This window comes from Variovorax sp. Soil_C_12 (assembly GCF_057657375.1).
This window is the reverse complement of sequence record NZ_JBDGIO010000005.1, coordinates 1-56,572: the sequence shown is the minus strand read 5'-3', so window position 1 is coordinate 56,572 and position 56,572 is coordinate 1. Positions and strand designations below refer to the sequence as shown.

The following is a 56,572-nucleotide window of genomic DNA, read 5'->3' as shown; positions in this document are numbered from 1 at the left end:
GCGCCGGGGCTGGAGAAGACCACGCGCTCCAGCCATGCGCCCAGGCCCTTGCGGTGCACGCTGTTGGTGATGAAGGCGCCCAGATAGCCGGCCGGCGTGCGCGCCCTGCCTTCGCGCCCGAGGATGTGGCGCCCGCGCGCGGCGATCACATGCAGCCGGTAACGCGAATGCGAGAGCACCTCGCGCGTGCGGCCGCCGTAGAAGTCGCGCAGGCCCTCGCTGAACTTCGCGCTGACCTGCTGCGCGCTCATGCGCTTGTGCCCCGCCGGCACCTCGAAATGCTGGTGGATGTAGCCGTGCTCGAACTGATCGAAGGCGGTCTTCGGATCGCTCAGGCACGCATTGGCCAGCCGCCACGCGCCGATGGAGGCGCCCACCAGGTCGACAGGCTGGATGGACTGCGGCAGCCAGTCGCCGAAGAGAAAGCGGTCGATGGGCCCGAGGATCAGCCCCTTGGGGCCGCCGGCCGCGCCCGGGACGGTGCGCACATCCTGCGGCGCCAGTCCCTGCGCGGCAATGTGCGCGCGCGCCGCCGGGCCCGCGTAGATGCGAAGGGCCTTCACCGCTTGCCGACGAGCACGCCCAGGCCCAGGGCCTGCAGCAGCCAGCCGATGCCCAGGCCGCCCGCCAGCGTGGCCGCGACCACCGCGAGCAGGCCCCAGGGCCCGGCGTGGGAGACGGCGAAGGCGGTGAAGCCCGTGCTCTTGCTGACTTCCAGCATGGCGACGTTGGCCACGTAGATCGCGAAGGTGTTGCGGCCCACGAAGGCGACGGTGCGGCCCAGCACGCCCGGCTGCCGCAGTGGCGCGCGGTCGGCCGCAACGGCGCTCATCAGCAGCAGCAGCGAGGCCAGCGTCACGGTCAGCGCCAGGTAGGCCGAGTGCTCGGCGAAGAGCCGGCTCTCGATCGGCGCCGCGAGCAGCAGCAGCACGGCGACGAGGCCCAGGCCCGGCTTGCGGCCGAACTCGCCGCGCGCCAGCGCGATGCCCATCGCCACGTAGGGAATCCAATAGATGAAGAGCCGGTCGCCGACGGCCGAGATCCATCGGTTCTCGAACAGCCAGTAGCCCGCGGCCACGTTCAGCGCCACGCCGGCGGCGATCACCGGCAGCGTCGGCGCCTCCGCCACCCAGCGACGCAGCAGCGGGAAGAGCAGCGTGAGCTGGAACAGGATCACGAAGTAGTACTGCCCCGACCACCCGTAGCCCCCGAACCAGCCGCCGACGACGGTGTGCAGCGGCGTGGCGTCCCAGCGCCCGTCGTAGAACTTCTCGAGGTAGAGCAGTGTCCAGGCGATGTAGGCCACGCCCAGCTCGACCAGGCGCTGCATCAGGTAGGCCCCGTGCGTCTCGGGCCCGCGGCGTGCCAGCGCCTTTTCGAGGTAATAGGCCCACAGCCCTATGAAGACCGGCACGCCGAAGCGGTACACGTCCTCGAAGGGCAGGCCCGCATGAATGCAGACCACGCCGACGATGGCGGCCGCCTTCAGGTAGTCCGCATGCAGGTCGCGGGTGCCGGCCGCTGCGGCGGTTCGCGCCGGCAGCCCGTCGGCGCGCTCGGCCAGGTGGCGGGGGTCAGTCATGCGGGTTTCCCATTTTTCGGCGGTCCTATTGCTTGCGCAGGCCCTGCAGCTTGGCGAAGGCGCTGGCCATCTGCCCAGCGGGCTGCGGCGCGTTGTCGCGGCGCGGACCCTGCTGGCCCCGCCCTGCTCCCTCGAAGCGGTTCTCGCGCGGGCCGTCGCGCCGGCCGGGCGCTGCGTCCAGCTTCATCGACAGGCCGATGCGCTTGCGCGCCACGTCCACTTCCATCACCTTCACCTTGACGATGTCGCCGGTCTTCACCACCTCGCGCGCATCGTTGACGAACTTGTGCGAGAGCTGGCTCACGTGTACCAGTCCGTCCTGGTGAACGCCCAGGTCGACGAAGGCGCCGAACTGGGCCACGTTGCTCACCGTGCCCTCGAGCACCATGCCCTCGACCAGGTCCTTGATGTCCTCGACGCCCTCGTTGAAGCGCGCCACCTTGAAGTCCGGGCGCGGATCGCGGCCCGGCTTCTCGAGCTCGCCCAGGATGTCCTTGACGGTGATCACGCCGAACTTCTCGTTGGCGAAGAGCTCGGGCTTCAGCGTCTTGAGCATCTCGGCGCGGCCCATCAGCGCATCGATGGGCTTGCCGGTCTTCTCGATCATCTGCTCGACCACCGGGTAGGTCTCGGGATGCACGCCCGTCATGTCCAGCGGATTGGCGCCGCCGCGGATGCGCAGGAAGCCCGCGCTCTGCTCGAAGGTCTTGCCGCCGAAGCCCGTGACTTCCAGCAGCTGCTTGCGCGTCGCGAAGGCGCCATTGGCCTCGCGCCAGCGCACCACCGCCTTGGCGACGCCCGCGGAAAGGCCCGAGACGCGCGACAGGAGCGGCACGCTCGCGGTGTTGAGGTCCACGCCCACGGAGTTCACACAATCTTCGACCACGGCATGCAGGGTGCGAGCCAGCTCGCTCTGGTTCACGTCATGCTGGTACTGGCCGACGCCAATGGATTTGGGGTCGATCTTCACCAGCTCGGCCAGCGGATCCTGCAGGCGGCGAGCGATGCTGGCAGCGCCGCGCAGGCTCACATCCACGTCAGGCATTTCCTGCGAAGCGAACTCGCTGGCGGAGTACACCGAGGCGCCGGCCTCGCTCACCACCACCTTCTCGACCTTCAGTGGCGGCGCGCCAGCCTGTTCCGCCATCTTCGCCAGCAGCTTGATCAGGTCGGCCGCCAGCTTGTCGGTCTCGCGGCTGGCGGTGCCGTTGCCGATCGCGATCAGGTTCACGCTGTGCTTGGCGCACAGCTTGCCCAGCGTGTGCAGCGAGCCTTCCCAGTCGCGGCGCGGCTCGTGCGGGAACACGGTGCCGGTGTCGACCAGCTTGCCGGTGGCATCGACCACCGCGACCTTCACGCCGGTGCGGATGCCCGGGTCCAGCCCCATCACGACGCGCGGGCCGGCGGGTGCGGCCAGCAGCAGGTCGCGCAGGTTGTCGGCGAAGACCTTGATGGCGACCTTCTCGGCCTCCTCGCGCAGCCGCGAGAACAGGTCGCGCTCGGTGGACAGCGAGAGCTTCACGCGCCAGGTCCAGGCCACGCACTTGCGGATCAGGTCGTCACCCGCGCGGCCTGCATGGCTCCAGCCCAGGTGCAGTGCGATCTTGCCTTCGGCGATCGACGGTTTGCCGGGCTCGGGCTCGACGGGCAGCACCAGCTTGGCGTCGAGGATGTCCAGCGCCCGGCCGCGGAACACGGCCAGCGCGCGGTGCGAGGGCACGCGGCCGATGGGCTCGTCGTAGTCGAAGTAGTCGCGGAACTTGGCGACATCGACGTTGTTCTCGTCCTTGCCCGCCATCAGGCTGGACTTGAACAGGCCCTCGGCCCACAGCCATTCGCGCAGCCGCTGCACCAGCGCGGCATCCTCGGCCCAGCGTTCGGAGAGGATGTCGCGCACGCCGTCGAGCACCAGCTGCACGGTGGAGAAATCCAGCCCGTCGGCGGCCGGCTTGACGAAGGCCGCGGCCTCCTCGGCCGGGTTCAGCGTCGGGTCGGCGAAGAGCTTGTCGGCCAGCGGCTCGATGCCCGCCTCGCGCGCCATCTGGCCCTTGGTGCGGCGCTTGGGCTTGTAGGGCAGGTAGAGGTCTTCCAGCTCCTGCTTGGTCGGCGCGGCATCGATCGCGGCGCGCAGCTCGGGCGTGAGCTTGCCCTGCTCCTCGATGCTCTTCCGCACCGCGGCGCGCCGCTCCTCGAGCTCGCGCAGGTAGGCAAGGCGCGCCTCGAGCTCGCGCAGCTGAACGTCGTCGAGGCCGTCGGTGGCCTCCTTGCGGTAGCGGGCGATGAAGGGGACGGTGGCACCCCCGTCGAGCAGGTCGACGGCGGCCTTCACCTGGTGCTCGCCGACCTTGATCTCGGCGGCGAGCTGGCGAATGATTTTCTGCATGGCTTGGGGGAGGTGCCTGGCTGGCGGCGCGCGAGGCGCCTACAGCATGAAGAGAAGAAGAAAAGAAGACGACAAGGACGGAAGCGGGGAAGTTTGCCATAGGCCCCCACGCACAATCCCGCACGATGCGTATCCTGAAGAAACTGCTGCGCGCCCTCGCCGCCGCCCTGCTCGTCCCGCTGCTGCTGTTCGAGGAATGGGGCTGGGAGCCGCTGGCCGCGCTGGTGGCACGGCTGGCGCGCCTGCCCTTGTGGGCACGGCTCGAAGCCGCCGTGCGGGCGCTGCCGCCCTGGGCCGCACTGCTGGTCTTCCTCGTGCCCATGGTCATGCTGCTGCCGTTCAAACTGCTGGCGCTGCTCCTGCTGGGCCGCGGCCATGCGACCAGCGCGGTGCTGCTGCTGGTCGGCGCGAAGGTGGCCGGCACGGCCATCGTGGCGCGCTTGTTCCAGTTGGTCGAGCCGGCGCTGATGCGCATCCCGCTGTTCGCGCGCTGGTATCCGCGCTGGAAGTTGTGGAAGGACCAGGTGTCCGCCCGGGTGCGGGAGAGCGCCCCCTGGCGCACGGCCCGGCAGCTGAAGAACGGCACCCGCCGCTGGTGGCGCGCCCTGCGCCGTTCCGGCTGAAGCTGAAAATTTTCACCCGGGTAGATTGCGAAATTCGTTTTGCCCGGGTATTATTCGCGCCATGTCTTCTCCCGTTCCCGAACCCACCCTCACCGCCTTCGCCGGCTTCGAGCGTATTGCCGCCGGCCCGCGATCCGAGGTCGTCGCCCAGTTGCGGGCGCGTGCCGATTCCCAGCCGGTCTTCATCTTCGACGACAGCACCGGCGAGCGCCTCGATCTCGACCTGCGCGAAGGCTTGTCGGCCGCGCCGGAAAGCCCCGCGGCCGACGAGCAGGCCACCCGCGGCGTCGGCCGCCCCAAGCTCGGCGTGGTTGCCCGCGAGGTCACGCTGCTGCCGCGCCACTGGGACTGGCTCAGCCGCCAGCCCGGCGGCGCCTCGGTGGCGCTGCGCCGGCTGATCGACGAGGCGCGCCGCGTGCATGCCGACCGCGATGCCCAACGCGCCTCGCGCGAAGCCGCCTATCGCTTCATGAGCGCGATGGCGGGCGACCTGCCCGGCTTCGAGGAGGCCGCGCGCGCGCTGTTCGCAGGCGAGGGTACGCGCTTCGCCGAACTCATCGGCCCCTGGCCCGAGGACGTGAGCAACTATCTGCGCCAGCTCGCCGCGGCGGCATGGAGTGCAGCATGAACCGCGCCGCCCTGTCCGCCCAGCCCGTGGGCTCCGAAGACGTGGAACACGCCGGCGAAATCGTCGCGCCGCCGGCAACGGTGGCCGATCCGGTCCCGCCGCAGGTCGCCTCCCAGTTGAACCCGCGCGCCGCCGCCATGGCCTCGCGCCCGTTGTGGAAGACTTTCCTGCTCTTCCTCGCGCCCATGCTGTTGAGCAACATCCTGCAGTCGCTCTCGGGCACGCTCAACAACGTCTACCTGGGCCAGATGATCGGCGTCGGCGCGCTGGCGGCGGTGTCCAGCTTCTTCCCGGTGATGTTCTTCTTCATCGCCTTCACCATCGGCCTGGGCGCGGGCGCCTCGGTGCTGATCGGCCAGGCCTGGGGCGCGCGCGAGCCCGAGAAGGCGCGCGCCGTGGCCGGCACCACGCTGACGGTGGGCGTGCTGTTCGCGCTGTGCGTCGCGGTCTTCGGCGGCGCCTTCACGCAGCCGATGCTGGCCGCGCTGGGCACGCCGCCGGACATCCTGGACGACGCCACACGCTATGCGCGCATCATCCTGATCGCGATGCCGGGCCTGTTCGTCTTCCTGCTCTCCACGGCAATGCTGCGCGGCGTGGGCGACACGGTGGCGCCGCTCTACACACTGGTCATCTCGACCCTCCTGGGCCTGGTGATCACGCCGGCGCTGATCCGCGGCTGGTTCGGCCTGCCGCAGATGGGCGTGACCAGCGGCGCCTGGGCCACGGTGATCTCCTTCGTGGTCGCGACCACGTGGCTGGGCTTTCATCTGCGGCGCAAGAAGAGTCCGCTGGCGCCCGATGCGAGCTTCGTGCGGCACCTGCGCGTGCGGCCGGCGATCCTGAAGGCGGTGCTGAAGGTCGGCGTGCCCACCGGCGTGCAGATGATCGTGGTCTCGCTGGCCGAGCTCGCCCTGCTCTCCTTCGTCAACGCCTACGGCTCGGAGGCCACGGCGGCCTACGGCGCGGTGAACCAGGTGGTGGCCTACGTGCAGTTCCCGGCGATCTCGATCGCCATCGCCGCCTCGGTGCTGGGGGCCCAGGCCATCGGCGCCGGTCAGGTCAAGCGCCTGGGCGCCATCGCCCGCACCGCGCTGATGATGAACCTGGTGCTCACCGGCGGCCTGGTGCTGCTTGGCTACCTGTTCTCGCGGCCGCTGATGGGCTTCTTCATCACCAGCGAACCGGTGATCGAAGTGGCGCAGACGCTCTTGCACATCATGCTGTGGAGCACGGTGATCTTCGGCATGGGCGCGGCGCTGTCGGGGATCATGCGCGCCAGCGGGTCGGTGCTGGTGCCGACCTCGATCTCGATCTTCTGCATCGCGCTGATCGAAGTGCCGGTGGCCTGGTGGCTGAGCCATCGCATGGGGCTCAACGGGATCTGGGTGTCGTACCCGGTGGCGTTTGCGGCGATGCTGACGCTGCAGGCCAGCTACTACCGCTTCGTATGGCGCAAGAAGGCGATCCGCAGGCTGATCTGAAGAGCGCGGGCGGCGCGCGCCCGGTGCTCTATTCCTTCCGCCGCTGTCCCTATGCGATGCGCGCACGCATGGCGATCGCGGTCAGCGGCCAGCGCTGCGAGCTGCGCGAGGTGGTGCTGCGCGCCAAGCCGGCCGAGTTGCTGGCCGCATCGCCCAAGGGCACGGTGCCGGTGCTGGTCGAGGCCGACGGCACGGTGATCGACCAAAGCCTGGACATCATGCTGTGGGCCTTGCGCCGCAACGATCCCGAGCACTGGCTGCAGCCCCCCCACGCGACGCTCGACGAGATGCTTGCGCTGGTCGCCGAATGCGACGGCGAGTTCAAGAAGCATCTCGACGGCTACAAATACCCCGAACGCCATCCGCCGCCAGACGCGAGCACCCATCGGGCGCAAGCCGCCCTTTTCCTGGAGCGGCTCGAGACGCGGCTGCAGGCCGGGCGCTGCCTGTACGGCGAGCAGGCAGCGCTCGCCGACATCGCGATCGCCCCCTTCGTGCGGCAGTTCGCGCAGGTCGATGCAGCCTGGTTCGGATCGCAGCCCTGGCCTCGGCTTCAAGCCTGGCTCGCCGCGCGGCTCGATGCGCCGGTCTTTGCGCGCGTGATGGACAAGTACCCGCCCTGGCGCGCAGGCCAGCCGGGTGTCGACTTCCCGCAATAGGCAGGGTGCAGGCCCGCCCGGCCGTGACAGATTCGTGAATCTTCGTTGATGGACGCGTGAACCGAGGAGGCCAGACTGGCTTCCAGGACGGAACAGCGATGCGGCAGTCGCATCGAGACCGATCCCACCTCGCTTCACCCCAACCATCGACAGGAGATTCACATGAACGCGAACCATCAACGCATCCACGGCGCCATCGCCAGCCTGCTCGCCCTGGGCCTGGCCGCCGCCAGCACCGGTGCCATGGCGCAGAAGGCGCAGACCGAGAAATGCGCCGGCATCGTCAAGGCCGGCCAGAACGATTGCGGCACCAGCAAGAGCGCCTGTGCGGGCACGTCCACGGTGGACCGCGATCCGGAGGCCTGGATCTACGTCGCCAAGGGCAGCTGCGCGCGCATCGTCGGCGGCATGGTGACCGACAAGCCCGAGAACGTGCACGGCGGCGCTGCCGCCGCGGCTTCGGCCAAGAAGGGCTGAGGAGAAGATCGTGCAAGGCACGGCTTCCATGCCCGCCGCCCATGCGCCCCACGTCGGCCTGGCACGCCGCCTGGCCGGCCGGATGGGCAGCGCACACCGCGGCCTGCAGGCGCTCGCGCCGCTGGCCGACCTCGCGGTGCGGCTCTTCGTCGCCGCCGTCTTCTTCAAGTCGGGACTGACCAAGATCGCAACCTGGAGCTCGACGCTCGCGCTGTTCGAGAACGAGTACGCGGTGCCGCTGCTCTCGCCCGAGTTCGCGGCCTGGCTGGGCACCGGCGTCGAGCTGGTGTTTCCGGTGCTGCTCGCGATCGGGCTGGGCGCGCGCTTCTCGGCCGCGGTGCTGTTCGTCTTCAACATCGTCGCCGTGATCTCCTACCCGGACCTCGGCGCGGTGGGGCTGCGCGATCACCAGACCTGGGGCCTGCTGCTGCTGGTGAGCCTGCTGCACGGGCCGGGACGCATCTCGTTCGACCACCTGATCGGCCGCAACGTCGGACACCGCTGAACCCGGAGCGCACCATGTCCGAAGACAGGAACATCGTGATCGTCGGCGGCGGCTTCGCCGGCACGACCCTGGCGCGCGCGCTGGCACCGCGCCTGCCAAAGGGCTGGCGCGTGGTGCTGGTCAGCGAGGAGAGCTACACCACCTTCAACCCGATGCTGGCGGAGGTGGTGGGCGCCTCGGTCTTCCCCGAGCACGCAGTGGCGCCGATCCGCCAGATGCTGCGGCCCGGCGAGACCAGCCGCTTCGTGATGGGCCGCGTGACCGGCATCGACGCAGAACGCCAGCGCGTGCAGGCGCAGACGCTTGCAGGGCCTCTGGAGATCTCTTACGAGCACCTCGTGCTGGCCTTCGGCACGCGCGCCCATCTGGGCCTGGTGCCCGGGCTGGAGCAGCATGCGCTGCCGCTCAAGCTGATCGGCGACGCGCTGTTCATCCGCAACCGGGTGCTTCAGCGCATCGCGCGCATCGAACTGGAGCGCGAACCGGCCGAGCGCCGGCGGCTCGGCCATTTCGTGGTGATCGGCGGCGGCTTCTCCGGCGTCGAGGTGGCGGGCGCGCTGGCCGACTTCCTGCGCAGCGCCGCGCGTTACTACCCGCAGGTGCGGCCCGAGGAACTGCAAGTCAGCGTGATCGAAGGCGGCGAGCGGCTGCTGGCCGAGCTGCCCGACTCGCTGGGCCATGCCGCCGCGCGCTCGATGCGCGGGCGCGGCATCGCGGTGCGGCTCAACGCGCTGGCCGCCGAGGTCGATGCCGACGGCGTTCGCCTCACCAACGGAGAGAGGCTCAGCGCCGCCACCGTGATCTGCACCATCGGCACCCGGCCCAACCCGTTGCTCGATGCCCTGCCCGTGCCCCGCCTGCGAGGACGCATCCAGACCGAGCCCGACATGTCGGTCTGCGGCTCGCCGCAACTCTGGGCCCTGGGCGATTGCGCGCTGGTCCACAACCAGGCAACGCGGCAGTTCGCGCCACCGACCGCGCAGTTCGCCGTGGCCCAGGCACGCGCACTGGCGCGCAACCTGTTGGCGCGCATCGAGGGCCGGCCGACGCAGGCCTTCGGCCATGTGTCCAGGGGCATGATGGCCACCACCGGTCATCTCAAGGGCGTGGCGAGCGTCTTCGGCCTGCGCCTGCAAGGGCTCCCCGCCTGGCTGCTGTGGCGCGCCTACTACCTGTCGCGCATGCCCACGGCCGGCCGCAAGCTGCGCATCTGGATCGAATGGACGTGGAGCATGCTGTTCGCGGCCGACATCACCCACCTGCGCTTCACGCGCACCGGAGAGGCCGACGCGGAACACCCCGCTGCCGCCGCCGAAGCGCTCTCGCGCAGCATCCAACCGCAACCCTGAGGAGAGCATCATGCTCAAGCAGAAATCCGCCATCGTCACCGGCTCCACCAGCGGCATCGGCCTGGGCATCGCCCGCGGCCTCGCCGGCCGCGGTGCCGACATCATGCTCAACGGCTTCGGCAACCCGGTGGAGGTCGAGTTCACGCGCGGCGAGATGCAGCGCCAGTTCGGCGTCAAGGTGCGCTACAGCAGCGCCGACATGAGCCGGCCCGAGCAGGTGCGCGACATGATCGCGGCGGCCGAGCGCGAGTTCGGCAAGGTCGACATCGTGGTCAACAACGCCGGCATCCAGCACGTGGCGCCCATCGAGGATTTCGCCGACGACAAGTGGGATGCGGTGATGGCCATCAACCTGTCCTCGGCCTTCCACGTGATCAAGGCCGTCGCGCCGGGCATGAAGGCGCGCCGCTTCGGCCGCATCATCAACGTCGCCTCGGCGCATGGGCTTACCGCCTCGCCCTTCAAGTCGGCCTACGTGGCGGCCAAGCACGGGCTGATCGGGCTGTCGAAGACGGTGGCGGTGGAGCTGGCCGAGTTCGGCATCACCTCCAACACCATCTGCCCCGGCTACGTGAAGACGCCGCTGGTGGAAAAGCAGATCGCCGACCAGGCCAAGGCGCACGGCATCTCGCCCGAGCAGGTGGTGCGCAACGTGATGCTCTCGCACCAGGCGCGCAAGTCCTTCATCGAGGTGGAGGAGCTCGCGGCGCTGGCCGTGTTCCTCGCCTCCGACGCCGCGGCCTCGATGACCGGCGCCGCGCTGGCCATGGACGGCGGCTGGACGCTGCACTGAAGGCCGGAGCGCATCATGATGGCCAACGCAACGAAGCAGCGCGCCGCCAACCGCGACGATCCCAAGGCCGCGCTGCCCGGCCAGGTGGTGCTGGTCCTGCAGGGCGGCGGCGCGCTCGGCGCCTACCAGGCCGGGGTTTACCAGGCACTGCACGAGGCGGGCATCGAGCCGGACTGGGTGATCGGCACTTCCATCGGCGCGATCAACGCCTCGCTGATCGCCGGCAATACGCCGCGTCACCGCATGGAGCGGCTCGACAGCTTCTGGAACATGATGCAGGCGTCCGCGCCCTGCGCGCGCTTCCCGGACTGGATGGGCCTCGGAAACCTGGCGTCGAACATGGCGACGGTGATGCGTGGCATTCCCGACTTCTTCACCCCCAACCTGCATGCGCTGCGCGGCTCGGCCGCGCCGCTGGGGGTGGAGACGGCCTCCTACTACAGCACGGCGCCGCTGCGCGGCACGCTGGAGTCGCTGGTGGACTTCGAATACCTGTGCGAGTGCCACACGCGCATGACGGTGGGCGCGGTCAACGCCTGCAGCGGCGAGATGCGCTACTTCGACACCCGCAGGGAGCGCCTGGGCGTCGACCATGTCATGGCCTCGGGCGCGCTGCCGCCGGCCTTTCCGGCGGTGCGCATCGATGGCCAGCCCTACTGGGACGGCGGCATCTACTCCAACACGCCCATCGAGGCCGTGCTCGACGACAAGCCACGCCGCGACTCGCTGATCTTCGCGGTCAACGTCTGGCACCAGACGGCCCCCGAGCCTGAGTCGATCTGGCAGGTGATGGCGCGCCAGAAAGACATCCAGTACGCGAGCCGCGCCGACAGCCACATCGCGCGGCAGAAGCAGATCCACCGGCTGCGCCACGTGATCCGCGAGCTGCACAAGCAGCTTCCCGCGTCGCGGCGGGCGGACCCCAAGGTGGCGTCGCTGGCGGCCTGGGGGTGCGGGACCACCATGCACGTGGCCCACCTGCTGGCGCCGCGCGTCGAGGGCGAGGACCACACGAAGGACATCGACTTCACGCCCGCCGGCATCCGCACGCGCCGGCAGGCCGGCCATGCCGACACCCTGCGCATGATCCAGCGCGCGCCCTGGCACCAGGCGCACGCCGATCCCATCGAGGGCGTGATCGAGCATCACGGCGCCGGAGCGCTGACATGGGCCTGATGCTCTCGAGCCTGGGCTTCGCGCTCGCCGCGCTGTGTGCGGGCGTGATGGGCTTCGCGATCCAGCGCGGCGGCACCTGCACCGTGGCGGCCGTCGAGGAGATCGTCGACAAGCACAGCGCGCGCCGGCTGCTGGCGCTCGGCGAGGCATCGCTTTGGGTGGCCGGGGGGCTGCTGCTGGCGCAGGCGCTGCATCTGCTGCCGGCGATGCCTGCTGGCCATGCGCTCGGCGGCTGGACGATCGCGGGGGGCGCACTGCTGGGCCTCGGCGCCTGGGTCAACCGCGCGTGCGTGTTCGGCGCCATCGCGCGCCTGGGCTCCGGCGAATGGAGCTATGCGCTGACGCCGCTGGGCTTCTACCTGGGCTGCCTCAGCGTGGGGCCGCTGTTCCGCGCGGGGCTGCAGCACCCGCTGCCGCAGGGCTCGCCGGTGTTGCAGGCGCCGGCCTGGGTGGCCTTGCTCTTCCTCGCATTCGCCGCCTGGCGCGTGCTGCTGCCGTTGCGGATGCCCGGTGTACGCGGCACCCTGACCGAGCGCATCTGGTCACCACATGCGGCCACCACCGTCATCGGCATCAGCTTCGTGCTGATGCTGCTGGTGGCGGGCGCCTGGGCCTACACCGACGTGCTGGCCGAGCTGGCGCGCGGCATGGCCGCGAGCCTCGCGGCACGGGGCGCGCTGTTCGTGGCCCTGCTGCTGGGCGCCGTCTGGGGCGGCCGGACCGCGGGGCGCTCGCGCAGCGGGCGCATCAGCGCGGCGCAGTGCCTGCGCTGCCTGGCCGGCGGCCTGCTGATGGGCTGGGGCAGCCTGCTGATCCCGGGCGGCAACGACGGGCTGATCCTGGTCGGCATGCCGCTGCTGTGGCCCTATGCCTGGGCCGCCTTCCTGTTGATGTGCCTCACCATCGGCGCGGCCCTGCTGCTGGCGCGGCGGGTCAGGCCCTGATGCGCCGGGCCCAATCTTCACAATTTGGTCACGGGCGCCGCCACCCCGCAGCACCTGCCTAGAATTTCCAGCACCAGGAGGGCAGCATGCGACATCCGCATTCCCCGTTGGCCGGACGCACCGGCATCGGCCTTCGGCCCGAGCACTGGCGCGCGTTCGCGCAGACGCGGCCGTCCGTGGGCTTCGTCGAGGCGCACAGCGAGAACTACTTCGGCCGCGGCGGCAAGCCGCTGCACTTCCTGCAGCTCGCGCGCGAGAGCCATGAACTCAGCCTGCACGGCGTGGGCCTGTCCATCGGCTCCATCGACCCGCTGAGCGAGACGCACCTCGCGCGCCTCGCCGAGCTCGTGCGCATGCTCGAGCCCACGCTGGTCTCCGACCACCTGTGCTGGACCTCGGTGGGCGGCATCCACGCCAATGACCTGCTGCCCCTGCCCTACACCGAGGAGGCGCTTGCGCACGTGGTGGCGCGCGTGCAGCACGTGCAGGACCACCTCGCGCGGCCGATCCTGCTGGAGAACCTCTCGGCCTACCTCGACTACGCCCAATCGACCGTGCCCGAATGGGAGTTCCTGGCCGAGGTGGCGGCGCGCAGCGGCTGCGGCCTGCTGCTGGACATCAACAACATCCACGTCAGCGCCCACAACCTGGGCTTCGATGCGCTCGACTACATCGAGGCCATTCCGCCCGATGCCGTGCAGGAAATGCACCTGGCAGGCTTCACGCGCAACAGGCTCGACGACGGCGCCGAGATCCTGATCGACACGCACAGCGCCCCGGTCGCCGATGCGGTGTGGGCGCTCTATGCGGCGGCGCTCGATCGCTTCGGCCCGGTGCCCACGCTGGTCGAATGGGACGCCGACCTGCCCCCGCTGCCGGCCCTGGTGGCCGAGGCAGCCAAGGCCCGCGCGATGATGGAGGCACGCCATGCTTGCCCTGCCTGACACCCAGGTCCGCGTGATGAACGCGCTGCTGCGGCGCGGCGATCCGGCCGCGGCGGCGGCGCTGGTCCGCCCCGGCGCCCTCCCCGCCGCGCGAAGGCTGGCGATCTACCGCAACAACATGGTGCAGAGCCTGGTGGCCGCCCTGGCCGCCGTCTACTCCGTGACCGAGCGGCTGGTGGGCAGCGTCTTCTTCCGCCAGGCAGCCAAGGCCTGCATCGGCATCCATCCCTCGCGCTCCGGGGACCTGCACGACTTCGGCGCCGACTTCCCTCCTTTCCTGCGCGCCTGGGCACCGGCGGCCGCGCTGCCTTACCTGCCGGATGTGGCGGCGCTCGAATGGGCGATGCACCGCGCCTATCACGAGGCGGCACTGCCGGCGCTGCCGCTCGCCGGGCTCGCCGGGGTGCCGCCGCACGCGCAGGCCGGGCTGCGCCTGGGGCTGCAGCCGTCGGCGCGCTTCGTGTCCTCGCCCTACCCGGTGCTGCGCATCTGGCAGGCCAACCAGGCCGGCGCCGACGAGGCGGATACGGTCTCGCTGGACGATGGCGGCGTGCGGCTGCTGGTGCTGCAGCAGGCGCTGGAGATCGTGTTCGTGCCACTCGATGCCGCTGAGGATCGCTGGCTCCGCGCCCTGGCCGATGGCGCCGGGCTGGGCCAGGCCAGCGCCTGTGCCTTCGACCTCGATCCGGCCTTCGACCTGGCGTCCACGCTGGCCCGCCACCTGACGCTCGGTCTCTTCACGGAGCTGCAGCAGTGACCCGCCGCGTGCTCGTTGCCGAGGACGACCCGGACATCGGCCGCCTGGTCACGCTGCAGTTGGCCGAGCTCGACTGCGAATGCCGCCTGATCGCCGACGGCCTCGGCGCGCTGGCCGAGGGCGAGGCCGGGAACTACGACCTGGTCATCCTCGACCTGATGCTGCCGCGCATGGACGGCCTGCAGATCTGCCGCCGCCTGCGTGCCCTGCCGCGCTACACGCCGATCCTGATGCTGACCGCCAAGTCCTCCGAGCTCGACCGCGTGCTGGGCCTGGAGCTGGGCGCCGACGACTACCTGACCAAGCCCTTCAGCATGCTCGAGCTGGCGGCCCGCGTGAAAGCGGTGTTCCGCCGCGCCGACCACCAGCAGGCCGCGGCCGAGCGCGTGCAGCAGGCCGAGCAGCCGATCGAGGCCGGCAGCCTGCGCATCGACCTGCAGCGCCACGAGGCGCTGCTCGACGGCCGCCTGCTGGACCTCACGGCCAAGGAGTTCGAGCTGCTCGCCTACTTCGCGCGCAGCCCGGGCCGGGTCCACACGCGCGCGCAGCTGCTCGACCAGGTCTGGGGCTACAGCCACAGCGGCTACGAGCACACGGTCAACTCCCACATCAACCGCCTGCGCAACAAGATCGAGCGCGACCCGGGCAACCCCGACTACATCCAGACCGTGTGGGGCGTCGGCTACAAGTTTGCCGATCCCCGCAGTTGAAACGAGCCCGGCCGGCATGGACAGCCTCTACATGCTGATCGTCGGCGCCGCCCCGGCGGCGCTGGCGGCGCTGGCCATCTACTGGCGCTTCTCGCGCCGCCTCAGGCGCCTGACCGATGCGGTCGAGGCCGGTGCGCAGCTCGGCTGCCGGCAGCCGCTGCGGGTGCCGGGCGCCGACGCGCACGGCGACGAGATCCAGCGCCTGTCGGCGCACGTGGAGCGCATGTCGGCGCGCATCGGCGAGCAGGTGGCCGAGCTCGAGCGCAGCGCCAGCCGGCGCCGCGAGCTGCTGGCGAACGTGTCGCACGACCTGCGCACGCCGCTGGCCTCGATGCGAGGCTACCTGGAGCTGCTGCTCCTGCGCCACGGCAGCCTGCCGGCCGAGGAGGAGCGCAACTACCTGGAGACCGCGGTGCGCCACAGCGAACGCCTGGGGCGGCTGGTCGACGACCTGTTTGCGCTGAGCCAGCTGGAAGGCGACGAGGCGCGGCCGCAGCCCGAGGCCTTCGCGCTGGCCGAGCTGGCGCAGGACGTGGTGCAGAAGTTCGCGCTCGATGCGCAGCGGTGCGGGATCGCGCTGCGCGCCGAGGCCGGCGAGGCCCAAGCCGTCGGCGTGCGCGCGCTGGCCGACATCGGCATGGTCGAGCGCGTGCTCGAGAACCTGTTGGACAACGCCCTGCGCCACACGCCGCCCGGCGGCACGGTGCGCATCGAGTGCGGCCGCGATGCGCAGCGCGCCCGCGTGGCCGTGCGCGACACCGGCTGCGGCATCGCGGCCGATCAGCTGGCCGGCATCTTCGAGCGCTACGACCACGCCGATCGCGCGCTGCCCGGCGGTCGCGGCGGACTCGGCCTGGCGATCGCACGGCGCATCGTGCGGCTGCACGGCGGCGAGCTGGCGGCCACCAGCGTCGAAGGCGAAGGCGCCTGCCTGAGCTTCGACCTGCCGCTCGCGCCGGCCGCGGCGGCTTCCGCGCAGCGCATCACGGAGAGAGTCGACGCATGAGCTCATCCATCGTCCCTGCAGCACTGCTCGCCCTCGCCCTGCTCGCCTGGCTGGCCGTCTCGGCCGCGCGTCGCGCCGCACGCCGTCGCGACGCGTGGAACGCCAGGCTGGCGCAGCTGGAACAGCAGGTGGCCGAGCAGCACGGCGCGCTCGAGCGCGCCGAGGCCTCACGTACCGCCGCCGAGGCCGAGCTGCGCGCGAGCGAGGAGCGCTATGCCGCGGCCCTGCGCGGCAGCCAGGACGGCATGTGGGACTGGGACCTGGCCTCGGGCCGCGTGCAGCTCTCGCCGCGCTGGAAGAGCATGCTGGGCTTCGAGGCGCACGAGCTCGCCGACGACCTGCAGGGCTGGCGCTCGCGCGTTCATCCCGAGGACCGTGCTGCGCTCGACGCAGCCCTGGCGCGCCCGCTGGCGAGCGGCTGCGCCCCGGCCGACGCGCGCTTCGAGCATGAGCTGCGGCTGCTGCACAAGGACGGCAGCGTGCGCTGGGTGCTGTCGCGCGGAGTCGCACTCCGGCGCGCCAGCGGCGCCGCCTACCGCGTGATCGGGCAGGACACCGACGTGACGCAGCTGCGCCGCGTCTCGCACGTGCTGCAGGCGGTGGCCGACGGCACGGCCGGCGCCGTGGGCGAGGCCTTCTTTCCGGCCATGGTGCGGCACTTCGCGCAAGCGCTCGGCCTGGACTGTGCCTTCGTCGCCGAATGCGCCGACCAGCCGCCGACGCGGGTGCGCACGCTGGCCTACTGGTCCGACGGCACGCTCAAGGACAACATCGAGTTCGCGCTGGCCGGCACCCCCTGCGAAGCCGTGGTGCACACCGAGCAAGCCGCGCTGCACCGCTGCGGCCTGGCGCAGATGTTCCCGCGCGAGGCCGGCTGGGAGTCCTATCTGGGCCTGCCGATCGTCGCCAGCGACGGCCGCATGCTGGGCCACCTGGCCTTTCGCCATCGCGCGCCGTTGGGCGACGAGGTGCTGGTCGACGCGGTCTACCGCATCTTCCTCGCGCGCGCGGCGGCCGAGCTGGAGCGCATTCAGGCGCTGGCGCGGCTGCGCGTGGAAGCTTCCGGCGCCGTCGCTTCCTGAGCACCGGCCGGCGGCGCCTCGGGCAGGTCGAAGCTGAAGCGGCAGCCCTGGCCGGCGACGCTCTGCACCCGCAGCTCGCCACCGTGCAGCTCCACGATGCGCTTCGCGATCGCCAGGCCCAGGCCGGCGCCGGCACGCTCGCGCTCCCGGTCCCCCCGGTAGAAGCGATCGAAGATGAAGGGCAGCACCGCCTCGGCAATGCCGCCGCCCGTGTCGCCCACGCAAGCCGCCACCCGCCCCGCCTCGGCGCGCAGCGACACGCTCACCGCGCCGCCGGCCGGCGTGTGCCGCAGCGCGTTGCCGATCAGGTTGTCGAGCACGCGTTCCACCAGCCCGAGGTCGGCATCGACCGGCGGCACGCCCTGCCCGCCCTCGAAGCGCAATGCGACCTGTTGGCGGTCGGCGGCGAGCTGGAACTTCTGCAGCACATCGGCCGCCAGCTCGGCCAGCTGGAAGGCCTCGCGCGCCAGCCGCACGCCCTTGAAGTCCAGCTTGGCGAGCTCGAACAGCTCGTCGACCAGCGTCGCCAGGTACTCGCTCTGGCGCAGCGCGATCTCGACGTAGCTGCGTTGCGTGGGCGCCGGCAGTTCGCCGCCCTTCAGCGCGAGCATCTCCAGGTAGCCGCGCAGCGCCGCCAGCGGCGTGCGCAGGTCGTGCGAGACGTTGGCGATCAGCTCGCTGCGCAGGTAGACGTTCTCGGCCTCCAGGTCGTCCTTGAGGCGCTGCACCTGTGCCAGGGCATCGGCCAGCTGCGCCTGCGCCGCCTGGTGCTCGCCGATCTCGCGCCGCAGGCCCTCGAACAGGCGCGCGTTCTCCAGCGCGATGGCGGCCTCGGTGGCCAGCATGCGCACCACCAGGATGCGCTGCGCGGTGAAGGCGCTGTACAGCTGGCGATTCTCGAGGTAGAGCACCCCTACCAGGCGCCCCTGCTTCTGCACCGCCACGCACATCGCCGAGCGCGGCTGGTGCTGCTGGATGTAGGGGTCGCTGCCGAAACGGTCGTCGCCCGCCGCATCGGCCAGCACCACGCTCTCGCCGGTGCGGCGCACGTAGTGCACGATGCCCAGGGGCAGGCTGCGCGATTGCGCCAGCGGCGTGCCGTGCGAGACCACGGCCTGCGGCGCCTCCACAGTATCGGCCGCATGCACCATCGATCCGCCCTCGCCTTCCAGCACCAGGCAGCCGCGCTCGGCGCCGGCGTTCTCGATCGCGATACGCATCAGCCGGGCCAGCAGCCGGTCGAGCTCGACTTCGGCGGCCACGGCCTGCGCGGCCTTCATCACGCTGTCGAAGTCGAGGCCGTCGCCGTGCCCGCCTGCCGCAAGCGCAGCCGTGGCGGGCGGCACGGCCGCTGAGTCCGCCCCCGATGCAGCCGGCGCCGGACGCAGCCAGGCATGCCGGGCCTCCAGCTGCGCCACCTTTGCCATCGCCCCCCAGCGTGCATAGCAGGCGCACGCCTCGGCCATGAAGAGCGCGCCGAGCGCGGCCTCCCCGCGCGCGAGCCGCAGCCGCGCATGCAGCTCGTTGGCCAGCGCGCGCAGTTGCAGCAGCGCGGGATGCTGCGCCGCGAACTCGATCGCCTGCTCGTGGAACTTGATCGCGATGCCCTCTTCGCGATCGATGCGCGCCCCCTCCGCGGCGAGCAGCAGCGCCTGGCAGCGGAAGTTCTCGGGGCAGTTCCCGGCCAGCAGCGCGAAGTAGGCGCGGGCCTGGCCGATCTGCGCGCGCACCGCCTCCTGTTCGTCCGGCGCGGCCTCGTCATGCGAGGCCGCCAGCGCGATCGCGTGCCAGAAGGCATGGGTCACAGGCCAGACGGTGCCGGCCACATGGTGCACGGTGGCGGCGGCCGCATGCGCCGCCGCCAGCGCCTCGGCCGGCGTGCCCAGCAGGCTGCTGAGATGCTGCCGGGCCACCGCGTGGAAGCTGGCGAAGAAGGGGTTGTCGCGGTAGCGCTGGCGGTAGGCCTGCTCCTCGAAGCCCTCGTCCGACAGCGACAGCGGCCCGTGCGTGCGGCCCTGCAGCGCGAGCGCCCATTGCAGCATGAGCTGCGTCGCATCGGCAAAGCCCTGGTTCTTGAGCTTGCGGATCAGCGCCACGTTGGGCGCATGCGTCTCCACGAACTGCGCAAGGCTCTCGCAAACGAGGAAGGACGACCAGAGTTCCGTGCCTGCGCCGTAGGCCGCATAGAGGAAGTCCCCGCTCTCCAGCCCGCTGCGGCAGGCTTCGCGCGCATAGGGAATGCAGCTCGCCAGCGGCCGCCGCCAGAAGTTCACGTGCGCATGGAACTGCTGGTAGATCTTGGCGCGCCGCCGCGTGTCGCCGAAGCGGTGGTTGACCGCCAGCGCCAGGGTGCCGAACTCGTAGGCGCTGCGGAAGTCGCCCTGCACCGGGCCGACCGTGATCGCGTGCGTGACGTAGCCGTAGGCCGACTCCTCGGCATTGCCATGCGTGAGCGACAGCCGCACCAGGATCGCCGAGATCAGCCGCGCGAGCGTCGGGTTGCCGAGGATGAAGGCCGAGGCCCAGATGTCCGTCAGCATGCTCATCACGATCAGGGTTTCCGGATGGTCCATCGCGGGCAGATCGGCCAGCGCCGAGATGGGCCGGGTGCCCAGCAGCGCGGAGATGCGCTCCATCTCGACGGCCAGCGCGCGCTCGGTGTCGGCAGCGGTCCCGGGCAGCTGCAGGCCGAACAGCGCCAGCCCTGCGCGCGTGTTCGCCAGCGCCTCGGCATAGCGCGCCATGTGCTCGTGCTGCACGCTCTGCAGCCGGTGGACCCTGGCCCGCTCGATGTTCGTCGCGGCGCGCCGAAGGAGTTGCTGGTACTGCGGCTGCGCGGCCTCGAAGCGCCCGCACAGGTACTCGCTCTCCACGGCCTCGAGCTGCAGCGCGAAGCACAGCGCGTGGTCGCTCGCCCATTGCGACTCGTCCAGCAGGTCGAGGCCGGCGCGGAAGAACTCCAGCGCGGCCTGGTGCGCGGTCGAGGACTTGGCTTCGCGCCCGGCGCGCAGGTCCAGCCGGGCGACCTCGTGCCGCTCGTCGGGATCCTCGATCAGGCCGCGCCCGCGGTTGAGATGGTGCGCGATGTCGAACAGCGTCTGCTGCGCCGGCGCTTCGCCCGCGCGCGCGCGCAACAGCCGGCCGATGCGCAGGTGCAGCATGGGCTCGCGCGCCTGCGGGATCAGCGCATAGGCGGCCTGCTGCACGCGGTCGTGCAGGAAGTCGTAGGCCGGCGCGTCCTCGCGCGCCGAGGCGGCCTGGGACTGGGGCGGAACAGGCACGATCAGCCCCGACGCCATGGCATGGAGCAGGTCGTCCGCCACGGTCTCCTGCGGCTGCTCGCAGATCAGCGCCAGCGTGTGCGCATCGAAGCGGTTGCCGATGCAGGCCGCCAGCGTCAGCGCGTACTGCGAGCGGGTGGACAGGCGCTGGATGTTGCGCGTCATGAGCTCGACCACGTCTTCGGCCAGCGGCGCCTGCGCGATGGCCTCGATCCGGTAGCGCCAGCGCTGCGCCGCCGCGTCGAAGCGGAAATGGCCGTCGCGCTCCAGGCTGTGGAGGAACTGGTGCACGAAGAAGGGGTTGCCGCCGGTCTTCTCCAGCACCAGTCGTGCCAGCGGCAGGGCATCGTCGAGCTCGCCGTGCAGCATGTCGCGCACCAGGGCTGCCAGGTCGTCCAGGCGCAGCGGCCCGAGGGCGACACGCTGCACCGCCACGCCCGCGGCTTCCAGCGCGCTCAGGGCGGGCGCGAGGCGCTGCGTTGCATGGTGCTCGCTGTCGCGGCAGGCGCCGATCAGCAGCAGGCCGCGGATCTCCGGGCCGTCGAGCAGCGGCTCGAGCAGGCCCAGCGTGGCGGCATCGGCCCACTGCAGGTCGTCCAGGAAGACCACCAGCGGATGCGCCGGCAGCGCCACCGCGGCGACGAAGTTCCGTAACACGCGCTGGAAGCGGTTCTGCGCCTCGGTGGGCCCGAGCTGCACCGGCGACGGCTGCTCGCCGAGGATGAAGCCGACCTCGGGGATCACCTGCGCGAGCACGCCGCCATTGGTCCCCAGCGCCTGGACGAGCACCGCGCGCCACTGCGCCAGGCGCGCCTCGCTCTCGGTGAGCATCTGCCGCACCAGCTCGCGAAAAGCCTGGATCAAGGCGCCGAAGGGCACGCCCCGCACCACCTGGTCGAACTTGCCCGAAACGAAGTAGCCGCCCTGGCCGCGCACCAGCGGCCGGCACAGCGCGAGCACCAGCGCCGTCTTGCCGATGCCGGGATAGCCGTCCACCAGCAGCATCGCGGGCCGCGCCTGCGGCTCGCGCACGCGCTCGCAGGCGGCGCGCAGCAGCGCCTGCTCCGCCTCGCGGCCGTACAGGTGCCCCCGGATCGCGAGGCCCTGCGCCGGGTCGCGCAGGCCCGGCACGAAGGGTGCGATGCGGCGGTGCGCCGCCCATTCGCGCGCGCAGAAAGCCAGGTCCTCCGCCAGGCCGACCGCGCTTTGGTAGCGCTCGTCGGGCGACTTGGCCAGGAGCTTCATCACGATGTCCGACACCGGCGGTGGCAGCCCCGGCACGCGCGCAGCGGGCGCGACCGGCGTGCCGGCGATGTGCGCATGGATCAGCTCCAGCGCATCGTCGGCGGCGAAGGGCGGCTCGCCGGTCAGCATCTGGTAGAGCAGCACGCCGAACGCGTAGAGGTCGCTGCGGTGGTCGGGGGTGCTGCCGGTGCGGCCGGTCTGCTCGGGCGAGGCATGGCGCAGCCGGGCCACGGTGCTCGTGGCGGCGGCCGGCGGTGGCCCCTGGCCGGCCTCGCTGCCCGCCTCCGTGACGTCGAGCAGCCAGGCACGGGCCGACGCACCATCGCCCAGCACGATCTCGGGGCGCAGTCCGTGGTGGACGTGGCCGCGCCGGTGCAGCTCGGCCAGCGCGGTGGCAAGCTGCATGCCGAAGCCGAGGGCCAGCGGCAGCGCCAGCCGGCCGGCCGCCAGCAGCGCGGGCAGCGGTTCGCCGCCTGGGTCTTCCATCACCAGCGCCGGCCCCGATGGCAGCTCGAACAGGCGCGGCTGCAGCGCTGCGGCGCAGGACAGGCCGGCCATCAGCTCGCACTCGCGCCGCAGCGCCGCGCGGTCGGCGGCGCTCGCCGGCAGCTGCCGTGCGCACTTGAGCAGCACGCGCCGGCCCGCGAGCAGGCCGCGGCCGAGCCGGAAGGCGCCGGTGTCGGCGATCCAGGCATGCACTTCGGGCGTCGGGCTCATCGCTGTCTTCGTCCTCTTCCCATGTCGCGGCAGGTGCGCGCTGTGCGGACTGTGCGCCAGATCCGGCCCGGCTGGCAATGCGTGATCAAAGCGTGAACTCTGGCGGACCGCAGTGTGAAGCCCGGCCGCCACAGTGCACTGCGGAGCCGCCGAACGGCGATCCGTCCCTCGTCAACAACCTTTGCTTCCAGGAGAGTCATCATGCATATCGCCCATCCCCCGCGCCGCCTGCCGTGGCGCGCCGCCATGCTCGCAGCGTTTGCCGCCGGCGCCCTCGGCGCCCTGGCGCCGGCCGTCCATGCCGGCGAATGCCCGGCCGACAAAGTCGTCGCCGACGGCCACGGCCAGAAGCCCGGCCCGATGAGTCCCAAGGACGTGACGGACGTGGTGCGCTACAGCACCGACCTGTCGAAGGAGCCGCTGGCGCTGCAGGGCCGCCTGTTCCGCCTGCGCCAGCTCGAGATGAAGCCCGGCGGCATCGTGCCCTGGCACAGCCACAACGAGCGGCCGGCGATGATCTACATCGTTTCCGGCGAGGTGGTGGAGTACGCCAGCAGCTGCGCCGTGCCCATCGTGCACCGCGCCGGCGACGTGGCGCCGGAGAAGAACGGCACCTCGCACTGGTGGAAGAACACCGGCAGCACGACCGCCGTGCTGATCTCGGTGGACCTGTTCCCCACCGGCAAGCAGATGGATCCGCACGAGATGTGACATGACGAGCGCGTCATCTTCATCCGCATCTGCGGGCTGCCGCCGGCGGCCTGCCCCGGGCCGGCACTGGCTGCGACGCAGTCGCCGGCGCAAGCTGGGGCGGCGGCTGCCTAAGGCCTGAACGAGCCCGCCCTACTCGAACACTTCGTCCCCGTCCGGCTCGTAGTGCGGCACCGCATTCATGTCGTGCCGCAGCTTCGACAGCTCCCGGTACATCCGCCGCCGAGCCCGGCTCTGGTTGCCCAGCGGCCGGTGCTCGGCGATGGTGTGCCAGGGGTTGTACGACAGCTTCTTCGCGAATTCCATCTGCGCCGGCGAATCGAAGGTCTGCTTCGGGATGCGCAGCGTGGCAACGCTGACGCGCGGCGACAGCGTCTCGGGCCACAGCACGCCCGCGTTCTCGATCGGCATCAAGTGCGGGTCGGTCTGCATCTGCAGGCGGATGTCGAGCTCCACCTCTTCCTGGTTCAAGGTCGCGACCATGGCCCGGCGCAGGTAGTCGTCGGGCGGGCGCAGCGGCAGGCGCGGGATGGGCGTGCGCCTGGCGGACTTCGGCCACACCGAGTACTGCATGGCCTGCCCCTCGCCCAGCAGGTACGGCACGCAACTGAAGTACGGCGCCTCGAAGGGGCTGGACTGGGTCTTGATGAAGAGCGACTGCATCACCAGGTCCAGCACATGCGACTCGCGCAGGTTGACGAAGTAGAAGATCTGCGCGTTCTTCACGCTCTCGATCTGCAGCGCCGCGTTGGCCTTGACGTCGGGCGTGACGAAGGTGGGCGTGGAGACGCCGAACATGTCCAGCGTGTGCTGCTCCTCCTCCATCAGCTTCGGGCCCGGCACGCCAATGAGCTTGATGCTGATGCTCATGAAGCCCACGTCCTCGATGTCCGGCGTGATGTAGGGGCCGGGGCCGGAGAAGCGCACCCAGGCGTTGAAGCGCTGGGCCTTCGCGTAGATGCCCCGCTTCATGTGCGCGGGGATGTCGTCGTGCACGATGAACTCGGCGCGCACGATGCCCTGGGTCTTGGTGTTGCCGCCGCGCTCGAAGCCGCCGGGCTTCCAGAGGTCGCGCATCTGCTGGGTGAAGCTGCGGACGATGGAGTCGACGAACTCTTCCTCGCCGGGCAGCAGGCGCTCCTCGGCGATGGCCAGGCCCTCGTTGGGGCGGCGGCTGTTGATCAGCGCGGTGGTCAGGCGCGCCAGCGGGTCGCGCAGCAGCGCGTCGAAGGCCGGGCGCACGAAGGGATCGAACCTGCGCTCCAGCCGCAGCAGGGCCATGCCGGAGTCGCTGACGAAGTTCTTCAGCGCCGAGCCGGTGTTGGCGCGAGGCGCAGGGCGGCTCACGTTCGAGTTGGTCATGGCGCTTGGACTTTCGACAGGTAGCGCAGCGCGCTGATGCCCGGCAGGAAGAAGTACGCCCCGCCCTGCACGGTCACGAACTGCGGCAGGCCCGAGATGCGGCGATCCGGGCCCGTGCCCACCGGCATCGAGAAGCCGTCGGTGAGGCTGCCGTCCGGCTCGGGCAGGCGATGGCCCAGCAGCGGATCGGCCTCGCTGGAGAGGCCGTCGAAGCGCGTGCCCATCAGCCATGCGTTCTGGACGAACTCGAACTGGCGCCCGATGTTCGCGCCCAGGCAGATGAAATGCAGGCCGGTCTCCTCGCCCGGCGCGCCGCCGTACTCGCGGCCCCGGCGCAGCAGGCGATGAAAGCGGGACGAGGCGACCAGGTCAGGACGCAGAGGGTCTGCGCCGAAGCCCAGCCGCCGCCACAGGCGCGAGAGCGGATTCGCCCAGCCCGCCGGCAGATCGGCATTGCGCGGGTTGGCGCGGCGGATGTGCGCGCCCAGGGGACAGCGCAGGCCGTCGGGATCGCTGCGATAGGTGAAGCCATTGAGCCGCCGTTCGTCCTCCTCGATGCCGTCAAGGCGCTCGCGCCCGGGGCCCACGAGCGCCTCGCCACCTTCCAACTTGCGTCCGACCATGGCCTCGGCCAGGCGCCGGCGCAGCATCGGGTTGCCGCCGGCCTCGCGGTCGATGAACTGCCAGAAGCCGCCCACGTCCTGGCGCAACTGGCGCATCACGAGATAGCTGCCGTTGCGCCCCAGGTCGGCCATGCCGGGGGCCTCCTCGGCGCGGGGCAGCAGCGCGCCGGGATCGCGTTGCGGCTCCAGCAGGGGCCTGTCGGTGTAGGCGCCGTACTCGTTCGGATAGCCCAGCAGGTACTCGCCGAGGCAGGACCGGTTGGTGAAGCCGAACTGCTCCTCGTCGCGTGCGGCGCGCCGGCGCTCCCAGTCGACGCGCGGCTGCGAGATGCCGTCGATGAAGCCGAAGGGCTCGGTCTCGCGCAGGTTGGCGGTGAACAGGGCATCCGTTTCCTCGAAGCCGGCGGCGCACTGGGCGCGCACGGTCGCAAGCCACGCGTCGAGCTCGCCCGGCACCGCGTAGACCATCGCCAGCACATGCGGCACATCGTGCGGCGCGCCGCCCCACTTCCATCCGGCAGGGTCGTTCGCACCGAGATCACCCAGCCGCCGTGCCCGGCTCGCGTCGCTGGTCATGCCGGCCAGGAACTCTGCCGAGAAGCCCTCGACGATGTCCCTCGCCACGCCCAGCTTGCTGAGGCCCGGGGCGCTGATGGCGATGTGCAGCGCCGTGCGCGGCGGGGGCCTGCGCTCGATCGCCGGCGTGACCTGTGCCGTGCCGAGCCAGGCGCGGGCGGCCGCGGCATCGCGAACGCGCAGCAGCAGGAAGCAGGCCTGCGTCAGCCGCTTGTAGCCGTAGCGCACCAGGCCTTGAATGTCCTCGAAGTCGACCGGCGGCGTGTCGTGCGTGCTCATAACAGCCTCCCCCAGGCTCGTCACTTCGTGTACTTCGCGCACCCCCTCCTGAAGGAGGGGGCGAGCGCCATCGGGCGGCCGGGCGGCGCTCATAGCAGCCTCAGCCACGTGAGCGCTTCCGCATCGCTCATGCCCACGCGCTCGAAGCCTTCGCGGATGCACCGGTTGCGCTCCATGTCGCTGAGCGTGAGGCCGGGGTAGGCCTTGTACCAGACCTGGGTCGGCAGCTGGTGGCCGCGCTGGTAGTACTTGAAGGGCAGCTCGCGGCGCGCGCCCTCCTTGATCAGCCACGCGGTGCGCGGCCAGCCGAAGCCGTTGCTGAAGACCAGGTTGAGGCCCCAGGCGACCTTGTTGATGAAGTCGTCCATGTAGGCCTCGTGGCTGCCGTCGTAGTTGCTGGCGAACAGCACGCGCAGCTTGTTGTCGAGGAAGACCCAGTGCGCGAAATGGATGGTGCGCACGCGCGCCAGGTGGCCGCGCCCGAAGACGTGGCGGCAGGCCCAGGCGATGGCCAGCAGCAGCACCTGCACGAGGCCGACCCGGAACCAGCCGGGCTTGACGGCGCCCAGCGCGGTGAAGCTGTTGCTCAGGTCGTGGTCTTCCAGCTCCTGCATCTCACTCACGGCGGCGGCGCCGGGTCGCGGGCAGTACTCCGGGTCGGCGCGTTCGTGCCGCCGCAGCAGCGCGAGGACGAAAGGGAGCGCCACGAGCAGCAGCGGCGACAGCAGCAGTGCCGCCAGCGGCAAACCGACGGCATGCAGCGTGTTGCCCATCCACCACCCCAGCGGCGTCGGCGCGGGCGGCGTCAGCAGCAGCTCGCCGGCGGCCTGTTTGGTGCGCACGAAGTTCAGCAGATCGCGCCGCAGCACCTGCGGTTCAATGGCCGCGTCGCGCACGCCGCGCTGCACGCGCGCCGACAGTGCCCGCTGCAGCGCACTTTCCTCGCGGATCTGCCGCACGGTACGGCCGATGCGGTTGACGTAGGGCGCGGCCACGGGCCGGTCATGCTCGATCAGCCACTCCAGCAGGTCGTCGCGCAGGTCGAGGCCGCGGCAGTGCGAGAAGATGCGGCGCAGGCCTTCGCCGGCGCGCTGCACCAGCTCGGCCAGCTGGGCCTCGGCAGAGCCGTCGCAGTCGCCCATGAAGAGCAGGTAGGTCGGCAGCTTGGGGCGCGGCAGCCCGAAGACCTCGAGGTCGGCCATGGTCGCGTCGCCCAGCACCGCGAAGCGCGCGAAGTGCAATCGCTCGAAGGCGCCGAAAGGCAGCACCGGATTGACCGGATCGGCCACGCCCGGCGCCAGGGTCATGGCGGCCAGGAGCTTGCGCAGCCCTGCTTCGCGTCCCGGGGCGATGGCGGCGACCACCACGAAGTGCGATTGAGGAGTCACTGCATCCGGTCGTGTCGGCAGGCTAGAACTTGAGGCAGAAGTCGATGAGCCGCTCCTTGCCCCAGTACACCTTGCCCAGGTAGAAGGACGGCGAAATGAGCCGGATCTCGTCGCGGATCCAGTGGGCCACCACCGAGGTCTTGGAGTAGTCGAGCACGATGCACTCCTTCTGGTCCAGCCAGCTGTCGCCCTTGTAGACCTGGGCCACGATGGCCTGGATGCCGAAGGGGCTGACCTTGTTCTTGAGCACGCCGTGCTCGGGGTCGAAGACCTTGCCCTGCCAGCCGAAGAAGTTGACCATCTTCGCGATCGACTCGGTGTAGCGGGTGCCGGGCGCGATGATCGCAGTGCCCTCGGCCTCGCCGGAGGGAATGTCGCCCGCCGGGCTGGCGGTGAAGAGCTCGTCGAGTTGCTGCTGGGTCATGTCGAGCAGCTGCTGTACGTCGTAGGCCATCGCCAATCTCCTCGAGTGAAACCCCGGCCAGTGTCCGGCCGGGGTCGGGGACCGTCAACTTGCCGAAAGTGGTGTGCGCGCGGCCGTGCGCAGCACCGCATCCGCCGCCTTTTCCGCGGCCATGTAGACCGCGGAGGCGACGAAGAAGCCCGGAATGCGCGGGAACACCGAGGCATCGACCACGCGCAGCCGCGGCACGCCGTGCACCGCGAAGCTGCTGTCGAGCACGCCGCCCTGTTCTCGCGGTCCGATCGCACAGGAGCACGAGGCGTGGTGGCCCCAGGCGGTGTCGCGCACATAGTCGGCCAGCGCCTCGTCGCTCTGCGCGGCCGGGCCGGGCGCGAGCTCCTCGGCGATCCATCCCTTGGCCAGCAGCGGCGCCGTCATGCGGCGCACCTGACGAATCGCCTCCACCACGGCGCGCAGGTCCTCGGCGCCAGGGTCGTCGGTCTCGTCGAAGTAGTGGAAGTCCACCAGCGGCATGTCGCGCGGATCGGCCGAGCGCAGGCGCACGGTGCCGGCGCGGTTGCGCGTGTGGGCCTTGAGCACGGCCCAGGTCAGCTGGTCGGGCTGCTCGCGCACGAACTTCGAGAAGCCGGGGAAATAGCCTTCGAAGCGCGCGAGCAGCGCCATGCAGAAGAGATCGGGTTCCAGGCCCGGCTGCATCGCGAAGCGCGAGCGCTGCACCACGCCCAGGGCCGCGCCGTTGGAGGCGTACATGCCCAGGCGCCCTTCCTGCCAGCGGCGCCACAGCGTGTCGTCGCGGTCGAAGCGTGCGCCCTCCAGCACCTCCCAGGGCCCGCGCATGCGGTGCGTGACGGCGACCTCGTAGCGGTCTTGCAGGTTGCGGCCGACGCCGGGCAGCGCGGCGTGCAGTGCGATGCCGTGGCGGCGCAGTTCCTCCTCCGGCCCGATGCCCGAGAGCATCAGCAGCTGCGGCGTGTTGAAGGTGCCGCCGCAGAGGATCACCTCGCGCCGCGCCCGCGCCTCGCACCGCAGGCCCTCGGCCCCGCTGGGCGTGGCATGGGCGCGGTAGAGGTGCGCGCCCTTGCGGTATTCGACGCCGCAGGCCGCGCCGGCCTCGTCGAAGAGCACGCGCGCGGCGAGTGCGTCGAGCTCGATGTGCAGCTTGCCCGGATGCTGCTTCGCCACCTCCAGCAGCCGCTCGCGGATGCCGGCGCGGCGGTGGTCCGCGGTGGAGAGCGGCGTGTAGCACAGGCCCTCGAAGCTGCCGGGCCACAGGCGCCGCGAGTTGGGGTCGCCCAGCCCGCCGCGCACCCAGCGCAGCGTGCTGCGCAGCGGCGTGGGCAGGCTGCCGGCGAAGACGCCGGTGGTGTCGCGCAGCACGCGCACCAGCCCGTCGTCGCCCAGCACCGAGAGCGGGATCGCCTTCTCGGTGCGCAGCCAGCCGCCCCAGCCATGCCCCGTTGGATCGAGGCCCACATGGCGCAGCCAGCGCCACAGCGGCCGGTGCCCGCAGTTCTCGATGCGCCGCGCGTAGCCGCGCATGCGCGAGGCGCGCCAGGAACGGTCGCCCGTCAGTCTTGCGATGTGGTTCCAGTCGGAGGCGTGCGGCAGCATGAAGATCATCGCGTTGTGCGCGCTGCAGCCGCCCAGCGCCGCGGCGCGCGGGTAGAGCACGCCCTGCCCTGCCTCGTACTTCCAGTCGCGGGACTGCCGCGCCTCGTCGGCATAGTGGCGCACGCGGAAGTTCCAGCTGATGGCCGGGTTCTCGCAGGCGAAGGCATGGAAGGCAGGCACGTCGTAGTCATCCGGCAAACGCGGCGCCGAGGCCCGCGGGTCGCCGCCGGCCTCGATCAGGAAGACCCGCATGCCGGCCTCCGCCAGCCGAGCGGCCAGCGTGCCGCCGCCGGGGCCGGAGCCGACGATCACATAGTCCCATACGGGTTCGGGCATTGGGCCTCAGAAGGTCTTGAGGAAGGCGATCAGCGCGCGCTTGTCCTCGTCGTTCAGCTCAGGCTCGCGGCCGAAGGCCTTCTCGTCATCGCTCAAGGCCTCCTGTCGGTTGAACTGCGCGGTGCCGAAGTAGTGGCCGCGGTTGACCACGAAGTCCCGGCACTTGCTGAGCGTCAGCATCGGCTCGCGCAGCTTCGCGAAGTGCTCGCGCAGCTGGTCGTCGGTGGCGCCGGCGGGTGCGTTTTTCAGCGCGCTCCTGAGCTCGATCAGCAGCCCGCCCACGTCGCGCACATGGGTCGCCTTCTCGTGCAGCGTGTCGCCCTCGGCGCGCAGCTTGAGGTTGGCCAGGAGCGCCACCGGCGTTCCCTTGGGGATGGGGCCGAGCACGATGTCGCCGCCCTCCTGGAACAGCCAGGGCAGCCAGCGGTGCAGCGTGCCCTGCAACGGCTGCAGGGCCTCGGGCACGAAGCCGGTGGGCACGGTCACGGTGCTGCGCTCGGTGGTGCGGTCGATCAGGCCTTCGGCCTTGTCGCCCAGCACCGCGTCGCGCTCGCGCCGCTCGGGCCAGAGCATCTGCTCGATCGAGGCCTCGAAGCTGCGCAGGCGCGCGTTGACGGAAGGGTCGATGTCGAAGGGCCCGACGGTGTTGTTGAGCAGCAGCGGCGCCGTCGACCAGACGCTGATCAACGAAGGCACGCGCGTGTAGCCGCGCCCGCCGGCGGGCATCGCGTAGGGCCGCGGCTCGCCGCTGAAGGGGTCGCGCAGGGTCACCGTGCCCACCGAGGGCAGCTGCTTGTAGGTCTGCGAGGAGAAGTTGTCCCAGATGTTGCCGGCCAGCGCATTGGTCGCGAGCGGGCTGCAGACGTTGGTGCGCAACAGCGTCACCGGAATGCGCGCATCGGTCGACAGGTAGTTGCCCTGCAGGAAGTCCGGCGCCTGCACGACCTTGCGCATCTCGGCCTTGTACTCGTCGGACTGGGTCCACTTCCAGTAGCGCTTGAAGCAGTCGAGGTAGCCGGCGCCGGCACACTTCGCGGCCGTGAGCTCCAAGGCGGGCGGCGGCGCCGGGCCTTTGCTGGAATGGCAGCGCGCGCAGGTGTCGGCAAAGGCGAGCTTGCCGCGATCCAGCAGGCCCGCGCCGGCCTGCAGGTGCTCGGCGCCGCCGGGCGCGTCCGCGAGGCGGTCGGGCTTCGCCGCCTTGAGGAAGAAGAGCGCCGTGTCGGGCGTGCCGGCCTCGGTGGCCTGCCAGTAGCTGGAGTTCTTCTGCGCGGTCGCGATCGGGAGCGGCGTGATGGTCTTGCCGCCCACCACCGGATTGAAGTGCAGCAGCCACTCTTCGCTGAAGAGACCGATGTTGAGGTAGACCCGGTTGAGCGCGCCCAGCAGGCCCACCGAATCCGCGCCGTCCTTCAGCACATGCGGCGTGCGCACCGCGTCGGGCTTGGTGAAGAAGTCCAGCAGCGGCCCGCTGGTCACGAAGTCGTTGAACTGCCTGTTGTGCAGCTCGCCGTCCGCGAGCTTCTCCTGCCCGATGCGCTTGGCCATCTCCAGCCGGCCGCCGAACTCGTACACCGCGTTCATGGTGCGCGGGTTGTTGATGCTGTCGGTGGAGACCAGCGAGGTGTCCATGCTGCCCGGCCGGTAGGTGTGGGCCAGCTGGAACATGTAGTTGGTGCGGCCCTCGGGCTTGTTGGCGTTGTGGATGAAGAGCCGGTCCACCCACATGTACTGCGCGCCCACGGAGGAGCTGAGATTCTCGAACTTCGGGCTGTTCGGATCGGCCGGCGGCTTCACCGGGCTGGGGCCGATGTGGCAGAAGCCGCAGGACATGCCCACGCGGTACGGGCGCACGAGGTCCTTGCGGTTGTAGTAGCTCGGGTCCGTGTAGTACTTCTCCGCGTCCCATTCCTTGGCGGCCTTGGCATCGAAGGCCGGGTTGGGAAAGAGCCTGAGGCCTGCGATGCCCGTGCCCCATCCGTAGAAGGAACCCACCGGCTGCGTCGTGCCGTCGCCCAGCGACTGGCCGCGCGATCCGATCTTGACGCCCGGGTACTTGCTCTCGTTCTCGAAGGGGTCGGGCCCGCAGTCCTTGCTGCGCACGTCGAGCCAGAGACCGCGGCGGGACTTGTCGGGGCCGGTCGCGGCCTCGAAGCAGGGCTCGTTCACCAGCCCGAAATAGCTCCAGCGGTTGGCGCGCGAATAGCCCTGGGTGGGATGGGTGCTCACCACCTTCAGCAGATCGAAGGCGCCGAAGGTGTAGTCGGTCATCTGCGTCCAGAAGCGGTCGTTGCCGCCGCTCCACACCAGCCACATGTTGCGGCCCCGGACCTCCTGCGGCGTGAGCGCGATGCCGCCGTCCATGTCGCGGAAGTAGTCCTCCCCGGCATGCGGGAAGGAGGCGGCGTCGCGGCCGGCCTGCCTGGCTTCGTCGAGCACCTCGCCGGGGCGCGGGCCTTTGCCGCAGGCCGCGACGCACAAGGTGACTGCAAGCGGCAGCAGCAATCGCTTCGTCGCAGAGCAGCGTCTTGGGATCATGGCCATTCCTCCTGCGTCCGACAACGTCGGTGAACGGGCGATCACGAGGCGCAGTGTGGGTGCGGGGGGTGTGCCTTGCCTATCGGCCATGCGCGCTAACGCGAAGGTCGTAGTCGTGGCTATTCGCGCCATCGATACGCCCCATTCATCCAAAGCGTTTGGCACGCGAGGCGCGCGCCCCTACCCTCGCCCGACTTCCCCATCCGCCCCAGCCTGCGCATGCCCAAACTCCTCCTGTTGACGAGCGCCAACGCCACCAAGCAGATCTCATTGCGCAAGCCCGAAACCCGGGTCGGGCGGGCCTTGACCAACGACATCGTCATCCGGCATGACCGGGTGAGCCGCTTCCACGCCCTGCTCACCATCGACGGCCCGTTCGTGACGATCAAGGACCTGGGCAGCAGCAACGGGGTCTTCGTCAACGACTTCAGGGTGGACACGCAGCATCTGGTCGACGGCGACAACATCTCCATCGGCGGCTGCCGGATGCGCTTCCTGGCCGGCGAACAGGACTACACGGAGATCGAGGCCCTGCGCCTGCTGACGATCCCCGGACTGCCGATCGCCCTTCCGGCTCGCAGCACCTCGACGGCATGAGGCGATCGCGCCCGGCCTAGAATGGGCCGATGCGCTCCCCGGCCACCCGCACCCACCTCGACGCCAAGCCCGCCCTGCGCGCGGCCGTGCGTCGCGCCCGCGCGGCCTGCGTCGGGGCCGCGATGCCGGGCGGCCAGCCCGTGCCGGCCGCACCCTCCTCCGCCCGGCGATCCCCCTTTCCTCTGTAGCGCAAACCATCGATCGCCGGGCGCCTGCCCCGCGCATTCGCGAGCGCCGTTTGCACAGCGCGCCCGCATTTCGATTGGAGTGCTTCATGGCCACCACCACGCCCCTTCCCGGCGAGCGCATGCTCACCGAACTCGACCACGTCCGGCTGCTCAAGCTGCTCGACAAGACAGGGCCGCATCCGGCGCTCGAGGCCCTGCTCGAATCCACCGACGTGATCCGCTCGCGCGAGATCCCGGCCGACATCGTCACCATGTACTCGCAGCTGACGCTGGTGGACGCACGCTCGGGGGAGCGCCGCAAGCTGACCCTGTGTTACCCGCAGGACGCCGACCCCGCGGCCGGCTTCGTCTCGGTGCTCTCGCCCGTGGGCATCAGCCTGATCGGCCTGCGCCTCGGCGCCACGGCGAGCTGGACCTTGCCGGGCGGCAGCCAGGGCGTCGCCCGGGTGGAAGAGATCCTGTTCCAGCCCGAGGCCAGCGGCGACTACACGAGCTGAACGCGCTCCAAGGCAAAGGCCGGTACGGCCGCGCCCTCAATCGAGCGTCGACAGATAAGCCGCGATGTCGCGCGCGTCCTGCTCGGTCAGGCCCATCTCCGGCATGGCCGTGCGCGGGTCGACCTCGTGCGTGCGGCGCAGCCAGTGCACCATGTTGTCGGGCGTGTTGGCGAGCCGGCCGCCGATCATGGCGCGGCGCGCGATGCCATCGAGCGGCGGGCCGACATGCGCTGCGGAGCCGGTGATGCCGGGAATGCTGTGGCAGGCATTGCAGGCGTACTGGTGCAGCGCCCGCGCGCCGCGCCGCGCATCGCCCGGCGCGCCGGCCGCAGCCGCCTGGCTCGGGCCGCAGGTGGCCGGGGCCCGCGTCTGCTGCGCATACTGCCGCGCCGTCAGATCGGGCAAGCGCTCGAGAAAGGCGACCACCGCCCACAGGTCTTCCTCGCCCAGGCGGTACTCCCAGGCCGGCATGCCGCTCATCTTGATGCCGTGCTTCGTCACCCAGTAGAGCTCGCGCGCATTCCAGTGATGGCGCGCGTCGACCAGCGGGCCGGGCACCGGCTGCATGCTCTTGCCGATGTCGTCCTGCGCCACCCCGGGCCCGCCGTGGCACTGCTGGCACTTGGCCCGGAAGCAGGCCGCGCCGCGCAGCACCAGCTGCTCGTCGTCGAGCCGCGGCACCTCGACGCCACGCGCGCGCAGCCGCACCGACTGGCGCATCGCCGTCTCGAGCAGGGTATGCACCGGCTGCGTGTGTTGGGAAGTCGCCGCCACGTTGTAGAGGCCGCCATACACGACCGCCGCCGCAACGGCCGCGGCGGCGAGGCCAAGCGCCGCCGAGGTGAGCAGGACGGTCTTCAGGGTTCCCATGTTCTGGCGGCATTGTCCGACGCGCAACAGCGCCGCCCTGTCGGCGCAGCGCGCATTCGCGACGCGAGAATGCCCGCCATGGCCCTCGCCTCGCTGGACCGCCCCGGCCCGCGGACCGCGCTGCTGCTGCAGCTGGTCCCGCTGGCGCTCGCGGCCGGCTGCATCGGCGACAGCCGGCTGCCCTACGCCGATGCGCCGCGCGCCCAGGTGCTGCGCGGACAGGCGCTGCTGGCCCACTACCAGTGCGGCAGCTGCCACGCCATCCCCGAGGTGCCGGCGGCCCGCGGCACCGCCGGGCCTGCGCTCGCGGGCTTCGGCCGGCGCAGCTACATCGCGGGAGAGGTGCCGAATCGCCCCGACACGCTGGCGCGCTGGATCGCCCAGCCGACGGCGCTGGTGCCCGACACGCTCATGCCCGCCATGGGCGTCTCGGCCGACGAAGCGCGCGACATGGCCGCGTACCTGCTGGCGCTCGAATGAGCGGCGCCTACGCACAGTCGGCCTTGCAGGCGGCGGGACCGGTGGCAGAGACGCTGCTGGGCGTGACCGGCGTGCTGGTCGCCGGTGCGGCGCTGATCTTCGCGGGCGTGATGGCACTGCTCGTGCTCGCCGTTCGCAGGCGCCTGGCGCGGGTGAACGCGCGCTGGTGGGTGCTCGGCGGCGGCCTTGCCTTCCCGGGCGCGGTGCTTGCCGCCCTCTTCGTCTACAGCGAATGGCACAAGCCGCCCTGGCGGGTGGCGCCGCCCAAGGACGCACTGATCGTCGCCGTGACCGGCCACATGTGGTGGTGGGCGCTGCGCTATCGCGATCCGGCCACGGGCCTGGAGGTCGCGGGCGCGAACGAGCTGCGCATCCCGGTGGGCCGGCCGGTCTACTTCGCGCTCGCCAGTGCCGACGTCATCCACAGCTTCTGGGTGCCGGCGCTCGGCGGCAAGATGGACATGGTGCCGGGCCGCCTGCAGCACCTGCAGCTGCAGGCCGATCGCCCCGGCACCTGGCGCGGCGCCTGCGCCGAGTACTGCGGCGACCAGCATGCGCGCATGGCGCTGCATGTGTTGGCCGAGCCGCCTGCCGCCTTCGATGCCTGGCTTGCCGCTCAGGCCGCGCCCGCCGCGCCGCCGGCCACGGCTGCGCTCGAACGCGGGCGCGACGCCTTCCTTGCGCACCGCTGCAATGCCTGCCACACGGTGCGCGGCGTCAGCGAAGAGAGCCGCCTGGGCCCGGACCTCACGCATGTGGGCAGTCGCCTGTTCCTCGGCGCCGGCCTCATGCCCAACGATGCCGATGGCCTCGCGCGCTGGGTGGCGCACACGCAGCAGCTCAAGCCCGGTGCACGCATGCCGTCCTCGCACGAGCGCATCGACGAAGCCAGCCTGCAGGCCATCGCCGCCTGGCTGGCCCAGCTGAAATGAGCGAACTGCCCTCCGCCCTGCCCCGGCCCGCGGGCGAGCGCGAGGCGCTGCAGCGCGCCTGGGAGCCTCCCCAAGGCTGGCGTGCGCTCTCGGCCGTCAACAACACCCGCATCGGCGTGTACTACATCGCGACTGCGATGCTCTTCTTCGTGCTGGCCGGCGTTCTCGCGCTGCTCATGCGCGCGCAGCTGGCCCTGCCCGACAACACGCTGGTCGAGCCGCGCACCTACAACCAGCTCTTCACCATGCACGGCACGGTGATGATGTTCCTGTTCGCGGTGCCGATCGTGGAGGCGGTGGCGGTGTACCTGCTGCCCGGCATGCTGGGCGCGCGCGACCTGCCTTTTCCGTGGCTGTCCGCCTATGCCTTCTGGGCCTATGCGATCGGCGGGCTGGTCTTCTTCTGCACGCTCTTCTTCGGCCAGGCGCCCGACGGCGGCTGGTTCATGTACCCGCCCCTCACCGGCAAGGAGTTCTCGCCGGGGCGCGGCGCGGACTGGTGGCTGCTGGGCATCGGCTTCATCGAGATCTCGGCCATCGCGGGCGCGATCGAACTCATCATCGGCATCCTGTTCACGCGCGCGCCGGGCATGACGCTGATGCGCATGCCGGTCTTCGCCTGGGCCATGCTGGTGACGGCGCTGATGATCGTGTTCGCCTTCCCGGCGGTGATCGCGGCGACCACGCTGCTCGAGCTGGAGCGCGCCTTCGACTGGCCCTTCTTCATCGCCGGGCGCGGCGGCGATCCGCTGCTGTGGCAGCACCTGTTCTGGTTCTTCGGGCATCCGGAGGTCTACATCATCTTCCTGCCGGCCGCGGGCATGGTCTCGATGATGATTCCCGCGCTCGCGGGCACCCCGCTGGTGGCCTACCGCGGCATCGTGGCAGCGCTCGCCGGCGTCGGGCTCGTGAGCTTCGCGCTGTGGATCCACCATATGTTCGCGGCGGGCCTGGGGGACGTCTCGATGACGGTGGTGTCGGCGGCCAGCTTCCTGGTCGCGCTTCCCAGCGGCGTGCAGGTGTTCGCGTGGATCGCGACGCTCTGGCGCGGCGAGGTGCGACTCAACGCGCCGACGCTGTTCCTGCTGGGCTTCCATTTCATCTTCGTTCTGGGCGGGCTGACCGGCGTGATGGTGGCCGTGCTGCCCTTCGACTGGCAGGCGCACGACAGCTACTTCATCGTCGCCCATCTGCACTACGTGCTGATCGGCGGCATGGTGTTTCCGCTGTTCGCGGGCTTCTACTACTGGGCGCCGGTCTTCAACGGCCACCGGCTGTCGGAGCGCTGGGGGCGCTGGGCCTTCGGGCTGATGTTCGGCGGCTTCAACCTGGCCTTCTTCCCGATGCATGTCTCGGGCCTGCTGGGCATGCCGCGGCGCATCCACAGCTACCCGGGCGATCTGGGCTGGAACGCGCTCAACCTGTTGTCCACGCTCGGCGCCTTCGTGCTGGCCGCGGGCGTGCTGCTGTTCATCGTCGATGCCGCGCGTGTGCTGCGCCGGCCGCAGAAGGACCACGGCAACCCCTGGCAGGCCGGCACGCTCGAATGGCTGCCGCAGCGCGAATATGGCGTGCGCAGCATTCCCCAGCTTGCCTCGCGCGAGCCGCTGTGGGAGCAGCCGTCGCTGCCGCGCGAGGTGGAGGACGGGCGGCACTGGCTGCCCGGCACTGCCTTCGGCGGCCGCGAGACGCTCATCACCAGCATCGCCGGCGCACGCCCCTTGCACCTGCTGCGCCTGCCCACCGACGGCTGGTGGCCGCTGTTGGCGGCTGCCGGGACAGCGGGCTTCTTCCTGCTCCTGACGGTGGAGCTGGCGGTGGCCGCCTTCGCCTTCGGGCTGGTCGCGATCGGGGCGGTGCTGCGCTGGCTGTGGGCCTCCGACCAGCCGCCGCCGCGTCCGCGCGCCGAGGTCGCGCAGGGCGTGCAACTGCCCGTGGGCAGCCGCCGCATCACCGACTCGCATTCGTGGTGGGCCATGCTCATCCTGGTCGTGGTGGACATGACGGTCTTCGCGTCTTTCGCGTATGCGCATGTGCATGTCGCGATGGCGGCCGATACCTGCCCCCCGCCCGGTGCCGCGCTGCCGCCGCTGCGCTGGCCCTGGGCCTCGGCGGCCCTGCTCGCGGCCGGCTCGCTGCTGATGGCGACGGCACCGCGGCGCCTGCGCGGCGCCGAGGCGCGCGGCCAGCGGGGGCTGCGCGTGCAGGTGATGCTCGCCATGCTGTGCGCGGCCGGCGCCTTCGGCATCGATCTCTTCGCGCAGGCGCAGGCCGGCCTGAACCCGCAGGCCCAAGCCTGGAGCGCCACCGTCGCCATGCTGCTCGCCTACCAGGGGCTGCATGTCGCCGTGCTGCTGCTGATGGGCGGCTACCTGCTGGCACGCTCTTTGGCCGGCCGTCTGCAGCCGCAGGCGCGCGCCACGCTCGACAACACGCTGCCGATGTGGCATTGCGCCAGCGTGCAGGGTGTGACGGGACTCCTGCTCGTGCAGGCACTGCCACGGCTGCTGGGCTGAAGCACGATCGCCTTCGCGCCGGCGCAGATGCGGCGTCCGCAGCCCCGCACGGGGCCTGCGTGGCTCGTGGGAGGGCTCAGCCCTCGATACCTGCCAGCAGGTCCTGCGACTCGTCGTCGAAGCCCGCCACCGGCTGCGCCTTGGCCAACGCCATCCAGACGCTGAAAGGCATCCGCGGCAGCGCGCGATGCACGGCCGCGCGCGCCACCACCAGCCGCTCGCCCTGCGCGACCAGCACGCCGCACTCGGCCGGGATCTCTTCCGGCTCGGCGATCGCCCGGCCCCTGGCATCGCAGCCCAGCACGTACCAGCACTCGCCGCCGAGGTCGAGGTAGGCGGCGCGCTTGTCGGGCTTGCGCAGGTCGCCGAGCAGGTCGGCGCGGTTGACCTTCACCTCGTGGACGATGGGCTGCGCATAGGCCTCGACGCTCGTGTTGCGGATCGAGAACACATCCGGCCGAGCGACGCACCAGCGGGGCTTGTCGCCCTCGTTCGCGCCGGGCAGGCGCGCGCGCAGGCTCAGCCCGCGCCAGGCGACGCGGCCGGCGCGCGTCATCGCGCGCGCCACCTGCTCGACCAGCGCTTCGTGCCGCGAGAGTGCGGCGCGGTTGACGACCAGGTTGCCCGCGATGTGCGCGATGCCGGCATCGCTCACGCGCAGCGTCTCATGGCCCTGCGGCCAGCGCACGCGCTCCAGCAGGCCGGCGGCGAGCAGTTCGACCTCGATCGCGTCGCAGCAGGGCCAGCCGGCCGAGCGGTACACCTCGCGCAGGCGCCGCGCATGCAGACGGCCCAGGGCCGAAGCGCCGGGCGGCGGGTCGGCCACCGGCGGTGGCGTGCCGGGCTCGGTCATGGGCGGGTCGATGGCCGGCGGATCGCCCTCGGGCTGGGGTGAAGGCGCCTGCGGCGGTGAAGGCGGCACCGGGAGGTCGGGGGCCGGGGGCGGCGGGCCGATGGGTGTGCCGGCGTGCTGCGGGGCGAATGCGTTCATCGCGCTAGGGTAGCGAAAAGTGCTTGGCTCGGCGATGCCGTGGGCGGGTGTTGCGCGCAGCGTGGCCCGCGATGGCATCGAGGTTTGCGGAAACAATTGCCCGAGTGCGGGGAAGGTGCTTTGGTAGAAGTATTTCCAGCGGTCGAGTGAAGGGTGGATAGCACGGCTAATCACGATTTCTTGTCGGCGGACACATTGGTGAATTGAAATGCTCATTACCTTGGCCGCCGAGATGCACTCTCCCCGATGAGCGCGACGTGATCTTGCGCACTCGCCCTGTCGCCCCGCTAGGCCCTTGCGGGCATGCGCTCACACCCTGCAGGGCGGTGCCGGCGACGACACCCTGCATGGCGGCGCGGGCAACGACATCCTGGCCGGAGGCCGCTACGACACCTGGAACGGCTACTACGACGGCTGGGGCAATGACACCTACCAGTTCGGCCGAGGCGACGGTCAGGACCGCATCCTCGACAAGGACACCAGCGCTGGCAACCTCGACAAGATCGTGTTCAAGCCGGGCATCTCGGAGGCCGATGTGCAGGCCGTGCGGGCGGGCGATCACCTGCTGCTGAAGATCCTCGGCACCAATGACCAGATCCAGATCGACAGCTACTTCACCGCCGACGCCGCAGGCGGCTGGGCGGTCGAGGAAATCCGCTTCAGCGATGCGCCCGAGGTCGTGTGGAACGTGGAGGCCGTCAAGGCCAAGGCGCTGAACGGAGGCGCAGGCAACGACACCCTCACGGGCTATGCCAGCGCGGACACCCTCAGCGGCGGCGAAGGCAATGACGCGATGTCGGGGCGCGACGGCAACGATCGTCTCAACGCCGGCGCGGGCGATGACAGCCTTGCCGGCGATGGCGGCAGCGACACGCTCCACGGGGATGCGGGCAACGACATCCTGCAGGGCGGAACCGGCGACGACACCCTGCACGGCGGCGCGGGCAACGACATCCTGGCCGGCGGCCGCTACGACACCTGGGACGGCAACTACGATGGCTCGGGCAACGACACCTACCAGTTCGGGCGTGGCGATGGGCAAGACCGGATCGTCGACGTGGACACGACGCCAGGCAATACCGATGTGGTGGCATTCGGCCCGAATGTCTCGATGGACCAGCTCTGGTTCCGCCAATCCGGCAACGACCTGGAGTTGAGCATCATCGGCACCAACGACAAGCTCACCCTCAACAACTGGTACGCGGGCAGCACCTACCACGTCGAGGAGTTCAGAACCAGCGATGGCCATGTGCTGATCGATACCCAGGTGCAGAACCTGGTGCAGGCCATGGCCAGCTTCGCGCCCCCGCCGCCCGGCCAGACGACCCTGACGCCGAACTACCAGGACAGCCTGGCACCGCTGCTCGCCACCAGCTGGAAATAGCCACCAAGCGGCGTCCGGCGGAGCGCTCCCCCCCCTTCGAGGGAGGGCGCTTCTTCCCTCGCGCTCGCGCTACCGGCTTCGCCTGGCGCTGCGCATCCAGCGGCTGCCCGGCACCCAGCCATGTTCGCCCCGCAAATACGCATTGCGATCCGAGCGGCGCAGGTAGATAGTCCGCGCCATGAATGCCCGATGCAAGGTACACAGCTTCGGCTCGATGACTCCGCTCGTTACCCGGCTCTGCTGGATGCTGTTGCTCGCGCTCGCCTCGGCGCTGCAGCTTGTGGTCCTGCCCGCTCACGCCCAGGACCGCCCCCCGGAAAAGCGCATCGCCCTGGTGGTCGGTAACAGCCAATACCCCAAGGTCCCCCTCGACAACCCCGTGAACGACGCGCGCCTGATCGCCGGCAACCTGCGCAAGCTGGGCTTCGACGTCAACCTGCAGCTCAACGTCGGCGTGCTGCAGTTCAGGCGGGCGCTGCGCGAATTCGCGCGCATGGTCCAGCAGGACGATGCCATCGCGGTGCTGTACTACGCGGGCCACGGCGTGCAGATCGACGGGCGCAACTACCTGCTGCCGGTGGACATCAACCTGCGCGACCAGGAGGAGGTGAAGGACGAGTCGGTCGACATCGAGGAGCTGTTCCTCAGCAAGATCGACAAGGTGGGCTCCTACCCCCGCATCGTGATCCTCGACGCCTGCCGCGACAACCCGTTCGCGGCGAAGACGCGCAATGTCCGCTCCGCCGGCGGACTGGCCGAGATGGGCGCGCGCGGCACGCTGATCGCCTTTGCCTCGGCGCCCGGCGCGCCGGCCGAGGACGGCCCGGCCGGCCGCAACAGCATCTACACCCGCAACCTGGCCGACGAAATCATGGTTCCCGGCCTGGAAGTCGAGCAGATGTTCAAGAACGTGCGCGTGCGGGTGCTGAACGACACACGACAGCGCCAGCTGCCTTGGGTGAACACCTCGCTGACCTCCAACTTCAGCTTCAACCCGACGGCCCGGCGGCCGGCGACCGAGAACCCGGCGGCCGCATCCGCGCCGCCGTCCGGCACGCCGGCTGCGCCCTCGGCGCAGGCCCAAGCGCCGGCACAGGCACCCGCGCCCGCGGGCCGCGATGCCAGGCCGAAGGACATCGACAGTTTGCTCGCGCAGGCGCGGCGCGAGAGCGATACCCAGGTCGCGGCAGCACCGTCCTCGGCAGCGCCACCGCCGACGGTGCAGCCCCCGGCGGCGGCGCCCGCGGTGGTGCAGCCCGCGCCGCGGCCATCGCCGTCGGCCCCGCCGCAGACGCAGACGCAGACGCAGTCGCCGTCGCAGGCGCCCGTGGCAGCCCTGACGCCGTCCCCGCCCCCGCCGACGCCCTCCCCCGCGCAGCCCTCCTCCGCATCGCGCAAGTTCCTCGACCGCAACGAGCTGCAGCAGCTCCTCGTCGGCAAGACCCACACCCTGAAGGAGACTGCGGCCGGCAGCCTGATTCGCTTCGACCTGCGCGACGGCGGCAGGGTCTTCTTCAACAGCCAGAGCGTCACCAGCGTCTCGGTCAACGGCTCGGGCCGCTGGGAGCTGAAGGACGACGGCGCCCTGTGCGCGAAGTTCAACCCGGCGCCGCCGAGCCGGCTCTCCGATGCGCGCAACCCCGACGACGGCTGCTGGTACTTCTACCGCGAGGGCGAGAAGCTCATGCGCAGCTCCAGCCTGGAGCCGCAGGCACGGCCCCAGGCCGAGGTCGTCCGGATCCAGTGAGCGGGCGCCTCATCGAAGTCCGCGAAGCATCGAGCAGTTGGACCGGGTGCTGGACCGGATCGCGGACCAGGCCGAGACCAACACCTCGGTAGTGAAGGCGCAGGTGGTGCGCAGGCGCCCGCCGCCGCTCGGCTTCGCGGCCGCGCGCTGAAGGCCTCCGAACTCAGGGCTTGTCCGCAGCCGGGAGGATCCGGCAGTTCGCGGCCTGCGCGCTCATGTCGTCCACGCCGGAGAGCGACAGGTGCCAGCCGAGCGGGAAATGCACGTTCTTGGGCAGCAGGTCGACGGCCGTCACCGGCTCGACGGTCGCGGCTGCGGCCTTGCCGCGCATCGCGATGCGGGCCTGCAGGATGGCATCGGCCTCGCGCGCCTCGGCCAGGCGGCCGGCGGCGCCCACCCCGCTGGTGTTGATGACGGCCAGCAGCGGCCCGATCAGGTCCAGGTACGGCACCTTGCCCTCGGCGCACAGGGGCCGCGCGGGCTGGTAGCGCTTGCCGATGGGCGTGGTGCAGGCGTTGTCGACGATCGGGATCACGTCCGCACGGCTGGGCCGGGTGATCTCGCCGCAGCGTTCCTGGGTGGCGGCGCCGGGGTCGGACTCGTTGCGGATCATCAGCACGCGGGGCACCAGGTTCTCGCGCAGCCAGGTGCGCTGGACCTCCGGCAGCTTCCCGCATTCGGTCATCGGCGCATCGGCCTTGACTTCGCGCGCCGCCAGGCAGGTGACGAAGGCACGCACCAGGTCCGTGGTCGACTGCGCACCGCCGTTGTCGAAGTAGCCGCCGTCCGCCAGGTGCCCGCAGATCTTGATCTCTGCGTCCGGGCCTTTCTTGCCGGACGCCGCGGCGCCGCGGCGGTCGCACAGGTCGGCCGGCGTCTTCAGGCCGCCGATGGCGTTCACGTAGGGAAAGCGCGCCGCGTTGTGCGCGGCGGCGCCCAGCGGCATGTCCGCGCCCACCAGGCCCAGCTGGTCCTTGCTGCCGGGGAAGTCGGCCGGCGACACGACCAGCTCGGTCGCGATGGCGCGCTCGCCGGTTTCCACCCAGGTGGCATTCAGCAGCAGGTACGGCACATGCCTGCTGCCGTTCGCGCCGCCGGTGTCGAGGCTGCGCAGTTCGCGCATGCCCCGGCGCAGCCGCGGCGCGCCCACCTCCATCGACTGCTCGAACCAGGCGCCGCGCGACATGAAGCCGCAGCCCGGCGTGGCGCACAGGCCGCTGGGCACCAGGCGGCCCAGCAGGTCCTCGAACATCCAGGAGGACAGGAGCGGCGACAGCAGGTCCGTCTGCGCGAAGCGCCGGATGCAGGCCTCGCGCTCCTTGGCCTGCGTGCCCGCGCTGCAGGCGCGGTAGACGGCCGCTCCCACGGCCCCGCCGGACACGCCCGAGATCGCGAAGGTGCGCTGCGCGAAGCCCGGGTCCTCCGCCTCGAGCCGATGCAGCGCGAAGGCGGTCCACATCGCGGCGCGGATGCCGCCGCCCTCGCTCGACACGAAGTACACGTCCCACCCGCCCGTGGCCCGAGGATGCGCCGGCAGCTGCGGCGCGCACGCGCTCTTGTCGTCGGGTGCATGGCAGATCGTGCGAAGCCAGCCGGCCAGCGCGGCCTCGAGCGGCACCGCAGGGGCGGCAGCCTGTGCCGAGGGCGGCGGTGTCTGCGGCCGCCGCGCCGTGGCGAAATAGTTGCCCACCACCATGATGGCGATCGTCAGCGCCGGCACCACGAGCATCAGGGGCCAGTAGACCTTCAGCGACGCGCCGCTGCCGGGATGCCGCACCCGCTCCATCGCCCAGCGGTAGGCCACCACGATGACGACGCCGAGCACCGCGCTGCAGGCCAGCATCCGCATGCCGCCCCAGGCGCTGTACTCGCCCTCCAGCGGGCCCGACCAGACGATGTGGTTGTCGGTGAGGCCGGCCAGGCCGAGCACGCCGACCCAGACGAACAGCACCAGCACCCAGGGCACGGCGCCATGGACCTCCAGCAGCGAGAGCCAGCCGAAGAAGCAGAGCCAGAAGGTGAGCGACAGCAGGATGACCGGGAAGGCCATCGAGGGGAAGTAGTCGCCGGTGCGGCCCGGCAGCACGTCGACCCAGCGGCAGAAGAAGACGAAACCGAGCGCCACCATCGGCAGCAGGTAGGGCGTGATCCTGCCGAAGAAGTGGTATTTGAGGTCGGCGGGACGCGCGCCCTGGGCAGCGCTCGCGTGCGCCGTGGCGTCCATCAGGCCGGCGCGCGTGCTCCACTCCTTCCAGTCGATGCAGTCGTAATAGCCGCCGGTCGAGGCGCGTTCGCCGCGCCGCCAGATGAAGCGGCCGCCCACGAACACGGCCAGCACCGCGAAGGCCACCACGCCCACGCTCGGCAGCAGGCAGGCGAGCCAGCCGGCGCCGGCGCCGGCATGCGTGCCCGTGCCGGTCTGGGCCTTGGCGAGGTCCTGCAGCACATTGCCGCACAGCAGCACCACCAGCAGCACCGGCACCAGGGCGAGCACGCGGGCCCAGTCGCGGGCGAAGACGTCCTCGTGCCGGTTCCCGTCGTGCGCAGGCTCGAAGCCGACGACGGCGGGACGCTGGCCCGCCGAGCGCAGATGGCAGACGCTGCGCGTCCACAGCCAGCAGGCGAACACCAGCAGCGCCAGCCCGAAGATGGAAAGGCCGAAGACCATGCCCGATCCGCACAGCAGCCACAGCACGCCGGACCAGTCGATCGGCGTGCCCGGCACGGGCGCCGGCGCGCCGCCCCAGTCGACCTGGATCATCGTGAAGAAGCGAGGCACGAAGGAAGCCGTGGAGGCGATGACGTCGCGCGACTGGTCCATGACCACCGTGAGCCCGGCCAGCAGCGCCAGCGCGGCCAGCACATAGCGGCTGCGCACCAGGCAGTCGAAGATGGCGGCGCGCAGGTCGGCGCGCCGCAGGGCACGCTCGGGGTTGCCGGCCACGCCGACGTGCGTCGAGAGCACGACCCCGAAGAGCCAGCAGATCCCGCCCGCGGCCAGCACGACGAGGACGGCGACGATCAGCCAGGACTTCGAGTGGTGCGCCGCGCAGCCGACCCGCCCGCGCCAGCTCGCGCCGTCGACGCCCGCGCAGGCCTGCGTCCAGAAGAGCATCCCTGCCAGCAGCGACACGAGAAGGAGCAGGCCGACCACCAGGGCCCCGCGGTGCGCAGGAATCTTCCAGTCCTCGAGGGCCGCCAGGCCCAGCACCCCGGCCACGCCCATGCCGAGCGCGATGGACCCCATCAGCACGCCCCAGCCGCCCGTGCGCGACACCCCCGCCAGGTTCTCCAGCAGGTCGACGGCCACCAGCATCAGCACGGGCACCCAGAACACGGCGAACCAGCGTCGCCCTGCGGGCGTCGGCCGGCCGGTGTCGTTGTCCAGCGCCTCGGCCAGGACCCGGCCGGTCTTGAGGAAGAACGCCGCGTAGATCGGGACGAAGGCGATGCTGTCGAGCGCCATGTAGAGCCTGGCGAGCCAGAGGACCTGGCAGTGGCGCCACAGTTCCAGCAGCGCCGCCGACGGGCCCGCGGCACCCTCGTCGGCCCAGCCCATGAAGTCCTCCACGCCCCAGCCCGTGCGGACGTAGAGCATGGAGCGCAGCAGCAGCATGATCATCCCGGCGCTGACCAGGGCCACGCCCAGGATGCGCGCACTGCCGAAGACGAAGGCCAGGCCCTCGCCCACCCTGCGCGCACGCACGTCGACGAAGCCTGGAACATGCGCGCGAAGCCGGTCGATCGTTCCCGCCACTGCACCGCTCATCTCGCACCTCGCTGTTTTGGCGGATTCTGAGCGCAAAGCCCTGGGGCTGGAATCCTTCGATCAAGGGAGGCGGCACGTTCATGCACCAGGGTCGGACCGGGCCATGCGTCGACGGCCATGCGAGAGAATGCATCACCAATCCGCCGCCCGGCCTCGAACGACAAGGAGCGCATTCACGTGCCTGAACGATCCCCTTCCGCCCCCCGCACCGGCCGCCCTGCGGCACGCGCGGACGAGCCTGCGCCGATCGCGGAAGGCGGCCCCACGCGGCGGCGCCTGCGGCGCGAGCGCACGGACCTGCTGGAGACCCGCATCCTCGACGCAGCCGTCGAGGAGTTCGCGGAGCATGGCTTCGCCGGCGCGCGCATCGAGCGCGTCAGCGCCGCGGCCGGTACGGTGGACCGCATGCTGTACTACTACTACGGCAACAAGGAGCGCCTCTACCAGGCGGTGCTGGCGAAGATCTACGAGGACATGATCGGCGCACAGCGCGAGTTCGTGACGCCCGAGGATCCGGTGGAGGGCATGCGCCAGCTGGTGCAGCACTCGTGGGACCACTACCTCTCGCATCCGAACCTGGTGCGGCTGCTGATGAACGAGAACCTGCTGCGCGGCAAGCACATCCGCCAGGCGCCGCAGGTGGTGGAGCGCACCACGCTGCCGCTGGTGCAGACGGTCGCGACCCTGCTGGAGAGCGGGCAGGCGCGGGGCGTGTTCCGCCGCGACCTGTCGTCCGAGCATGTGCTCATGACCATCATGTCGCTCGGCTTCTTCTATCTCTCGAACCAGTACACCTGCGCCACCTGGATCGGCGCGGACCTGATGAGCCCGCGGCGGCGCGCGGCCTGGCGCGCGCACATCGGCGATGTGGTGCTTGGCATGCTCGCGGTGCGCGACGAGGCGGCCGACACGGCCGGGCCGCAGGCCGCGACCAAGCCGCGTCGCAAGGCGGCCGTCAAGAAGAATTGATCAAGCCGGGCCCGCCAGTGCGGCCCACTGCTCGCGCACGAAGCACGCGATCGCCGCGTTCTGGCCGATCAGCGAGAAGCGCGCGTTGTGCGCGTAGTCGGGCAGGTTGATCATCTCGGTGGTGATCCAGCGCAGCGGCGAGTCTTCGTGAGTGCGGTGGTAGGCCAGCACCTTGCGCACCACCTCGCGCGTGCAGGCCAGCGCACCCGCGTCCCACGGCGAATGCCACTCGCCGGGCGCCGGCTCGGTGAAGGGATAAAGGATGCCGCGGCCCGGCTCGCCCTTGGCGTACGGGAAGATCGAATGCTCGGGCACGGCCGCGACCGCCTCTCCCGAATCGCCCAGCGACCAGGCGTTGCGCGGGCCGTTCGGCGCCACGCTGCGCACCTGCAGCCAGCGCACGATGCCCATGTCGAGCCATTGGTCGACGAAGTTGCCGGGCTGGAAGGGGTCGAGCACCGCGCGGCCCGAAGCGACGTCTTCCGTCAGTCCGCAGATCGCCAGTTCCTGCGCGTTGCCGATCTTGAAGATCCCATGGCTGTAGTCCAGCGTGAAGTGGAAGGGAACGCCGCGCCGGCGCACGGCCTCGGCCACCGGCGCGACGCGCCGCGGGTCCTCGCTCCACATGTTGACGTGCAGCTCGAAGGCCGGCTCGACGCCGCGGGCCATGCCCTCGTCGTAGGCGCGCAGGTAGAAGTCCGCCACCTCGTCGTTGCCGATGGGCCGGCCCGTCGCATCGTGCCAGTGCAGCATGATGTTGTGGGTGCGGGCGCCGACCTCGGCGGCCAGGCGCAGCTTCTCGGACAGAAGCGCCTCGTCGCGCCCGAGCGCATAGAACCAGCTCGCGGTGTGCACCGGCAGGCCGAAGCGCTCGATGCAGCGCAGATAGGTATCGACCTGGCCGGGCATCGGCAGGCGGTCGAAGCAGTCGAAGGCGCCGCTCTCGCGCACCAGGCGGAACTGCTCCTCGATGGGCGGCTCGGCCAGCGACACCGGCCGCTCCAGCGAAGAGGCCTGCGCGCCGCGGCCGTTGCAGCCGATGGGCGGAAGCGTCGAGCTCATGCCGCGCTCACGAAGGATTGCGCAGCTTGCGGATCTGCTCCTCGGCCGGCTGCAGCTTTGCGCCGTCGAGGTAGGTGCCCGAGGGCATCACGCCCTTGCCGTCCTTCACCGCGGTGCGGCCGACGAAGATGCCGAGCGTCGACTGGTTGTCCTGCGGCCGGAACACCACCGGGCCGAAGGGCGAGTCGAACTGCAGGCCCTTGAAGGCCGCGATCAGCTTCTCGGTGTCGGTCGAGCCGGCCTTCTGAATGCCCGCGGCGATCGCCTTCACCGTGGCGTAGCCCACCACCGAGTTCAGGCGCGGATAGTCGTTGTACTTCTTCTGGTAGGCGGCCAGGAAGGCCTTGTGCTCGGGCGTGTCGATGCTGGCGTAGGGATAGCCGGTGACGATCCAGTTGGCGGGCGCATCGTCCTTCAGCGGGTCGAGGTACTCGGGTTCACCCGTCAGCAGGCTCACCACCTCGCGCCCCTCGAACAGGCCGCGGGTCTTGCCCTCGCGCGCGAGCTTGGTCAGGTCGCTGCCGAACATCACGTTGAAGATCGCATCGGGCTTGGCATCGGCCAGCGCCTGCACCACGGCGCCGGCGTCGATCTTGCCGAGCGGCGGCGACTGCTCGGCCACGAACTCGACGTCGGGCTGCGCCTTCTTCATGTTCTCCTTGAAGGCCGCCACCGCGGCCTGGCCGTACTCGTAGTTGGGGTAGACCAGCGCCCAGCGCTTCTTCTTCAGCTTGACGGCCTCGCTGATCACCGAGGCGGAGAGCGCATAGGTGCCGGAGCGCAGGCGGTAGGTGTAGCGGTTGCCGTTGTCCCACACCACCTTGTCGCTCAGGGGGCCCGAGGCGAGGAAGAAGGTCTTCTTCTGCTTGGCGAAGTCGGTCAGCGCCAGCCCGACGTGCGAGAGCGTCACGCCCGAGAGAATGTCGACCTTCTCGCGCGCGAGCAGCTCCTCGGCCATGCGCACCGCGTCGCCGGGATTGCCGTTGTCGTCGCGGAACACGGTCTCCAGCTTGCGGCCGCCCAGCACGCCGCCCGCGGCATTGACTTCTTCCTGCGCCAGCAGCCAGCCCTGCTTGTAGGGCACGAGGTTTTGCGGCAGGGCCTTGTAGCTGTTGATCTCGCCGATCTTGATCGTGCCCTGCGCGGCGGCGTGCGCGCCCACGAGGCAGAGGCTGGCCGCCAGCAGGCGGGCGGACGTGGAAAGCGTGAGGGTCATGGCGGAGTCCTTTCTGGCGGATGGGCTGGAAGCGGAAGGGAAGCAGGCTCAGCCGTTGCCGGCGGCCATCTCCTCGACGATGCGTCGCATCTTGATGGACGAGCCGTCGAGGCCGAGGTTGATGCGGTGCCACTGGCGCGGCTTGTCCTCGTTGCGCTGGATCGCCTCGAGCATGCGCTTGTCCTCCTGGAAGGCCATGCGCAGGTTGCTGCGCAGGCGCTCGTCGATCGTCGGGTCGGCCGGCGAGTTCTTCAGGCACAGCCAGTGCTGGATGCAGCTGCGCTGGTCGATGGGCGTGATGAAGTGGCAGGCGTACATCTGGATGCAGTCGTCCCGGTTGCCCTCGGGCGCACCGGTGCCGGTGCGGGCGGAGCCGAAGTCGATCACCGCGATGCTGGGCGCGTGGTAGTGGTAGTAGTGCCAGCGGTCCACATTGCCCCCGAAGTCCTTGAGGCCTTCGAAGATCGGGATCAGCGGGCCGTCGATCACCCAGCGCCAGGTCACGACCTTGTTGCCCTGGCGCTCGTGCTGCACGCGCGTCTCCTCGCGGCCGGCGCTCGCCAGGGTGGTCTGGTGTACGTAGACCACGTGGGTCGGGTCGCAGAGGTTGTCCGCCAGGCTCAGGTAGTTGGCCTGCACGAGCAGCGCGTCGCCCTCGACCACGCTGTAGGCGGGGTCGTCGTACTGCGGCAGGCGGAACACCTGGCTGCGGTCGGCCTTCTCGGCATCGCCCATCCACACCCAGGCCATGCCCATGCTTTCGGCCGTGGGAAAGCTGCGCACGCGAAAACTCTCCGGCACGCGCGGCATGCCCGGCGCATGCACGCAGCGGCCGCTGCAGTCGAAGGTGAGCCCGTGGTAACCACACTGGATGGCATTGCCCTGGAGCCGGCCGATGGTCAGCGGCGCCAGCCGGTGCGGGCAGGCGTCCTCGAGTGCGGCGACGGCGCCCTCCTCCGTGCGGTAGACCGCGAGGTCCTCCTCGAGCACGCGGCGCGCGACGATCTCGCGTCCGATGTCCCGCGACCAGGCGAGCGGGTACCAGGCGTTGTAGGCGTAGGCGGTCATGGACTTTCCTCGTGGTGGGGCGGCGGCTTGCACGACGCGGGGCGTTGCAGAAAGCGTGCCGTCAGTTAAGTAAGCAACTTCTACAAATTAATGTAGAGGATACTTAATTTCGGTGCTTTTGTTCCCCGGGTTTGCACCGGGAAGCGGCACCGCACCTCCCGAGTGCCAAGCGGCCGGCCAAACATCAATCGCCCATGTCAGCGACGTGTCAGGCCGCTTCCGAGCGTCATGAGTTCGGCGACGGTGCGCCGAAGCCACGCATTCCCGGGATCGGAATGGAAGCGCTCGTGCCAGTGTTGCTTGACGTCGTACTTCGGAAGCGCGTGCGGCATCGCCAGGATTCGTATGGCTTCGCGGCGCTTCATCACCGTCGCATAGTGAGACGGAACGGTGGCGAGCAGCTCCGTTTCCGCCACGATGCTCGCCACCCCGAGGAAGCTCGGCATGCGCAGTGCGATGCGGCGCGTGACCTTGGCCCGTGCCAGCAGCTTGTCCACGATGGAATGGCCGGTGCCCGATGCCGTGACGGCGACGTGCTGCTCGCGGTCGAAGGCTGCCTTCGTCAGACGGCGGCCGATGCGCGGATGCGCAGCCGCCGCCACGCAGACGAAGCTCTGGGAAAAAAGAACCTGCTGGTAGAAGCCCGCTTCCAGCTGCGGCATGAAACCGACCGCGAGATCGACGTCCCCGTCCTCGAGTCGCCGGGGGCTCTCGGGCGAAATCTTCTCGACTTCGATGGCCACGCGCGGCGCGGCGAGCCGCAGGTGGTTCATCAAGGGCGGCACCAGCACGATCTCGCTGATGTCCGTCATGCAGATCCGGAACGTCCGCTCGGCTTGGGCCGGCACGAAGGTGCTGCGTCCCGTTCGCGCTTTCTCCAGTCCCTCCCGCACCTCCCGCACCTCCCGCAGCAGCGGATACAGCGCGTGCGCGCGGGGCGTGGGCAGCATGCCGCGCGGCGTGCGGCTGAACAGCTGGTCGTCGAAGTAGGCCCGCAGCCGGTTCAGCGCTGTGCTCGCGGCACCTTGGGTGATGTCGAGCCGTTCCGCCGCGCGCGACACGTTCGAGGTCTTGTAGACCTCGTCGAAGACCGCCACCCATTCGAGGTCGAGCGATGCCATGGTCCACTCCTAGTCTCTCGTTATCGAAATTTTCGATATCCAGTATCCCGCAAAGCTGTTGATGAAATAGTTCGACAGTCGAAGAATCGCGCTCACCCCGACACCGGCCGCACGTCGCAGCCGGTTGTGCGGGGCGAAGGACAGATCCCATGAGTGCCGTTGCATCCCACACCCCGGCTCCGCCCGATCGCGACGGGCGGCGCGCCTACTACTACGATCGCATCCGCAGGCTCGGCCTGTTCCCCCTATGGGAACAGCTGCACAACCTGGTGCCGCGCGAGCCTGCCTCCCCCTGCATTCCCGCCATCTGGCGCTACGCGGACGTCAAGCCGCTGCTGATGGAGTCGGCCTCGCTCATCACGGCCGAGGAAGCCGTCCGGCGCGTGCTCGTCCTCGAGAATCCCGGCCTGGCAGGCCGCTCGTCGATCACGCAATCGCTGTATGCGGGATTGCAGCTCATCATGCCCGGCGAGGTCGCTCCGTCGCACCGCCACGTGCAGTCGGCGCTGCGCTTCATCGTCGAGGGCAAGGGCGCCTACACCGCGGTCGACGGCGAGCGCACGACGATGTTCCCGGGCGACTTCATCATCACGCCGGCCTGGACCTGGCACGACCACGGGAACGAGGGTGTAGCCGGCCAGGCAGCCGAGCCGGTGATCTGGCTCGACGGTCTCGACGTTCCGCTCGTGCGCTTCTTCGACGCTGGCTTCGCGGAGAACGGCGAGGAGCGCAGCCACCCGGTGACCCGGTCCGAAGGCACCAGCTTTGCCCGCTATGGCCACAACATGGTTCCGGTGCGACACGTCCACCGCTCTGCCAGCTCGCCGATCTTCAGCTATCCCTATGCGCGCAGCCGCGAAGCCCTGGCCGCGCTGCAAAAGCTCGAAGCGCCCGACGCATGGCAAGGCTGGAAGCTGCGCTACGTCCATCCGCTCACCGGCGGCTCGCCGATCCCGACCATCGCGACCTGCCTCCAGCTGCTGCCCAAGGGATTCCGCGGCAAGGGCGCCCGTGCGACCGACGGCGCGGTGTACAGCGTGGTCGAAGGCAGCGGCACCGCCGAGGTCGCGGGCCAGCGCCTGCACTTCGCGCCGAAGGACACCTTCGTCGTTCCCTCCTGGGCCACGCTGCGGCTGGAGGCCGATGAAGACGCGGTGCTCTTCAGCTACTCCGACCGGCCGGTGCAGGAAGCCGTCGCCATCCACCGCGCGCAGTGGCTGGACTCCTGAACCCCGCTCCTTCGCCCTTACATCCAACCATCGAGATCCATGTCCTTCGTGATTCCCCCCTCCTCCATCGTGGGCCTGCCGGTTGCCGGCACCGACGACCTGTTCCCGGTACGCCGCGTCTATTGCGTCGGCCGCAACTACGCCGGCCATGTCCGCGAGATGGGTTTCGACCCCGCTCGCGAGCCGCCCTTCTTCTTCTGCAAGCCCAACGACGACGCCTCGGTGGTGCCGGTGAGGCAGGGGTCCACGGTCGAGCTGCCCTACCCGCCCCTGACCTCCGACTACCACTACGAAGCCGAGCTGGTGGTGGCCATCGGCAAGGGAGGCCGCAACATTGCTGCGGAAGATGCCGCGCAGCACATCTACGGCTATGCCGCGGGCCTGGATATGACGCGCCGGGACCTGCAGATCGCGGCGCGCGACAAGGGCCGGCCCTGGGAAGTGGGCAAGGCATTCGATTTCTCGGCACCGATCGGCCCGCTGAGCTTGCGGGAGGACTCGGGAGCCATCGACCACGCAGCCATCGTGCTGGAGGTCGACGGCCAGGTACGCCAGCAAAGCACGATCGGCCACCTGATCTGGACGGTCGACGAGATCATCTCCAAGCTGTCGGCGTTGTTCGCACTGCAGCCCGGCGACCTGATCTTCACGGGAACACCCGAAGGCATCGGCGCAGTCGTTCCGGGACAGACACTGCAACTGAGCATCGACGGCCTCGCCCCGCTCTCGGTCCGCATCGCATGAGAAAGGACGCAGCCATGCAGCTCTACAGCTACTTCCGCAGTTCCGCCGTCTTCCGCGTGCGCATCGCACTCGGACTCAAAGGCCTGGACTACGACACGATTCCCATCCATCTGCGTCGCGCCGGCGGGGAGCATCTGAGCGCAGAGTTCCGCGCGATGAATCCCGAACAGCTGGTGCCGGTGCTCAAGACCGAGGACGCGCTGCTGACCCAGTCGCTCGCCATCCTCGAGTACCTGGAGGAACGCTTCCCGGCACCCGCGCTGCTGCCGGCGGCAGCGGCCGACCGCGCCTGGGTCCGCGCGCTGGCCGCGTACGTGGCCTGCGAGATCCATCCGCTCAACAACCTGCGCGTGCTCCACTACCTGGAAGGCACGCTCGGTGTTTCCGCGGCGCAGAAGCAGGCCTGGATCGCGCACTGGATCGAGGCGGGCTTCAAGGCGCTGGAGGAACGGCTCGCTCGCGACGGCCACAGCGGCCGTTGCTGCTTCGGCGACGAGCCCGGCTTTGCCGACTGCTGCCTCGTGCCGCAGGTGGCCAACGCACGCCGCTTCGGCATCGCCATGGAGGCCTTTCCCAACATCGTGCGCATCGACGCGCACCTCATGCAGATCGAGGCGTTCCGCAAGGCGGCACCCAACGCACAGGTGGATGCAGAATGACTTCCCGGAACTCCTCCCAGGCACCCGTGTTGGTCGCGGGCGGCGGCATCGGCGGCATGGCCTGCGCCCTGGCCCTGGCCCGCGAAGGCCTGCCCGTGGAGCTTTTCGAGCAGAGCGCCGAGATCGGCGAGATCGGCGCCGGGCTGCAACTCGGCCCCAATGCCTTTGCCGCGCTCGAAGCCCTTGGCGTGGGCGAGCAGATTCGGCGTGCGGCGGTGTTCACCGAACGCATGGTGATGATGGACGCAGTCGACTGCAGCGAGATCGCGTCCATCCCGGTCGGGGCGGATTTTCTTGCGCGCTTCGGCAATCCCTATGCGGTCAGCCACCGCGCTGACCTGCATGCGGCGCTGCATGCCGCCGCCCGCGCCCATCCGCTGGTGCGCATCCATGTCGATACGCGCATTGCGTCGATCGAACGCGTCGAGGGCAGCGCCGAGGTTCGCACCGCCACCGGGCAACGCTTCACCGGTGCGGCACTGGTGGGTTGCGACGGCGTGAAATCGGTGGTGCGCGACCGGCTGGTCGGCGACGTGCCGCGCGTTTCGGGCCACGTGGTGTATCGCGCCGTCGTTCCCGCCGCCGAGATGCCGGAGGATCTGCAGTGGAACGCACCCGTGGTCTGGGCCGGGCCCCATTGCCACCTGGTTCACTACCCGCTGCGCGGCGGCGAGCAATACAACCTCGTCGTCACCTTCCACAGCCGCGAGCCCGAACAATGGGGCGTGACCGAAGGCAGCAAGGACGAGGTGATGTCGTACTTCAGCGGCATCGACGCCCGGCCGCGCCGCCTGCTCGGCCTGCCCCGCAGCTGGCGGCGCTGGAGCACGGCCGATCGCGATCCGGTGGCGCGCTGGAGCGAGGGCCACGCCACGCTGCTCGGCGATGCGGCGCATCCCATGATGCAGTACCTCGCCCAAGGCGCCTGTATGGCGCTGGAGGATGCCGTCACGCTGGGGGCAGCGGCCAGGGAATGCCGCTTGCCGGACGGCGCGGTCGATTGGCCGGCCGCCTTCCGTCGCTATGAATCCGCCCGGGTCGCTCGCGCCGCGCGCGTGGTGCTGTCGGTGCGCGAATTCGGACGCCTCTGCCACGCCACTGGCGTCGAGCGCCTGGTGCGCAACAGCCTCTGGACCGGCCGCAAGCCGCAGCGCTTCTACGACGCGCTCGAATGGATCTACGCCTGGAAGCCTGAAGACTGCCTGACTGCAGCTTGACTGCCTGAACGCCTGCCTCACCCACGACGATACGAGACAAGACCATGAACATCGCCTCCCTCCGCGCACGCCTGATGCGCCCTGCGCTTGTGCTTCTTTCCCTGGCAGTGACGACGGGTGCGTCGGCCCAGGCGCAGGACTATCCGTCCAAGCCGGTCACCATCGTCACGCCTTTCGCGGCCGGCAGCGGCCCCGACGCCGTGCTGCGCCTGGTGACGGACAAGCTGTCCAGACAATGGAAGCAGCGCGTGCTGGTCGACAACCGCCCGGGCGGCGCCGGCTTCATCGCGATCGATGCTGCCAAGCGCGCACCGGCCGACGGCTACACGCTGCTGCAACTCGACAGCGAGCACATGGCCGCGTTGCCCTACCTCTACAAGTCGAAGAACTTCGTCCCGCTCGCGCACTTCGATCCCATCGCCCCCCTCCTGCGGACACCTTTCTTCGTGGCGGTGTCCAGCGATTCGAAGTGGCGCAGCATGGCGGACCTGGTGGCTGCGGCGAAGGCGCAGCCGGGCGTGCTGAGTTACGGATCCTGGGGCGTCGGAAGCCCGGCGCACCTGGGGGCGCAGCAGCTCGAGCTGTTGAGCGGCATACGCATGCAGCACGTACCTTTCCGCGAGGTCTCCCAGCTCTACGCGAGCGTGGGCGCCGGCGATGTGCCGTGGGCCTTCGGCACGCTGCCGTCGAGCCAGGGCATCTACAAGACCGGCAAGCTGCGCTACCTCGCGGTGGCGGCGCCGAAGCGCGTGCCCCAGATGCCCGAGGTGCCGACGGTGGCCGAGGCAGGCGGTCCGCCGAACCTGGATGTGAACGGGTTCGTCGTGCTGGTCGGACCCAAGGGCCTGCCGGCCCCCATTGCCGAGCGCATTCACGCGGATATCGCGACGGCGATCGCCGAGCCCGACATCCGCGCGCGCTTCGACACCTTCGCCTTCGAGGTGCTCGACTGGTCGGCGCCGGAGATCCGCCGGCAGGTCGAACTGCGAGCGGTGCTCTACGAGAACCTGGTGCGCCGGGGCAATATCAGTCTCGATTGAACCCGGCAGCTGCCATGACCATCATCCAGCAAACCGACCTGATCGAGTCGGTTGCCGCCGCGCTCCAGTACATCAGCTACTACCAC

Annotated in this window: 46 protein-coding genes and 1 pseudogene (1 of these 47 cut by a window edge); 30 read left to right on the top strand and 17 right to left on the bottom strand. The window is 70.4% G+C overall.

Annotated elements, in window-relative coordinates; genetic code table 11:
• The 3 genes in view from AC3A6X_RS14920 to AC3A6X_RS14910 are tightly spaced (at most 25 nt apart) and all read right to left on the bottom strand, a layout consistent with a single transcriptional unit that may run on beyond the window.
• A protein-coding gene (locus AC3A6X_RS14920) for a patatin-like phospholipase domain-containing protein (protein ID WP_487842921.1) crosses the window boundary here: on the bottom strand, positions 1-563 show its 5' portion. The gene continues 511 nt to the left of window position 1, outside the view; only the first 563 of its 1,074 coding nucleotides appear in the window; it begins with the start codon at positions 561-563; the stop codon falls past the left edge of the window.
• Positions 560-1,582: an acyltransferase family protein gene (locus AC3A6X_RS14915; RefSeq protein WP_487842920.1), complete on the bottom strand. Its 1,023-nt coding sequence runs from the start codon at positions 1,580-1,582 to the stop codon at positions 560-562. Before AC3A6X_RS14915 ends, AC3A6X_RS14920 begins: the two co-directional genes overlap by 4 nt.
• Before the next feature lie 25 nt (positions 1,583-1,607).
• Positions 1,608-3,965, bottom strand: a complete 2,358-nt coding sequence (locus tag AC3A6X_RS14910; RefSeq protein WP_487842919.1) for a Tex family protein — start codon at positions 3,963-3,965, stop codon at positions 1,608-1,610.
• A gap of 125 nt (positions 3,966-4,090) precedes the next feature.
• Between AC3A6X_RS14910 and AC3A6X_RS14905 the strand changes: the two genes are divergently transcribed.
• The 15 genes from AC3A6X_RS14905 to AC3A6X_RS14835 all read left to right on the top strand — a co-directional run bounded on the left by AC3A6X_RS14905 (position 4,091) and on the right by AC3A6X_RS14835 (position 17,102).
• Positions 4,091-4,588, top strand: coding sequence for a hypothetical protein (locus AC3A6X_RS14905; RefSeq protein ID WP_487842918.1), 498 nt, complete (start codon positions 4,091-4,093; stop codon positions 4,586-4,588).
• 61 nt (positions 4,589-4,649) lie between these two features.
• On the top strand, positions 4,650-5,216 hold the full coding sequence (locus AC3A6X_RS14900) for a DUF2239 family protein (protein ID WP_487842917.1): 567 nt from the start codon (positions 4,650-4,652) through the stop codon (positions 5,214-5,216).
• Between the two features lie 137 nt (positions 5,217-5,353).
• Positions 5,354-6,700, top strand: a complete 1,347-nt coding sequence (locus AC3A6X_RS14895; protein WP_487843291.1) for an MATE family efflux transporter — start codon at positions 5,354-5,356, stop codon at positions 6,698-6,700.
• Positions 6,667-7,359 carry a glutathione S-transferase gene (locus AC3A6X_RS14890; RefSeq protein WP_487842916.1) on the top strand — a complete coding sequence of 231 codons (693 nt, stop codon included), beginning with the start codon at positions 6,667-6,669 and terminating at the stop codon, positions 7,357-7,359. Before AC3A6X_RS14895 ends, AC3A6X_RS14890 begins: the two co-directional genes overlap by 34 nt.
• 162 nt (positions 7,360-7,521) lie before the next feature.
• Positions 7,522-7,836, top strand: a complete 315-nt coding sequence (locus tag AC3A6X_RS14885; protein WP_487842915.1) for a BufA1 family periplasmic bufferin-type metallophore — start codon at positions 7,522-7,524, stop codon at positions 7,834-7,836.
• Positions 7,837-7,846: 10 nt separating this feature from the next.
• Positions 7,847-8,341: a DoxX family protein gene (locus tag AC3A6X_RS14880; protein WP_487842914.1), complete on the top strand. Its 495-nt coding sequence runs from the start codon at positions 7,847-7,849 to the stop codon at positions 8,339-8,341.
• 14 nt (positions 8,342-8,355) lie between these two features.
• A complete protein-coding gene (locus AC3A6X_RS14875) occupies positions 8,356-9,690 on the top strand; it encodes an NAD(P)/FAD-dependent oxidoreductase (RefSeq protein WP_487842913.1) in 1,335 nt (444 codons plus the stop codon).
• 10 nt (positions 9,691-9,700) lie between these two features.
• The gene (locus tag AC3A6X_RS14870) at positions 9,701-10,483 is read left to right on the top strand and encodes a 3-hydroxybutyrate dehydrogenase (protein WP_487842912.1); all 783 of its coding nucleotides are present in this window, start codon (positions 9,701-9,703) and stop codon (positions 10,481-10,483) included.
• Positions 10,484-10,501: 18 nt separating this feature from the next.
• Positions 10,502-11,659 carry a patatin-like phospholipase family protein gene (locus AC3A6X_RS14865; protein WP_487843290.1) on the top strand — a complete coding sequence of 386 codons (1,158 nt, stop codon included), beginning with the start codon at positions 10,502-10,504 and terminating at the stop codon, positions 11,657-11,659.
• The gene (locus AC3A6X_RS14860) at positions 11,650-12,603 is read left to right on the top strand and encodes a YeeE/YedE thiosulfate transporter family protein (RefSeq protein WP_487842911.1); all 954 of its coding nucleotides are present in this window, start codon (positions 11,650-11,652) and stop codon (positions 12,601-12,603) included. The genes AC3A6X_RS14865 and AC3A6X_RS14860 overlap by 10 nt, the downstream gene beginning before the upstream one ends.
• Before the next feature lie 86 nt (positions 12,604-12,689).
• Complete coding sequence (gene bufB / locus AC3A6X_RS14855; RefSeq protein ID WP_487842910.1) at positions 12,690-13,547, top strand: MNIO family bufferin maturase; 858 nt, start codon at positions 12,690-12,692, stop codon at positions 13,545-13,547.
• Positions 13,531-14,304, top strand: a complete 774-nt coding sequence (locus tag AC3A6X_RS14850) for an HvfC/BufC family peptide modification chaperone (protein ID WP_487842909.1) — start codon at positions 13,531-13,533, stop codon at positions 14,302-14,304. Before bufB ends, AC3A6X_RS14850 begins: the two co-directional genes overlap by 17 nt.
• Positions 14,301-15,014, top strand: coding sequence for a response regulator transcription factor (locus tag AC3A6X_RS14845; protein ID WP_487842908.1), 714 nt, complete (start codon positions 14,301-14,303; stop codon positions 15,012-15,014). Before AC3A6X_RS14850 ends, AC3A6X_RS14845 begins: the two co-directional genes overlap by 4 nt.
• Before the next feature lie 16 nt (positions 15,015-15,030).
• On the top strand, positions 15,031-16,020 hold the full coding sequence (locus AC3A6X_RS14840) for a sensor histidine kinase (RefSeq protein ID WP_487842907.1): 990 nt from the start codon (positions 15,031-15,033) through the stop codon (positions 16,018-16,020).
• The gene (locus tag AC3A6X_RS14835; RefSeq protein ID WP_487842906.1) at positions 16,017-17,102 is read left to right on the top strand and encodes a PAS domain-containing protein; all 1,086 of its coding nucleotides are present in this window, start codon (positions 16,017-16,019) and stop codon (positions 17,100-17,102) included. Before AC3A6X_RS14840 ends, AC3A6X_RS14835 begins: the two co-directional genes overlap by 4 nt.
• Here the strand turns inward: AC3A6X_RS14835 and AC3A6X_RS14830 are convergent.
• The gene (locus AC3A6X_RS14830) at positions 17,051-22,345 is read right to left on the bottom strand and encodes an AAA family ATPase (RefSeq protein ID WP_487842905.1); all 5,295 of its coding nucleotides are present in this window, start codon (positions 22,343-22,345) and stop codon (positions 17,051-17,053) included. The genes AC3A6X_RS14835 and AC3A6X_RS14830 overlap by 52 nt on opposite strands.
• Before the next feature lie 201 nt (positions 22,346-22,546).
• Between AC3A6X_RS14830 and AC3A6X_RS14825 the strand changes: the two genes are divergently transcribed.
• Entirely contained in the window at positions 22,547-23,056 is a 510-nt protein-coding gene (locus tag AC3A6X_RS14825; RefSeq protein ID WP_487842904.1) for a cupin domain-containing protein, read from the top strand.
• A 132-nt stretch (positions 23,057-23,188) separates the two neighbouring features.
• Here the strand turns inward: AC3A6X_RS14825 and AC3A6X_RS14820 are convergent, their stop codons facing one another.
• From AC3A6X_RS14820 to AC3A6X_RS14795, 6 genes are all read right to left on the bottom strand, one after another.
• Complete coding sequence (locus AC3A6X_RS14820; RefSeq protein WP_487842903.1) at positions 23,189-24,418, bottom strand: catalase family protein; 1,230 nt, start codon at positions 24,416-24,418, stop codon at positions 23,189-23,191.
• The gene (locus AC3A6X_RS14815) at positions 24,415-25,896 is read right to left on the bottom strand and encodes a Dyp-type peroxidase (protein WP_487842902.1); all 1,482 of its coding nucleotides are present in this window, start codon (positions 25,894-25,896) and stop codon (positions 24,415-24,417) included. Before AC3A6X_RS14815 ends, AC3A6X_RS14820 begins: the two co-directional genes overlap by 4 nt.
• Before the next feature lie 89 nt (positions 25,897-25,985).
• Positions 25,986-27,284: a hypothetical protein gene (locus AC3A6X_RS14810; RefSeq protein ID WP_487842901.1), complete on the bottom strand. Its 1,299-nt coding sequence runs from the start codon at positions 27,282-27,284 to the stop codon at positions 25,986-25,988.
• 22 nt (positions 27,285-27,306) lie between these two features.
• Positions 27,307-27,738, bottom strand: coding sequence for a hypothetical protein (locus tag AC3A6X_RS14805; RefSeq protein ID WP_487842900.1), 432 nt, complete (start codon positions 27,736-27,738; stop codon positions 27,307-27,309).
• A 54-nt stretch (positions 27,739-27,792) separates the two neighbouring features.
• Positions 27,793-29,655 carry a GMC family oxidoreductase gene (locus AC3A6X_RS14800; RefSeq protein WP_487842899.1) on the bottom strand — a complete coding sequence of 621 codons (1,863 nt, stop codon included), beginning with the start codon at positions 29,653-29,655 and terminating at the stop codon, positions 27,793-27,795.
• Between the two features lie 6 nt (positions 29,656-29,661).
• Positions 29,662-32,190 (bottom strand): hypothetical protein, encoded by a 2,529-nt coding sequence (locus tag AC3A6X_RS14795; protein WP_487842898.1) that lies wholly within the window; start codon positions 32,188-32,190, stop codon positions 29,662-29,664.
• Positions 32,191-32,409: 219 nt separating this feature from the next.
• On the opposite strand from AC3A6X_RS14795, the gene AC3A6X_RS14790 reads away from it, so the two are divergent.
• Positions 32,410-32,787 carry an FHA domain-containing protein gene (locus AC3A6X_RS14790; protein WP_487842897.1) on the top strand — a complete coding sequence of 126 codons (378 nt, stop codon included), beginning with the start codon at positions 32,410-32,412 and terminating at the stop codon, positions 32,785-32,787.
• Between the two features lie 274 nt (positions 32,788-33,061).
• A complete protein-coding gene (locus tag AC3A6X_RS14785; RefSeq protein ID WP_309969606.1) occupies positions 33,062-33,472 on the top strand; it encodes a GreA/GreB family elongation factor in 411 nt (136 codons plus the stop codon).
• A gap of 36 nt (positions 33,473-33,508) precedes the next feature.
• Here AC3A6X_RS14785 and AC3A6X_RS14780 read toward each other — a convergent pair whose 3' ends face one another.
• On the bottom strand, positions 33,509-34,342 hold the full coding sequence (locus AC3A6X_RS14780) for a c-type cytochrome (RefSeq protein ID WP_487842896.1): 834 nt from the start codon (positions 34,340-34,342) through the stop codon (positions 33,509-33,511).
• A 78-nt stretch (positions 34,343-34,420) separates the two neighbouring features.
• On the opposite strand from AC3A6X_RS14780, the gene AC3A6X_RS14775 reads away from it, so the two are divergent.
• Genes AC3A6X_RS14775 through AC3A6X_RS14765 form a run of 3 tightly spaced genes read left to right on the top strand, consistent with a single transcriptional unit; the run spans position 34,421 to position 38,270 of the window.
• Positions 34,421-34,822, top strand: a complete 402-nt coding sequence (locus AC3A6X_RS14775; protein WP_309969602.1) for a c-type cytochrome — start codon at positions 34,421-34,423, stop codon at positions 34,820-34,822.
• Positions 34,819-35,754: a cytochrome c oxidase subunit II gene (locus AC3A6X_RS14770; protein ID WP_487842895.1), complete on the top strand. Its 936-nt coding sequence runs from the start codon at positions 34,819-34,821 to the stop codon at positions 35,752-35,754. The genes AC3A6X_RS14775 and AC3A6X_RS14770 overlap by 4 nt, the downstream gene beginning before the upstream one ends.
• Complete coding sequence (locus AC3A6X_RS14765; protein WP_487842894.1) at positions 35,751-38,270, top strand: cbb3-type cytochrome c oxidase subunit I; 2,520 nt, start codon at positions 35,751-35,753, stop codon at positions 38,268-38,270. The genes AC3A6X_RS14770 and AC3A6X_RS14765 overlap by 4 nt, the downstream gene beginning before the upstream one ends.
• Before the next feature lie 76 nt (positions 38,271-38,346).
• Here AC3A6X_RS14765 and AC3A6X_RS14760 read toward each other — a convergent pair whose 3' ends face one another.
• Complete coding sequence (locus AC3A6X_RS14760) at positions 38,347-39,261, bottom strand: hypothetical protein (protein ID WP_487842893.1); 915 nt, start codon at positions 39,259-39,261, stop codon at positions 38,347-38,349.
• 295 nt (positions 39,262-39,556) lie between these two features.
• Between AC3A6X_RS14760 and AC3A6X_RS14755 the strand changes: the two genes are divergently transcribed.
• The 3 genes and pseudogenes from AC3A6X_RS14755 to AC3A6X_RS14745 form a co-directional block, all read left to right on the top strand.
• The gene (locus tag AC3A6X_RS14755) at positions 39,557-40,645 is read left to right on the top strand and encodes a calcium-binding protein (protein WP_487842892.1); all 1,089 of its coding nucleotides are present in this window, start codon (positions 39,557-39,559) and stop codon (positions 40,643-40,645) included.
• A gap of 178 nt (positions 40,646-40,823) precedes the next feature.
• Positions 40,824-42,392 carry a caspase family protein gene (locus tag AC3A6X_RS14750; RefSeq protein WP_487842891.1) on the top strand — a complete coding sequence of 523 codons (1,569 nt, stop codon included), beginning with the start codon at positions 40,824-40,826 and terminating at the stop codon, positions 42,390-42,392.
• Between the two features lie 22 nt (positions 42,393-42,414).
• Positions 42,415-42,543, top strand: a pseudogene (locus tag AC3A6X_RS14745) (Lrp/AsnC family transcriptional regulator); the annotation flags it as partial.
• A 12-nt stretch (positions 42,544-42,555) separates the two neighbouring features.
• Here the strand turns inward: AC3A6X_RS14745 and AC3A6X_RS14740 are convergent.
• Positions 42,556-46,161, bottom strand: coding sequence for a hypothetical protein (locus AC3A6X_RS14740; RefSeq protein WP_487842890.1), 3,606 nt, complete (start codon positions 46,159-46,161; stop codon positions 42,556-42,558).
• A gap of 177 nt (positions 46,162-46,338) precedes the next feature.
• On the opposite strand from AC3A6X_RS14740, the gene AC3A6X_RS14735 reads away from it, so the two are divergent.
• On the top strand, positions 46,339-47,130 hold the full coding sequence (locus AC3A6X_RS14735) for a TetR/AcrR family transcriptional regulator (protein WP_487842889.1): 792 nt from the start codon (positions 46,339-46,341) through the stop codon (positions 47,128-47,130).
• On the opposite strand, the gene AC3A6X_RS14730 is transcribed toward AC3A6X_RS14735, so the two are convergent.
• The 4 genes from AC3A6X_RS14730 to AC3A6X_RS14715 form a co-directional block, all read right to left on the bottom strand.
• Positions 47,131-48,192 (bottom strand): xylose isomerase, encoded by a 1,062-nt coding sequence (locus AC3A6X_RS14730; RefSeq protein WP_487842888.1) that lies wholly within the window; start codon positions 48,190-48,192, stop codon positions 47,131-47,133.
• 7 nt (positions 48,193-48,199) lie between these two features.
• A complete protein-coding gene (locus AC3A6X_RS14725) occupies positions 48,200-49,408 on the bottom strand; it encodes an ABC transporter substrate-binding protein (RefSeq protein WP_487842887.1) in 1,209 nt (402 codons plus the stop codon).
• Positions 49,409-49,456: 48 nt separating this feature from the next.
• Positions 49,457-50,476, bottom strand: coding sequence for an aromatic ring-hydroxylating dioxygenase subunit alpha (locus tag AC3A6X_RS14720; RefSeq protein WP_487842886.1), 1,020 nt, complete (start codon positions 50,474-50,476; stop codon positions 49,457-49,459).
• 197 nt (positions 50,477-50,673) lie between these two features.
• Complete coding sequence (locus tag AC3A6X_RS14715) at positions 50,674-51,597, bottom strand: LysR family transcriptional regulator (protein ID WP_487842885.1); 924 nt, start codon at positions 51,595-51,597, stop codon at positions 50,674-50,676.
• A 149-nt stretch (positions 51,598-51,746) separates the two neighbouring features.
• Here AC3A6X_RS14715 and gtdA point away from each other — a divergent pair, with 149 nt between their 5' ends.
• Genes gtdA through AC3A6X_RS14690 form a run of 5 tightly spaced genes read left to right on the top strand, consistent with a single transcriptional unit; the run spans position 51,747 to position 56,486 of the window.
• The gene (gene gtdA / locus AC3A6X_RS14710) at positions 51,747-52,826 is read left to right on the top strand and encodes a gentisate 1,2-dioxygenase (protein ID WP_487842884.1); all 1,080 of its coding nucleotides are present in this window, start codon (positions 51,747-51,749) and stop codon (positions 52,824-52,826) included.
• Between the two features lie 39 nt (positions 52,827-52,865).
• The gene (locus AC3A6X_RS14705; protein ID WP_487842883.1) at positions 52,866-53,570 is read left to right on the top strand and encodes a fumarylacetoacetate hydrolase family protein; all 705 of its coding nucleotides are present in this window, start codon (positions 52,866-52,868) and stop codon (positions 53,568-53,570) included.
• 14 nt (positions 53,571-53,584) lie between these two features.
• Entirely contained in the window at positions 53,585-54,229 is a 645-nt protein-coding gene (gene maiA, locus AC3A6X_RS14700) for a maleylacetoacetate isomerase (protein WP_487842882.1), read from the top strand.
• Positions 54,226-55,446 carry a 3-hydroxybenzoate 6-monooxygenase gene (locus AC3A6X_RS14695; protein ID WP_487842881.1) on the top strand — a complete coding sequence of 407 codons (1,221 nt, stop codon included), beginning with the start codon at positions 54,226-54,228 and terminating at the stop codon, positions 55,444-55,446. Before maiA ends, AC3A6X_RS14695 begins: the two co-directional genes overlap by 4 nt.
• Positions 55,447-55,490: 44 nt before the next feature.
• A complete protein-coding gene (locus AC3A6X_RS14690; RefSeq protein WP_487842880.1) occupies positions 55,491-56,486 on the top strand; it encodes a Bug family tripartite tricarboxylate transporter substrate binding protein in 996 nt (331 codons plus the stop codon).
• Positions 56,487-56,572: the final 86 nt, after the last annotated feature.

Bases quoted from the DNA above. Each gene is read 5' to 3' on its own strand.
- AC3A6X_RS14915 (WP_487842920.1), bottom strand. From the start codon at position 1,582: ATGACTGACCCCCGCCACCTGGCCGAGCGCGCCGACGGGCTGCCGGCG.
- AC3A6X_RS14910 (WP_487842919.1), bottom strand. From the start codon at position 3,965: ATGCAGAAAATCATTCGCCAGCTCGCCGCCGAGATCAAGGTCGGCGAG.
- AC3A6X_RS14905 (WP_487842918.1), top strand. From the start codon at position 4,091: ATGCGTATCCTGAAGAAACTGCTGCGCGCCCTCGCCGCCGCCCTGCTC.
- AC3A6X_RS14900 (WP_487842917.1), top strand. From the start codon at position 4,650: ATGTCTTCTCCCGTTCCCGAACCCACCCTCACCGCCTTCGCCGGCTTC.
- AC3A6X_RS14895 (WP_487843291.1), top strand. From the start codon at position 5,354: ATGGCCTCGCGCCCGTTGTGGAAGACTTTCCTGCTCTTCCTCGCGCCC.
- AC3A6X_RS14890 (WP_487842916.1), top strand. From the start codon at position 6,667: ATGGCGCAAGAAGGCGATCCGCAGGCTGATCTGAAGAGCGCGGGCGGC.
- AC3A6X_RS14885 (WP_487842915.1), top strand. From the start codon at position 7,522: ATGAACGCGAACCATCAACGCATCCACGGCGCCATCGCCAGCCTGCTC.
- AC3A6X_RS14875 (WP_487842913.1), top strand. From the start codon at position 8,356: ATGTCCGAAGACAGGAACATCGTGATCGTCGGCGGCGGCTTCGCCGGC.
- AC3A6X_RS14870 (WP_487842912.1), top strand. From the start codon at position 9,701: ATGCTCAAGCAGAAATCCGCCATCGTCACCGGCTCCACCAGCGGCATC.
- AC3A6X_RS14865 (WP_487843290.1), top strand. From the start codon at position 10,502: ATGGCCAACGCAACGAAGCAGCGCGCCGCCAACCGCGACGATCCCAAG.
- AC3A6X_RS14860 (WP_487842911.1), top strand. From the start codon at position 11,650: ATGGGCCTGATGCTCTCGAGCCTGGGCTTCGCGCTCGCCGCGCTGTGT.
- bufB (WP_487842910.1), top strand. From the start codon at position 12,690: ATGCGACATCCGCATTCCCCGTTGGCCGGACGCACCGGCATCGGCCTT.
- AC3A6X_RS14850 (WP_487842909.1), top strand. From the start codon at position 13,531: ATGCTTGCCCTGCCTGACACCCAGGTCCGCGTGATGAACGCGCTGCTG.
- AC3A6X_RS14840 (WP_487842907.1), top strand. From the start codon at position 15,031: ATGGACAGCCTCTACATGCTGATCGTCGGCGCCGCCCCGGCGGCGCTG.
- AC3A6X_RS14835 (WP_487842906.1), top strand. From the start codon at position 16,017: ATGAGCTCATCCATCGTCCCTGCAGCACTGCTCGCCCTCGCCCTGCTC.
- AC3A6X_RS14830 (WP_487842905.1), bottom strand. From the start codon at position 22,345: ATGAGCCCGACGCCCGAAGTGCATGCCTGGATCGCCGACACCGGCGCC.
- AC3A6X_RS14825 (WP_487842904.1), top strand. From the start codon at position 22,547: ATGCATATCGCCCATCCCCCGCGCCGCCTGCCGTGGCGCGCCGCCATG.
- AC3A6X_RS14820 (WP_487842903.1), bottom strand. From the start codon at position 24,418: ATGACCAACTCGAACGTGAGCCGCCCTGCGCCTCGCGCCAACACCGGC.
- AC3A6X_RS14815 (WP_487842902.1), bottom strand. From the start codon at position 25,896: ATGAGCACGCACGACACGCCGCCGGTCGACTTCGAGGACATTCAAGGC.
- AC3A6X_RS14805 (WP_487842900.1), bottom strand. From the start codon at position 27,738: ATGGCCTACGACGTACAGCAGCTGCTCGACATGACCCAGCAGCAACTC.
- AC3A6X_RS14800 (WP_487842899.1), bottom strand. From the start codon at position 29,655: ATGCCCGAACCCGTATGGGACTATGTGATCGTCGGCTCCGGCCCCGGC.
- AC3A6X_RS14795 (WP_487842898.1), bottom strand. From the start codon at position 32,190: ATGATCCCAAGACGCTGCTCTGCGACGAAGCGATTGCTGCTGCCGCTT.
- AC3A6X_RS14790 (WP_487842897.1), top strand. From the start codon at position 32,410: ATGCCCAAACTCCTCCTGTTGACGAGCGCCAACGCCACCAAGCAGATC.
- AC3A6X_RS14785 (WP_309969606.1), top strand. From the start codon at position 33,062: ATGGCCACCACCACGCCCCTTCCCGGCGAGCGCATGCTCACCGAACTC.
- AC3A6X_RS14780 (WP_487842896.1), bottom strand. From the start codon at position 34,342: ATGGGAACCCTGAAGACCGTCCTGCTCACCTCGGCGGCGCTTGGCCTC.
- AC3A6X_RS14775 (WP_309969602.1), top strand. From the start codon at position 34,421: ATGGCCCTCGCCTCGCTGGACCGCCCCGGCCCGCGGACCGCGCTGCTG.
- AC3A6X_RS14770 (WP_487842895.1), top strand. From the start codon at position 34,819: ATGAGCGGCGCCTACGCACAGTCGGCCTTGCAGGCGGCGGGACCGGTG.
- AC3A6X_RS14765 (WP_487842894.1), top strand. From the start codon at position 35,751: ATGAGCGAACTGCCCTCCGCCCTGCCCCGGCCCGCGGGCGAGCGCGAG.
- AC3A6X_RS14760 (WP_487842893.1), bottom strand. From the start codon at position 39,261: ATGAACGCATTCGCCCCGCAGCACGCCGGCACACCCATCGGCCCGCCG.
- AC3A6X_RS14750 (WP_487842891.1), top strand. From the start codon at position 40,824: ATGAATGCCCGATGCAAGGTACACAGCTTCGGCTCGATGACTCCGCTC.
- AC3A6X_RS14740 (WP_487842890.1), bottom strand. From the start codon at position 46,161: ATGAGCGGTGCAGTGGCGGGAACGATCGACCGGCTTCGCGCGCATGTT.
- AC3A6X_RS14730 (WP_487842888.1), bottom strand. From the start codon at position 48,192: ATGAGCTCGACGCTTCCGCCCATCGGCTGCAACGGCCGCGGCGCGCAG.
- AC3A6X_RS14725 (WP_487842887.1), bottom strand. From the start codon at position 49,408: ATGACCCTCACGCTTTCCACGTCCGCCCGCCTGCTGGCGGCCAGCCTC.
- AC3A6X_RS14720 (WP_487842886.1), bottom strand. From the start codon at position 50,476: ATGACCGCCTACGCCTACAACGCCTGGTACCCGCTCGCCTGGTCGCGG.
- AC3A6X_RS14715 (WP_487842885.1), bottom strand. From the start codon at position 51,597: ATGGCATCGCTCGACCTCGAATGGGTGGCGGTCTTCGACGAGGTCTAC.
- gtdA (WP_487842884.1), top strand. From the start codon at position 51,747: ATGAGTGCCGTTGCATCCCACACCCCGGCTCCGCCCGATCGCGACGGG.
- AC3A6X_RS14705 (WP_487842883.1), top strand. From the start codon at position 52,866: ATGTCCTTCGTGATTCCCCCCTCCTCCATCGTGGGCCTGCCGGTTGCC.
- maiA (WP_487842882.1), top strand. From the start codon at position 53,585: ATGCAGCTCTACAGCTACTTCCGCAGTTCCGCCGTCTTCCGCGTGCGC.
- AC3A6X_RS14695 (WP_487842881.1), top strand. From the start codon at position 54,226: ATGACTTCCCGGAACTCCTCCCAGGCACCCGTGTTGGTCGCGGGCGGC.
- AC3A6X_RS14690 (WP_487842880.1), top strand. From the start codon at position 55,491: ATGAACATCGCCTCCCTCCGCGCACGCCTGATGCGCCCTGCGCTTGTG.